This is a genomic window from Corynebacterium sp. NML180780, assembly GCF_007786415.1.
GTDB lineage: Bacteria > Actinomycetota > Actinomycetes > Mycobacteriales > Mycobacteriaceae > Corynebacterium > Corynebacterium gottingense.
This window is the reverse complement of the sequence record NZ_VNKN01000002.1, coordinates 56,950-114,620: the sequence shown is the minus strand read 5'-3', so window position 1 is coordinate 114,620 and position 57,671 is coordinate 56,950. Positions and strand designations below refer to the sequence as shown.

General features: G+C 65.9%; 53 protein-coding genes (2 of these 53 only partly in view). 17 read left to right on the top strand and 36 right to left on the bottom strand.

Translation table 11 applies throughout. The features are described 5' to 3' along the window. The 3 genes from acnA to FPP74_RS01720 form a co-directional block, all read left to right on the top strand. Positions 1-1,703: the 3' portion of an aconitate hydratase AcnA gene (gene acnA, locus FPP74_RS01730; protein WP_208636479.1), read on the top strand. 1,078 nt of this gene lie to the left of the window's left edge; only the last 1,703 of its 2,781 coding nucleotides appear in the window; the start codon falls outside the window, past its left edge; the stop codon is at positions 1,701-1,703. A gap of 115 nt (positions 1,704-1,818) precedes the next feature. After that, on the top strand, positions 1,819-2,385 hold the full coding sequence (locus tag FPP74_RS01725; protein ID WP_095536166.1) for a TetR/AcrR family transcriptional regulator: 567 nt from the start codon (positions 1,819-1,821) through the stop codon (positions 2,383-2,385). Between the two features lie 24 nt (positions 2,386-2,409). Further along, a complete protein-coding gene (locus tag FPP74_RS01720) occupies positions 2,410-3,165 on the top strand; it encodes a glutamine amidotransferase (protein ID WP_122085004.1) in 756 nt (251 codons plus the stop codon). Positions 3,166-3,195: 30 nt separating this feature from the next. On the opposite strand, the gene FPP74_RS01715 is transcribed toward FPP74_RS01720, so the two are convergent. Next, positions 3,196-3,939, bottom strand: a complete 744-nt coding sequence (locus tag FPP74_RS01715) for an NAD(P)H-binding protein (RefSeq protein ID WP_144716964.1) — start codon at positions 3,937-3,939, stop codon at positions 3,196-3,198. A gap of 84 nt (positions 3,940-4,023) precedes the next feature. Here FPP74_RS01715 and FPP74_RS01710 point away from each other — a divergent pair, with 84 nt between their 5' ends. Further along, complete coding sequence (locus FPP74_RS01710; RefSeq protein WP_095545754.1) at positions 4,024-4,293, top strand: ACT domain-containing protein; 270 nt, start codon at positions 4,024-4,026, stop codon at positions 4,291-4,293. Between the two features lie 10 nt (positions 4,294-4,303). Continuing rightward, entirely contained in the window at positions 4,304-5,674 is a 1,371-nt protein-coding gene (locus tag FPP74_RS01705; RefSeq protein ID WP_095276507.1) for a PFL family protein, read from the top strand. Here FPP74_RS01705 and FPP74_RS01700 read toward each other — a convergent pair. From FPP74_RS01700 to FPP74_RS01660, 9 genes are all read right to left on the bottom strand, one after another. After that, positions 5,671-5,919, bottom strand: a complete 249-nt coding sequence (locus FPP74_RS01700; protein ID WP_240510628.1) for a PLDc N-terminal domain-containing protein — start codon at positions 5,917-5,919, stop codon at positions 5,671-5,673. The genes FPP74_RS01705 and FPP74_RS01700 overlap by 4 nt on opposite strands. Positions 5,920-5,951: 32 nt before the next feature. Continuing rightward, complete coding sequence (locus tag FPP74_RS01695; protein WP_095276503.1) at positions 5,952-7,580, bottom strand: ABC-F family ATP-binding cassette domain-containing protein; 1,629 nt, start codon at positions 7,578-7,580, stop codon at positions 5,952-5,954. Positions 7,581-7,688: 108 nt separating this feature from the next. After that, entirely contained in the window at positions 7,689-8,129 is a 441-nt protein-coding gene (locus FPP74_RS01690; RefSeq protein WP_095276499.1) for a metal-sulfur cluster assembly factor, read from the bottom strand. A gap of 3 nt (positions 8,130-8,132) precedes the next feature. Further along, a complete protein-coding gene (sufU, locus tag FPP74_RS01685) occupies positions 8,133-8,585 on the bottom strand; it encodes a Fe-S cluster assembly sulfur transfer protein SufU (protein ID WP_095276496.1) in 453 nt (150 codons plus the stop codon). Further along, a complete protein-coding gene (locus tag FPP74_RS01680; RefSeq protein WP_144716962.1) occupies positions 8,582-9,841 on the bottom strand; it encodes a cysteine desulfurase in 1,260 nt (419 codons plus the stop codon). The genes sufU and FPP74_RS01680 overlap by 4 nt, the downstream gene beginning before the upstream one ends. Further along, a complete protein-coding gene (gene sufC / locus FPP74_RS01675; RefSeq protein ID WP_095276490.1) occupies positions 9,841-10,596 on the bottom strand; it encodes a Fe-S cluster assembly ATPase SufC in 756 nt (251 codons plus the stop codon). The genes FPP74_RS01680 and sufC overlap by 1 nt, the downstream gene beginning before the upstream one ends. A 69-nt stretch (positions 10,597-10,665) precedes the next feature. Then, positions 10,666-11,838, bottom strand: coding sequence for a Fe-S cluster assembly protein SufD (gene sufD, locus FPP74_RS01670; RefSeq protein WP_095276487.1), 1,173 nt, complete (start codon positions 11,836-11,838; stop codon positions 10,666-10,668). A 5-nt stretch (positions 11,839-11,843) separates the two neighbouring features. Then, positions 11,844-13,289, bottom strand: a complete 1,446-nt coding sequence (gene sufB / locus FPP74_RS01665; RefSeq protein ID WP_095276483.1) for a Fe-S cluster assembly protein SufB — start codon at positions 13,287-13,289, stop codon at positions 11,844-11,846. After that, the gene (locus FPP74_RS01660) at positions 13,276-14,016 is read right to left on the bottom strand and encodes a metalloregulator ArsR/SmtB family transcription factor (protein ID WP_095276480.1); all 741 of its coding nucleotides are present in this window, start codon (positions 14,014-14,016) and stop codon (positions 13,276-13,278) included. Before FPP74_RS01660 ends, sufB begins: the two co-directional genes overlap by 14 nt. Positions 14,017-14,182: 166 nt before the next feature. On the opposite strand from FPP74_RS01660, the gene mptB reads away from it, so the two are divergent. From mptB to FPP74_RS01635, 5 genes are all read left to right on the top strand, one after another. Next, the gene (gene mptB / locus FPP74_RS01655; protein ID WP_173783214.1) at positions 14,183-15,856 is read left to right on the top strand and encodes a polyprenol phosphomannose-dependent alpha 1,6 mannosyltransferase MptB; all 1,674 of its coding nucleotides are present in this window, start codon (positions 14,183-14,185) and stop codon (positions 15,854-15,856) included. A 6-nt stretch (positions 15,857-15,862) separates the two neighbouring features. Then, positions 15,863-16,807, top strand: coding sequence for an ABC transporter ATP-binding protein (locus FPP74_RS01650; RefSeq protein ID WP_095276477.1), 945 nt, complete (start codon positions 15,863-15,865; stop codon positions 16,805-16,807). Between the two features lie 151 nt (positions 16,808-16,958). Then, complete coding sequence (locus tag FPP74_RS01645; RefSeq protein WP_095276769.1) at positions 16,959-17,660, top strand: ABC transporter permease; 702 nt, start codon at positions 16,959-16,961, stop codon at positions 17,658-17,660. 269 nt (positions 17,661-17,929) lie between these two features. Continuing rightward, the gene (locus FPP74_RS01640) at positions 17,930-18,793 is read left to right on the top strand and encodes a heme A synthase (RefSeq protein WP_095276767.1); all 864 of its coding nucleotides are present in this window, start codon (positions 17,930-17,932) and stop codon (positions 18,791-18,793) included. A 40-nt stretch (positions 18,794-18,833) separates the two neighbouring features. Further along, the gene (locus FPP74_RS01635; protein WP_095276475.1) at positions 18,834-19,793 is read left to right on the top strand and encodes a zinc-binding dehydrogenase; all 960 of its coding nucleotides are present in this window, start codon (positions 18,834-18,836) and stop codon (positions 19,791-19,793) included. Here FPP74_RS01635 and FPP74_RS01630 read toward each other — a convergent pair. After that, positions 19,790-20,821, bottom strand: coding sequence for a heme o synthase (locus tag FPP74_RS01630; protein ID WP_370511785.1), 1,032 nt, complete (start codon positions 20,819-20,821; stop codon positions 19,790-19,792). The two genes, FPP74_RS01635 and FPP74_RS01630, sit on opposite strands and share 4 nt — an antisense overlap. 236 nt (positions 20,822-21,057) lie before the next feature. On the opposite strand from FPP74_RS01630, the gene tkt reads away from it, so the two are divergent. From tkt to pgl, 5 genes are all read left to right on the top strand, one after another. After that, on the top strand, positions 21,058-23,139 hold the full coding sequence (gene tkt, locus FPP74_RS01625) for a transketolase (RefSeq protein WP_144717016.1): 2,082 nt from the start codon (positions 21,058-21,060) through the stop codon (positions 23,137-23,139). Between the two features lie 108 nt (positions 23,140-23,247). Beyond that, complete coding sequence (gene tal, locus FPP74_RS01620) at positions 23,248-24,339, top strand: transaldolase (RefSeq protein ID WP_144717017.1); 1,092 nt, start codon at positions 23,248-23,250, stop codon at positions 24,337-24,339. Positions 24,340-24,392: 53 nt separating this feature from the next. Then, entirely contained in the window at positions 24,393-25,940 is a 1,548-nt protein-coding gene (gene zwf / locus FPP74_RS01615) for a glucose-6-phosphate dehydrogenase (protein WP_095545763.1), read from the top strand. Between the two features lie 16 nt (positions 25,941-25,956). Then, positions 25,957-26,913, top strand: coding sequence for a glucose-6-phosphate dehydrogenase assembly protein OpcA (locus FPP74_RS01610; protein WP_144716960.1), 957 nt, complete (start codon positions 25,957-25,959; stop codon positions 26,911-26,913). A gap of 22 nt (positions 26,914-26,935) precedes the next feature. After that, entirely contained in the window at positions 26,936-27,670 is a 735-nt protein-coding gene (gene pgl, locus FPP74_RS01605) for a 6-phosphogluconolactonase (RefSeq protein WP_255456028.1), read from the top strand. A 92-nt stretch (positions 27,671-27,762) separates the two neighbouring features. Here pgl and secG read toward each other — a convergent pair whose 3' ends face one another. The 25 genes from secG to pyrR all read right to left on the bottom strand — a co-directional run bounded on the left by secG (position 27,763) and on the right by pyrR (position 55,885). Beyond that, positions 27,763-27,999: a preprotein translocase subunit SecG gene (secG, locus tag FPP74_RS01600; protein ID WP_095276455.1), complete on the bottom strand. Its 237-nt coding sequence runs from the start codon at positions 27,997-27,999 to the stop codon at positions 27,763-27,765. Positions 28,000-28,104: 105 nt separating this feature from the next. Then, on the bottom strand, positions 28,105-28,887 hold the full coding sequence (tpiA, locus tag FPP74_RS01595) for a triose-phosphate isomerase (protein ID WP_095553725.1): 783 nt from the start codon (positions 28,885-28,887) through the stop codon (positions 28,105-28,107). 26 nt (positions 28,888-28,913) lie between these two features. Beyond that, a complete protein-coding gene (pgk, locus tag FPP74_RS01590; RefSeq protein ID WP_144716956.1) occupies positions 28,914-30,131 on the bottom strand; it encodes a phosphoglycerate kinase in 1,218 nt (405 codons plus the stop codon). A gap of 105 nt (positions 30,132-30,236) precedes the next feature. Beyond that, positions 30,237-31,247, bottom strand: coding sequence for a type I glyceraldehyde-3-phosphate dehydrogenase (gene gap / locus FPP74_RS01585; RefSeq protein WP_144716954.1), 1,011 nt, complete (start codon positions 31,245-31,247; stop codon positions 30,237-30,239). 446 nt (positions 31,248-31,693) lie between these two features. Next, entirely contained in the window at positions 31,694-32,704 is a 1,011-nt protein-coding gene (gene whiA, locus FPP74_RS01580) for a DNA-binding protein WhiA (RefSeq protein ID WP_144716951.1), read from the bottom strand. 78 nt (positions 32,705-32,782) lie between these two features. Continuing rightward, positions 32,783-33,757 (bottom strand): uridine diphosphate-N-acetylglucosamine-binding protein YvcK, encoded by a 975-nt coding sequence (yvcK, locus tag FPP74_RS01575; RefSeq protein ID WP_144716949.1) that lies wholly within the window; start codon positions 33,755-33,757, stop codon positions 32,783-32,785. A 95-nt stretch (positions 33,758-33,852) separates the two neighbouring features. Beyond that, positions 33,853-34,734 (bottom strand): RNase adapter RapZ, encoded by an 882-nt coding sequence (gene rapZ, locus FPP74_RS01570; RefSeq protein WP_144716948.1) that lies wholly within the window; start codon positions 34,732-34,734, stop codon positions 33,853-33,855. An 86-nt stretch (positions 34,735-34,820) separates the two neighbouring features. Next, complete coding sequence (gene uvrC / locus FPP74_RS01565) at positions 34,821-36,893, bottom strand: excinuclease ABC subunit UvrC (protein WP_144716946.1); 2,073 nt, start codon at positions 36,891-36,893, stop codon at positions 34,821-34,823. Between the two features lie 36 nt (positions 36,894-36,929). Continuing rightward, on the bottom strand, positions 36,930-37,463 hold the full coding sequence (locus FPP74_RS01560) for a PH domain-containing protein (protein WP_144716944.1): 534 nt from the start codon (positions 37,461-37,463) through the stop codon (positions 36,930-36,932). A 78-nt stretch (positions 37,464-37,541) separates the two neighbouring features. Continuing rightward, positions 37,542-38,027 carry a 6,7-dimethyl-8-ribityllumazine synthase gene (ribH, locus tag FPP74_RS01555; RefSeq protein ID WP_095276428.1) on the bottom strand — a complete coding sequence of 162 codons (486 nt, stop codon included), beginning with the start codon at positions 38,025-38,027 and terminating at the stop codon, positions 37,542-37,544. Between the two features lie 122 nt (positions 38,028-38,149). Further along, complete coding sequence (rpe, locus tag FPP74_RS01550) at positions 38,150-38,827, bottom strand: ribulose-phosphate 3-epimerase (RefSeq protein ID WP_095545770.1); 678 nt, start codon at positions 38,825-38,827, stop codon at positions 38,150-38,152. A 10-nt stretch (positions 38,828-38,837) separates the two neighbouring features. After that, entirely contained in the window at positions 38,838-40,343 is a 1,506-nt protein-coding gene (locus FPP74_RS01545) for an RsmB/NOP family class I SAM-dependent RNA methyltransferase (RefSeq protein ID WP_144716942.1), read from the bottom strand. Next, a complete protein-coding gene (gene fmt / locus FPP74_RS01540) occupies positions 40,340-41,272 on the bottom strand; it encodes a methionyl-tRNA formyltransferase (protein WP_144716940.1) in 933 nt (310 codons plus the stop codon). The genes FPP74_RS01545 and fmt overlap by 4 nt, the downstream gene beginning before the upstream one ends. Positions 41,273-41,380: 108 nt before the next feature. After that, a complete protein-coding gene (locus FPP74_RS01535; protein ID WP_144716938.1) occupies positions 41,381-43,390 on the bottom strand; it encodes a primosomal protein N' in 2,010 nt (669 codons plus the stop codon). A 19-nt stretch (positions 43,391-43,409) separates the two neighbouring features. Further along, the gene (metK, locus tag FPP74_RS01530) at positions 43,410-44,624 is read right to left on the bottom strand and encodes a methionine adenosyltransferase (RefSeq protein WP_370511780.1); all 1,215 of its coding nucleotides are present in this window, start codon (positions 44,622-44,624) and stop codon (positions 43,410-43,412) included. 141 nt (positions 44,625-44,765) lie between these two features. Beyond that, entirely contained in the window at positions 44,766-45,992 is a 1,227-nt protein-coding gene (coaBC, locus tag FPP74_RS01525; protein WP_095536195.1) for a bifunctional phosphopantothenoylcysteine decarboxylase/phosphopantothenate--cysteine ligase CoaBC, read from the bottom strand. A gap of 100 nt (positions 45,993-46,092) precedes the next feature. After that, complete coding sequence (gene rpoZ / locus FPP74_RS01520) at positions 46,093-46,392, bottom strand: DNA-directed RNA polymerase subunit omega (RefSeq protein WP_144717015.1); 300 nt, start codon at positions 46,390-46,392, stop codon at positions 46,093-46,095. A gap of 16 nt (positions 46,393-46,408) precedes the next feature. Continuing rightward, positions 46,409-47,002, bottom strand: coding sequence for a guanylate kinase (gene gmk, locus FPP74_RS01515; RefSeq protein ID WP_095553735.1), 594 nt, complete (start codon positions 47,000-47,002; stop codon positions 46,409-46,411). 2 nt (positions 47,003-47,004) lie between these two features. After that, positions 47,005-47,328: an integration host factor, actinobacterial type gene (gene mihF, locus FPP74_RS01510; protein WP_095276401.1), complete on the bottom strand. Its 324-nt coding sequence runs from the start codon at positions 47,326-47,328 to the stop codon at positions 47,005-47,007. Positions 47,329-47,630: 302 nt separating this feature from the next. Further along, positions 47,631-48,455 (bottom strand): orotidine-5'-phosphate decarboxylase, encoded by an 825-nt coding sequence (gene pyrF, locus FPP74_RS01505; protein WP_144716936.1) that lies wholly within the window; start codon positions 48,453-48,455, stop codon positions 47,631-47,633. Continuing rightward, on the bottom strand, positions 48,445-51,801 hold the full coding sequence (carB, locus tag FPP74_RS01500; RefSeq protein WP_095548161.1) for a carbamoyl-phosphate synthase large subunit: 3,357 nt from the start codon (positions 51,799-51,801) through the stop codon (positions 48,445-48,447). Before carB ends, pyrF begins: the two co-directional genes overlap by 11 nt. Before the next feature lie 33 nt (positions 51,802-51,834). After that, complete coding sequence (gene carA, locus FPP74_RS01495) at positions 51,835-53,028, bottom strand: glutamine-hydrolyzing carbamoyl-phosphate synthase small subunit (RefSeq protein ID WP_095536630.1); 1,194 nt, start codon at positions 53,026-53,028, stop codon at positions 51,835-51,837. Positions 53,029-53,037: 9 nt separating this feature from the next. Beyond that, a complete protein-coding gene (locus tag FPP74_RS01490) occupies positions 53,038-54,354 on the bottom strand; it encodes a dihydroorotase (protein ID WP_095553738.1) in 1,317 nt (438 codons plus the stop codon). Continuing rightward, complete coding sequence (locus FPP74_RS01485) at positions 54,355-55,275, bottom strand: aspartate carbamoyltransferase catalytic subunit (RefSeq protein WP_095276387.1); 921 nt, start codon at positions 55,273-55,275, stop codon at positions 54,355-54,357. A gap of 1 nt (position 55,276) precedes the next feature. After that, the gene (gene pyrR, locus FPP74_RS01480) at positions 55,277-55,885 is read right to left on the bottom strand and encodes a bifunctional pyr operon transcriptional regulator/uracil phosphoribosyltransferase PyrR (protein WP_095553740.1); all 609 of its coding nucleotides are present in this window, start codon (positions 55,883-55,885) and stop codon (positions 55,277-55,279) included. 171 nt (positions 55,886-56,056) lie between these two features. Here pyrR and FPP74_RS01475 point away from each other — a divergent pair, with 171 nt between their 5' ends. Continuing rightward, complete coding sequence (locus FPP74_RS01475) at positions 56,057-57,391, top strand: TIGR01777 family oxidoreductase (RefSeq protein ID WP_144716934.1); 1,335 nt, start codon at positions 56,057-56,059, stop codon at positions 57,389-57,391. Positions 57,392-57,415: 24 nt separating this feature from the next. Then, positions 57,416-57,671, top strand: the 5' portion of a protein-coding gene (locus tag FPP74_RS01470; protein WP_233125449.1) for a YbjN domain-containing protein. It continues 296 nt past the right edge of the window; 256 of the gene's 552 nt are visible here — the first part of the coding sequence; it begins with the start codon at positions 57,416-57,418; its stop codon lies beyond the right edge, outside the window.

Below are 57,671 nucleotides of genomic sequence, written 5' to 3'. Positions count from 1 at the left end.
ACCTCTCCACCGTCGTGCCGTCCATCGCCGGCCCGAAGCGCCCGCAGGACCGCATCCTGCTCTCCGAGGCCAAGAGCACCTTCCGCACCCAGCTGCCGGACTACAACACCGCTGGCAACGACGTCACCGAGCCGGTGCGCGCCGAGAAGTCCGAGACCGTGGACTACAACCAGTCCTGGCCGGGTCACGGCGAGTCCGCCGCTGACGGCGCCGAGGGCCGCGCTTCCAAGCCGGTCATCGTCGAGTCCCCGCAGGGCGGCGAGTACACCCTCGACCACGGCATGGTTGCCATCGCTGCAATCACCTCTTGCACCAACACTTCCAACCCGTCCGTCATGGTCGGCGCCGCACTGCTCGCGCGCAAGGCTGCTGAAAAGGGCCTGCACGCCAAGCCGTGGGTCAAGACCATCATGGCTCCCGGTTCCCAGGTTGTCGACGGCTACTACGAGCGCGGCGACCTGTGGAAGGACCTCGAGGCAGTCGGCTTCTACCTCACCGGCTTTGGCTGCGCATCCTGCATCGGTAACTCCGGCCCGCTGCCGACCGAGGTTTCCGACGCCATCAACGAGTACGACCTGACCGCCACCGCGGTCCTGTCCGGTAACCGTAACTTCGAGGGCCGCATCTCCCCCGACGTGAAGATGAACTACCTGGCCTCCCCGCTGCTGGTTATCGCGTACTCCATTGCCGGCACCATGGACTTCGACTTCGACGCCCAGCCGCTCGGCCAGGACGCCGACGGCAACGACGTCTTCCTCAAGGACGTTTGGCCGTCCACCGAAGAGATCGAGAGCACCATCTCCGGCATCATCTCCCGCGAGATGTACGAGGCTGACTACGCCGACGTGTTCAAGGGCGACGAGCAGTGGCAGAACCTGGACATCCCGCAGGGCAAGACCTTCGACTGGAACGAGGACTCCACCTACATCCGCAAGGCTCCGTACTTCGACGGTATGCCGGAGCAGCCGGAGGCAGTCGAGGACATCGCCGGCGCACGCGTGCTGGCCAAGCTCGGCGACTCAGTGACCACCGACCACATCTCCCCTGCTTCCTCCATCAAGCCGGGCACCCCGGCGGCGAACTACCTGGACGAGCACGGTGTGGCACGCCACGACTACAACTCCTTCGGTTCCCGTCGTGGTAACCACGAGGTCATGGTCCGCGGTACCTTCGCCAACATCCGCCTGCGCAACGAGCTGGTGGACGAGCAGGGCGGCTACACCCGCGACTTCACCCAGGAGGGCGCACCGCAGGCGTACATCTACGACGCCGCGATGAACTACGCAGAGAAGAACATCCCGCTCGTGGTCATCGCCGGCAAGGAGTACGGCACCGGTTCCTCCCGCGACTGGGCCGCAAAGGGCACCAACCTGCTCGGTGTGAAGGCCGTCATCGCGGAGTCCTTCGAGCGCATCCACCGCTCGAACCTCATCGGCATGGGCGTGCTGCCGCTGCAGTTCCCCGAGGGCCAGTCGCACGGCTCCCTGGGCCTCGACGGCACCGAGACCTTCGAGGTCACGGGCATCACCGCCTTTAACGACGGCGACACGATCCCAGAGACCGTCCACGTTGCAGCAACGAAGGACGGCGGCGAGAAGGTCGAGTTCGACGCAGTTGTCCGCGTCGACACGCCTGGTGAGGCAGAGTACTTCCGCCACGGCGGCATCCTGCAGTACGTGCTGCGCCAGATGGTCAAGAACTAACTCCTTGACCCTGTAGAGGGGTAACCCGGGCTTCCCGCCCGGGTGCCCCTCTTCGCTTTCTCACCACCGAATTATTCAATACACACTCCCTATTACAGGAAGGATTGCACCGCGCATGCCCATCGTCAGCGAAGGCGAACTCGCACGTCGGCGCCAAGAAATCATTGATGCCGCTCGGCTCTGCTTCGCCCACTACGGCTTCGAAGGCGCTACCGTGGCCAAGCTCGAACAGGCTACGGGCAAGACGCGCGGGGCAATCTTCCACCACTTTGCGGATAAGGAAGCGCTGTTTCTCGCCATCGCGAGCGAGGACGCAGAGCGGCAGGCGGCGGTGGTGAGCAACCAGGGCCTGGTCGAGGTGATGCGCGACATGCTCCACCACCGCGAAAAGAACGACTGGTTTGTCACCCGCGCGGAGATCGTCCGCAAGCTCCGCACCGACCCGGAGTTTGAGCAACGGTGGCGCGCTCACCAAGAGGTTCTGGACCAAGCTGTCCATGATCGCATCGTGTCCAACCGAGCCATGCGCGAGGACGTCGCCATCGACGTTGTCCAGACTTACCTGGAGACGGTGTTCGAAGGATTCGTGGTCAAGCTCGCTGCGGGCGAGCCCGTCGAGCGCCTAGAGGCCATGCTCTCGCTCGTCGAGCAGTCGGTCCGTAAGCCGGTTAGTGAAAAATAGACCAAGCGGTATAGAATTACCGCTATGTCCAAGCTGCTTTTCCTCTCCCTGCGACAAGGCGAGCTCGCACCCGAGATCGCGCGCGCCGAATACCACGACGTCCTCAACGCCGCCGGCCTGAGCGAGGTTGACGTCGAGCTCAAGATCCTGGACCGGGTCGACGAGGAAGTTGGCTCGCTGGAGGCCATTAGCGGGATCATCATCGGCGGCAGCTCGCTCAACGTCAGCAACGCCGAGTACTCACCGTGGCAGCGCCACATTAGCGAGGTGCTCGCGGGCGTCGTCGAATCGGGCCTGCCAGTATTTTTCGTCTGCTTTGGCATCTCGTGGCTGGTTGATCACCTCGGTGGCACCGTCGGCCACACGCATCCGGAGAACTCAGGCCCGACGAGCGTTGCGCTGACGGCTGCCGGCCGCCACGACAGGCTGCTGCGCGGCGCCACGGAGCGGTTCACAGCACTCACCGGGCACACCGAGAACCCGGACGTAGACAGCCTCCCGGAGGCGCTTACCGTCCTCGCCACCGGACCTACTTGCCCCGTTCAGATGGTCCGCTACGGCGACCACGTGTGGGCCACCCAGTTCCACGCTGAAATGGACGCCGCCGCGATGCACACCCGGATGGACTTCTTCTACAACTACGGGTACTTCCCCGCCGAGGACTACGCCCGGATCGTCGCCGATTTGCCCAACCACGACGTTGCCTGGGCCAACGCGATCCTGCGGAACTTCGCGCAATACTGCTTCGACCGCAGCCCGGCCCACGCGCCGAAGGTGTAGCAGGAGCCCTGGAGGGAGTCCCGCGGCGGATTAGCGCCCGATCTCGCGCACCGGGGTCTGCCCGTTCTGGAACTCAAATGGGTTCGCAATCCCCGCGACGCTGTCGCGACCAGCCAGCTCGGCGATCACTTCAGCGACGAGCTCGCGCGAGGTCTGCGGGTGGCCCTGGGCGTCGTCCCCCTCGAGGTCGATGGTGGCGTAGCCGGGCACGGGGCCGTCGACAAGCATGCCCGGGCCAAGAATGACCTGCTCGAGGTCGCTGTCCATGATGCGCACATCGACCGTCTTTTTGGACTCGACGTAGGCGTACCACGCGCCGTCATCATCCGTGGTGGCGAAGCGCGCGCCCGCGTAGGACACCATGAGAAGTCGGGGCGTGTGCTCGGTGAGCTGCTCAAGCGCTTCCACGACGCGCAGCGCCGCGTCTCGGTCCACAGCGTAGGTCGCCTCGGCGGAGCTTCCGCCCGCGCCAGCGGACCACACCACCACATCAAACTTGGACAGCAGCGCCGCCCACTGCTCTACCGTGAGGTCCGTGATGTCGCGCACCATTGCCTGCGCGCCCGCCTGCTCGATGCGGGCGACGTGATCGGGATTGCGCACAAGGCCGGTGACCTCGTGGCCCTGCTGGACTAGCAGCGGCACCGAGTGGCGGCTCACGTGACCGCCCGCGCCGATGACGAGCACACGCGCGGTGCGCTCAGGCGTTTCCGACGCCGTGGTGGCAAATGGTTGGGGTGCAGAAGCATTGGGGGTGTTCGCAGATTCAGTCATGCGACCCACCGTAACCAAGTCGGCGCGGCCTCGCTGTGGCGCAACTCTCACCCGCGTCCGTACGTGCCACTATGATGGTCCCTCATGCACGCAATTATTACGACTACCGGCCCGGACCGCGTTGGCATCATCGCCGCAGTCGCAGGCGCCGCGGCAGAACGCAACCTGAACATTCTCGACGTCTCGCAGACGCTCATGGACAACTACTTCACCATGGTCATGCGCGTCGCACTGCCGGACGACACCCCGGATATGGGCGAGCTCCAGGACCACCTGGCCCAAGTGGGCGACGCACTCGGGGTGGTCGTGCGCATTCAGTCCGAGGACCTGTTCACCGCGATGAACGAAGTCTAGGGGCGGCGCGATGGCTACAGACTTCGACTTCAAATCCAACCGCATCCTCGACGTCATTAGGATGATCGAGGACTACCGTCTGGACATCCGCACCGTAACCATGGGCATTTCGCTCATCGGCTGCACCCGCTCCACCATGGACGCCACCTGCCAGGCGGTCTACGACCGCGTCACCGCACGCGCCGCCCGCCTCGTCGAGGTGTGCGAGGGCATCGAGCGCGAGCTGGGCATCCCGATCGTGAACAAGCGCATCTCCGTCTCCCCCGTCTCGCTCGTCGCCGCCGGCGTGGATGGAAACCCGGTCGACATCGCACGTGCCCTGGACAAGGCGGCGTCGGAGCTCGGCGTGAACTTCGTCGGAGGTTACTCCGCGCTCGTGGAAAAGGGTGCGACGTCCTCGGACCGCCGGCTCATCGACTCGATCCCCGAGGCGCTGAGCGTGACCCAGGCCGTCTGTGGCTCCGTGAACGTGGGTACCTCGCGCGCCGGCATCAACATGGACGCCGTGGCGCGCATGGGCGAGGTAGTCAAGGAGGCCGCCGAGCTGACCAAGGACGAGTCCTCCATCGCCTGCGCGAAGCTCGTCGTGTTTGCCAACGCCGTGGGTGACAACCCGTTCATGGCTGGCGCGTTCCACGGCATCGAGGAGCCGGACACCGTCGTCTCTGTCGGCGTATCCGGCCCCGGCGTGGTGGACAACGCGATCACCCCGCTGAAGGGTGCGTCGCTTAACGAGATCGCCGAGGAGATCAAGAAGGCCGCGTTTAAGATCACGCGCGCCGGCCAGCTCGTGGGCAACATGGCCGCCGAACGACTCGGCGTGCCGTTTGGCATCGTCGACCTCTCGCTCGCCCCGACAGCGGAGGTCGGCGACTCCGTGGCGCACATCCTCGAACACATTGGGCTCGAGCAGGTGGGTACCCACGGCACTACGGCGGCACTCGCCCTGCTCAACGACGCGGTGAAAAAGGGCGGCATGATGGCCTGCTCCCGCGTCGGTGGCCTGTCCGGCTCCTTCATCCCGGTCTCCGAGGACCAGGGCATGATCGACGCGGTCCGCTCCGGCTCGATTTCCATGGACAAGCTCGAGGCCATGACTTCGATCTGCTCCGTCGGGTTCGACATGATCGCCATCCCGGGCGACACTTCCGCAGCATCCATCGCGGGCATGATTGCCGACGAGGCCGCGATCGGCATCATGAACCATAAAACCACCGCCGCACGCCTCATCCCAGTCCCGGGCACTAAGCCGGGCGACGAGGTGAACTTCGGCGGACTGCTCGGCTACGCGCCGGTCATTCCGGTGAACACGAAGGGCAGCGCCGAGATGATCCGGCGCGGCGGCTTCATCCCGGCGCCGGTGCACGGTTTTAGGAACTAGTGGCGCTTCCTCCCGATGAGGAAGTAGGCCGCCCAGCCAAGCGTGTTCACCGCGCCAATGATGGGCGCCCACAGCCACTTCGGGCCGCGCACCCTGCCGTCTTTCGCACGCGCAAGGTCGCGCAGCGCAAGCGCCTTGCCGAGCGCGTCAATGGCGGCCAGCATGCCGACGATGGTCTTCTGGTCGCTCGACATGGCGTTCCACGCGTCGCGGAACATGGTGATGAGGTCGTTGTTCTTCGTCATACCAGCGAGTCTAGCCGGGCGAACTCAACCCGCTACGCCAGCTCCACGATCTCCATGTACTCGTCGCTCCACAGGTCCTCGTCGCCCTCGGGCATGATGATCACGCGCTCCGGCTCGAGCGCGCGCACCGCCCCCGGGTCGTGGGTTACCAGGACGACGGCCCCGGTGTAGGTCTTGAGCGCGTCAAGCACCTGCTCGCGAGATTGCGGATCCAGGTTGTTCGTGGGCTCGTCGAGAAGCAGCACATTGGCGCGGGAGGAAACGAGCGTGGCGAGCGCGAGGCGCGTCTTCTCACCGCCGGAGAGAGTGCCAGCGGGCTGTTCGAGCTTGTCGCCCGAGAACATAAAGGCGCCGAGCAGGCCGCGCAGATCCTGCTGGCCGGCGTCGGGGCAGGCCTCGATGGTGTTCTCCCAGACGCTCTTGTCGCCGTCGATCGTGTCGTGCTCCTGCGCGAAGTACCCGATCTTCAGCCCGTGACCCGACACGAGGCCGCCCTCGCCGTCAGTGCGCTCCACACCGGCCAGCAGCTTCAGCAGCGTCGTCTTACCCGCGCCGTTGGTGCCCAGCACGACCACGCGCGAACCCTTGTCAATCGCCAGGTCAACCCCGGCAAAGACCTCGAGCGAGCCGTACATCTTGGTCAGCCCCTTGCCGTACAGCGGAGTCTTGCCGCACGGCGCTGGCTCGGGGAAGCTAATCGACGCAAACTTGTCCGCCACCCGGACCTCATCGAGTTGCTCCATCATGCGGTCGGCGCGCGCGAGCATCTGCTTCGCCGCAGCTGCCTTCGTGGCCTTCGCACCGAGCTTTGCCGCCTGCTTCTGCAGCGCAGACGCCTTCTTCTCCGCGTTGGCGCGCTCGCGGCGGCGGCGCGCCTCGTCGAGTGCGCGTGCGTCCTTGTACTTGGCAAAGCCCATGTTGTACACGTCCGCCTCGGCGCGGACGGCGTCGAGGAACCAGACCTTGTTGCACACGGCGTCGAGCAGTTCGACGTCGTGCGAGATCATGATGAGCCCGCCCTCGTGCTTGGACAGGAAGTTGCGCAGCCAGCTAATCGAGTCGGCGTCGAGGTGGTTCGTGGGCTCGTCGAGAAGCAGCGTGGTCTGCGACTTGCCCGACCCCTGGCGCGAGGAGAAGAGAATCTGCGCAAGCTCCACGCGGCGGCGCTGTCCGCCGGACAGGGTCTTCAGCTGCTGGTCCAGGACTCGGCTGGGCAGACCGAGGTTGTCGCAAATCTGCGCCGCCTCCGCGTTCGCCTCGTAGCCGCCGAGCGCCTGGTACCGCTCCTCCAGGCGGGAGAACTTGGCAATCGCCTTGTCGCGCTCCGCCCCGTCGGTGGTCTCCATGATCTCCTGCTGCTTGGCCATCGAGCGCTGGATCTGGTCGAGGCCGCGAGCGGAAAGCACTCGCGCGCGTGCGGTCTGCTCGATGTCACCCTCTTTGGAGTCCTGCGGCAGGTAGCCGATCTCGCCCGAACGCGTCACCGAACCGCCATACGGTTCCGTTTCCCCCGAGAGGATGCGCATGGTCGTCGTCTTGCCCGCGCCGTTTCGCCCCACCAGCCCGATACGGTCGCCCGGCTGCACGCGCAGGTGCTGACCGGGCGCAGACAGGAGCGTGCGTGCGCCGACGCGGACTTCGAGATCATTGGTGACAATCACGGGATCACTGTAGCAAGCACCCCCAAATCGACACCGCAGGGTCAGCCGGGTCAGCAATGCAAAAGGTCCCCCTCACGGCGCGAACCGTGAGGGGGACACCGAGGGGTGCTACACCGCGAACCCGAGAGCGCGGAGCTGCTCGCGGCCCTCTTCAGTAATCATCTGCGGGCCCCACGGCGGCATCCATACCCAGTTGAGCACGATGTCGTCCGCCTCGGTGTTGCCCACCACGGCCTGCTGCGCCTGCTCTTCGAGCACATCTGTCAGCGGGCATGCCGGCGAGGTGAGCGTCATGTTGATGCACGCGATCGTCTTGCCGTCGCGCTCCTCAATCCACAGGTCGTAGACCAGGCCGAGGTCGACGACGTTGATCCCCAGCTCCGGGTCGATCACGTCGCGGAGGAACGCCTCCACCTCTCCGGCCAGCTTGAGCTGTGCATCGGTCTGGGGCGGACGCTCGCCCGCGCCGCCGAAGTTCGACGCGGAGCCGCCTTTGGCAGCGTCAGCGTCGGCCGCAGTGGTCTGTTCGTTGACGTTGTCTTCAGCCATGTCCTAGCTCTCCTTTTTCTCCAGGGCCTCGTGCGTTGCCGCCTCGAAGGCTTTCCACCCGAGCAGCGCGCACTTCACACGCGCCGGGAATTTCGCCACGCCACCGAACGCAACGCCGTCGCCAATCAACGCCGGATCGCCCTCGATGGTGCCGCGCGAGGTGATCATTTCCTCGAACGACCCCAGCTTCTCCATCGCCTGCTCGACGGGGAGTCCCTTCAGCTCCTCCGCCATCACGCTTGTCGACGCCTGCGAGATCGAGCAACCGGCCGCATCGTAGGAAACATCCTCCACCGTCTTCCCATCCTCGGACAGGTGAACGCGCAGCGTCAGCTCGTCGCCGCAGGACGGGTTCACGTGGTGCACTTCCGCCTCGTACGGCTCGCGCAGCCCGGCGTACTGGGGGTTCTTGTAGTGGTCCAGGATCACTTCCTGGTACATCGATTCAAGGTTCATCGTGCGAAAAACTCCTTCGCCTTGCCAATCGCTGCCACCAGCGTATCCACTTCTTCCTTCGTGTTGTACAGGTAGAAGCTTGCGCGCGAGGTGGATTGCAGGTTCAGGCCGCGGTGGGCAGGCCACGCGCAGTGGTGCCCGGTGCGGATTGCCACGCCTTCGGAGTCCAGCACCTGACCGAGGTCATGCGGGTGCACGCCGTCGACGGTGAAGGAGATCGCCCCGCCGCGCCGCTCTGCGGTGAGCGGCCCCGCGATCTGCAGCCCCTCGATGCCCTGCATCTGCTCGAGCGCGTACGCGGTGAGCTCCTGCTCGTGGGCATGGATGGCGTCCATGCCGACCTCGTTGAGGAACTCGACTGCGGCACCTAGCCCCACGACCTGGCTGGTCATCTGGGTGCCCGCCTCAAAACGCTGCGGTGCCGGCGCGAAGGTGGTCTTTTCCATCTTCACAATCTCAATCATCGAGCCGCCCGTGAGGAACGGCGGCAGCTGATTGAGAATGTCGCCCTTGCCGTACACGGCGCCGACGCCCGACGGACCGCACATCTTGTGGCCGGAGAATGCAGCGAAGTCAACGTCGAGCGCGTGCAGGTCGACCGGCATGTGCGGCACCGATTGGCACGCGTCGAGCACCGTCAACGCGCCGACGGCCTTCGCGCGGCGCACCAGCTCGTCCACGTCAGCGACAGCACCTGTGACGTTCGACTGGTGCGTAAACGCCACGACTTTGACGGTCTCGTCTAGTTCGAGCGAGTCCAGATCGATCCGCCCGTCCGGCGTCATGCCGTACCACTTCAGGGTCGCACCAGTGCGCTCGGCGAGTTCCTGCCACGGCACGAGGTTGGCGTGGTGCTCAAACTCGGTGATGACGATGGTGTCGCCTTCACGTACCGCGAGATCGCCCGCGCGCTCGTCGCCAAGCACATAGGCGACGAGGTTGAGTCCCTCAGTCGCGTTCTTTGTAAACGCGATTTCGTGGCCGTCCGCGCCGACGAACGCCGCGATGGCATCGCGCGCCGTCTCGTAGGCATCCGTGGCTTCTTCAGCAAGCTGGTAGGAGCCGCGGTGCACCGGCGCGAAGGTGTTGAGGACGAAGTCTCGCTCGACGTTCCACACGCGTTCCGGTCGCTGCGACGTCGCACCGGAGTCGAGGTAGACGAGCTTCTTGCCGTCCCTCACGGTGCGCGACAGGATCGGAAACTCCGCGCGGATCGCCTCCACGTTGAGTGTTCCGTTGTCGTTGACGTATCCCATTAGATGAACTTCTCGTAGCCTTCTGCCTCGAGCTGGTCTGCCAGCGATGCGTCGCCGGTCTGCACGATCTTGCCGTCAGCAAACACGTGCACGAACTGCGGCTGGACGTAGTTGAGGATGCGCTTGTAGTGGGTGATCATGAGGACGCCGCCGTTGGTTTCCTCCTGGTACTTGTTGATGCCCTCGGAGACGATGCGCAGCGCGTCAACGTCAAGACCGGAGTCGGTCTCGTCCATGACAGCGAACTTCGGCTTCATCAGCGCGAGCTGCATGACCTCGTGGCGCTTCTTCTCGCCGCCGGAGAAGCCCTCGTTGACCGAGCGCTCGGAGAAGGAGGCGTCCATCTGCAGGGACTCGCGGGCGGCGTTGAGCTCAGCAACCCACTCGCGCAGCTTCGGGGACTCGCCACGCACCGCGGTGACGGCGGAGCGCATGAAGTTGGACGAAGACACGCCCGGGACCTCAACCGGGTACTGCATTGCCAGGAAGAGGCCGGCGCGAGCGCGCTCGTCGATCTCCATCTCCAGGATGTTCTCGCCGTCGAGCAGCACCTCGCCCTCGGTGACCTCGTACTTCGGGTGGCCCGCAAGGGTGTAGGCCAGGGTGGACTTGCCGGAGCCGTTCGGGCCCATGATTGCGTGAGTCTCGCCCGCCTTGATGGTCAGGTTCACGCCCTTGAGGATCGGCTTCGGCTCCTGACCTTCCTCCGTGGGCAAGACGTTGGCGTGCAGGTTTTTAATTTCAAGCGTAGACATTCGGTGTTTTCAGCTTTCTTTATTCGGTGACGCGGGTGTTACAGGTGTACAGCGACGTAGCTGGGGCGCTTAGGAGTTGCTCCGCTCAAGCTCGCCGGCAACGCGGGCGATGAGTTCGTCCCGGACGGACTCGACAGGGATCTGGTTGAGGACCTCGTTGAAGAATCCGCGGATGATCAGGCGGGTCGCCTCGTCCTCCGGGATGCCGCGGGAGCGCAGGTAGAACAGCTGCTCGTCGTCGAAGCGTCCCACGGTCGCTGCGTGGCCGGCGCCGGCGATCTCGCCGGTCTCGATCTCCAGGTTGGGAATCGCGTCGGCTCGTGCGCCATCGGTGAGCACCAGGTTGCGGTTCGTCTCGTAGGTGTCGGTGCCCTTCGCGTCGGAGCGAATCAGCACGTCGCCAACCCAGCAGGTGCGGGCCTCCGGTAGCGACGACTGCTTGTCGCCCTGCAGTGCGCCTTTGTACAGGACGTTGGAGCGGCAGTTCGGGACGGAGTGGTCAACGAGCATGCGGTTCTCGATGTACTGGCCCGCGTCCGCGAAGTAGACGCCGGTCAGCTCCGCGTCGCCGCCTGGCGCTGCGAACTTCACACGCGGGGTTATGCGGACGACCTCGCCGCCGAACGTTGCAACGTGGTGGCGCAGCGTGGCGTCGCGCTCGACCAGCACGGACTGCTGTCCGATGTGGACAGCATCGGAGTTCCACTCCGCATCCACAATCGCGTGGACGCGGGAGCCCTCGCCGATGTGCCAGTTCACGTTGTCGGCGTGGGTACCGGTGCCCTCGTAGCGCAGGATGACGTTCGCCTTGGAGTGCGTGCCCGATTCAACCAGGATGTTGCCGAACGTGGTGACATCCTCCCCAGCACCGGTCACGGTGATGGTCACGTCTTCGTCCAGCTCGGTATCGGCCGGGATGGACACGATGTAGCCGGACTTCGCAGAGGACCAGGCCTGCGCTGCGACGCGATCGACGGCGCCGCCAACCACCTTGAGGCGATCGTCGTCAATTGCGACCTCTTCGACGCTGACCGCTTCGGGGGCGTCGATCTTTACCTGCGCCTTTGCGGCGTCAGCGAACTTGCCGTTGTGCAGACCACGAAGGCGACGCAGGGAAATGAAGCGCCAGACCTCGTCGCGACCGCCCGGGACCGGGAAGTCGTCGACGGTGAAGGACTGGAAGAGGTCACCCTTGTTGTTGTGCGGGGTGGCGTTTTGTACGGGATCAACAGAGACGGTCATTGGGGTTAGCCCACCGATCCTTCCATTTGCAGCTCGATGAGACGGTTCAGTTCAAGGGCGTACTCCATCGGGAGCTCCTTGGCGATCGGCTCGACAAAGCCGCGCACGATCATAGCCATTGCTTCTTCCTCCGGAATGCCGCGGCTCATGAGGTAGAACAGCTGCTCCTCGGAGACCTTGGAAACCTTCGCCTCGTGGCCGAGGGTGACTCGGTCATTACGAATGTCGTTGTAGGGGTACGTGTCGGAACGGGAGATGTCGTCCACCAGCAGGGCGTCGCACTCCACGTTGGAGGTGGAGTGGTGCGCGTTCGCGTTCACCTGAATCAGGCCGCGGTACGCGGAACGTCCGCCGCCGCGAGCCACGGACTTGGACACCACGGACGAGGAGGTGTGCGGTGCCATGTGGGTCATCTTCGCGCCGGTGTCCTGGAACTGGCCCTCACCCGCAAACGCGACGGAAAGGACCTCGCCACGCGCGTGCTCACCAGTCATCCACACGGCCGGGTACTTCATGGTCACCTTCGAGCCGATGTTGCCGTCGACCCATTCCATGGTGGCGCCCTCTTCGGCCTTCGCGCGCTTGGTCACCAGGTTGTACACGTTGCCGGACCAGTTCTGGATCGTGGTGTAGCGGCAGCGGCCGCCCTTCTTCACGATGATCTCCACGACCGCGGAGTGCAGGGAGTCCGACTTGTAGATCGGGGCGGTGCAGCCCTCGACGTAGTGGACGTACGCGTCCTCATCCACGATGATCAGAGTGCGCTCGAACTGGCCCATGTTTTCAGTGTTGATGCGGAAGTAGGCCTGCAGCGGGATGTCCACGTGGACCCCCGGCGGAACGTAGATAAAGGAACCACCAGACCAGACAGCGGAGTTCAGTGCCGAGAACTTGTTGTCGCCGGCCGGAATCACCGTGCCGAAGTGCTCCTTGAACAGCTCCTCGTGCTCGCGCAGCGCGGTATCGGTGTCGACGAAGATAACGCCCTTCTCCTCCAGGTCCTCGCGGATCTGGTGGTAGACCACCTCGGACTCGTACTGAGCCGCAACGCCGGCGACGAGACGCTGCTTCTCCGCCTCAGGAATACCGAGCTTGTCGTAGGTGTGCTTAATGTCCTCCGGAAGATCGTCCCACGAGGCCGCCTGCTCCTCCGTGGAGCGCACGTAGTACTTAATGTTGTCGAAGTCGATGTCGGAGAGGTCTGCGCCCCAGGTCGGCATCGGCTTCTTGTCAAAGATGTCGAGCGCCTTGAGGCGCTGGTTGAGCATCCATTCCGGCTCGTTCTTGATCCCGGAGATGTCCTTGACAACGTCCTTGTTCAGACCGCGCCGTGCGGAGGCGCCGGCCACATCGGAGTCGTGCCAGCCGTAGCTGTAGGCGCCGATGGAGTCGATGATCTCATCATCATTCATCGGCTTGTCCAGGCCGGGTGCGGGGTTAGCTTTCGTCATAGTCTCCGCTCCTTTCGTTTATGGTTCCCGCCGCCGTAGCGGTAGCGGCGAGTGGAATGTTGGTTGTGCAGATGCCGTTGCCGTCTGCGATCAGCGCGAGCGGCTGCACGTGTTTGCCCACCAGAGCCGAGATCGCCTCGTGCTCTGCCTCGCAGATCTCCGGGTGCGCGGACGCAACCTCGGAGACTGGGCAGTGGTGCTGGCACAACTGGATTCCGTTGCCAACGGCGCTCACCGTTGCCGCGTACCCATGTTGATCAAGCACCTCGGCGACAGCTTCAACGGTAGCCTGCGTGCGCGCCGCCTCGCTGTCTCCTTTCGGCGATGTGTGGGCCCCGGAGGCCCCGTCGACACCCCGGAGGATCTTGTCAATCCGGGCGCGGGCAAAATCGCGCACGGCCGCCTCACCCCCGAGTGTCTTAATCATTTCGACGGCCTCGACCGCGAGGTCGTCATATTGCGTGCCAAATGAGCGCCGCCCGCTGTCAGTGAGCCGGAAGTGCTTGGCAGGTCTCCCCCGCGTCGCTTCTTCTCCGGCGATGGCGCGCGGACCGCACGTCTCCGCCAGTTCCGACTCAATGAGTTTGTCAAGGTGGCGGCGCACACCGGCGGCGGAAAGGCCTAATTGCGCGGCTATGTCGGTGGCGGTCACCGGGCCAAGCGTGAGAAGAGCGCGCATGACTTCGCCGCGGGTATCGCTCCCCGCAGCGTGGTGCTGCTCGGCCATTGCTTCACCTCAGCTTCCGTGTCGCTCGACGTCTCCGCGAATTCCGGTGACAAAAGGACGATCCTTTCGCCTTTACACAACACTAGTGTTTCCAAAATATTTCCGCTGCGGCGGGTCCCCAGCGTGTCGCAAAGCATTGCCGCTCTTCGAGCACCCGGGCCTTAGAATGCGTGATGTGACCCCTGCACGCCACGCCCCCGAGACCACGCGGCCGTCCACGCTTGTCGACGCCCTGCCCCGATTCGGTGCGCCCGGCTCCCGCTCAGCCGCGCTGCACCGCGCTGGGATTTCGGACGAGGGGGTTCGCGCGTCCGTCGTTGAGCTCAACCGCTTCGCACTCCTTCGCTGGTTGGGTGCGGTCGGCACGCTCCTGATCGGCCTCGGTGGGCTGGGCGGCGGCGCGCTGCCCGTGGTGGACAACCCCTGGTTCGACCTCCCCGGCGGCGCGTTTATGGGGAGGATGCTGCAAGCCTCGTCCTCCCTCGTGCTCATCGGAGTCGGTTGCCTCGTGGTCGCGTGGCTGCTCATGGGGCCGTTTGTCGGTGCCGGGTCCAATCACGCGCGAATCAGCGCCCGGGTGGTGTTTCGGACCTTTCTTGTGTGGGCGGCGCCCCTGCTGCTCACCGCGCCCTTGTTCACCCAGGACATCTACTCCTACCTCGCCCAGGGATCCATCGTTCGGCAAGGGCTGGACCCCTACGCCGCGGGCCCCGTCGAGCTGCTGGGCACCGAGGACCGGCTCGCCCGATCCGTCCCGTTCATTTGGGCACACTCCCCCAGCCCGTACGGCCCCGTTGCGCTCGGGATTGCTTCCGCGGTGTCATGGATCACCCAGGATTCGATCTACTTCGGGGTTCTGTGCCACCGCGTCTTGTCGCTCGCGGGCGTGGTAGCCGCGGCGTGGGGTATCCGCGCGCTGGCCCGGCGGTGCGGCGTACATGGCGCGACCGCACTCTGGCTGGGGGTCTTGAACCCGCTGGCAATCCTGCACCTCATTGCCGGCATCCACAACGAGTCGATCATGCTCGGGTTCCTTCTCGTCGGTATGGAGGTAGGGCTACGGGCTATCGACGCGCTTGCGGCCGGCGGGCAGCGGCGTCGGGGGTGGGCGCTGTTCCTCCTCTCGGGGGCGCTCCTGTCCTGCGGCGGGCTGGTCAAGGTCACCGGGTTCATCGCCCTCGGGTTTACGGGCATGGCGCTGGCGCGGGTGTGGGCGCGAGGTGGGGGCAAGCGGGCGTCGATAAGCGCAATCTGCACCGCGGCCCTCGTCCAGGCGGGGTGCCTTGCGGTGACGGCTGGGCTGATCTCCTGGTTCACCGGAATCGGGCTTGGGTGGGTCACCGGGCAAGGCGGCGCGGCGACGATCCGCAGCTGGCTGTCGCTGACCACGGACATCGGCGTGATCAGCGGTGTTACGGGGATGCTGCTGCAGCTGGGCGATCACACGGAGGCGATCTTGGGCATCACGCGCGGCGTGGGGCTCCTCGTGGCCGGCGCGTTCCTCGTGCGCATGCTCTGGGCGACATTCCGCGGCTCCATCCACCCTGTCGGCGGGCTGGGTGTGGCAACGCTCGTCCTCGTCCTGCTCTTCCCAGTGGTTCACCCCTGGTATCCGCTCTGGGGGATCCTGCCGCTCGCGGCGTGGGCGAATCGCTTCTTCTTCCGGGCTGCCGTCGCGATCTACTCTGCGCTTTTTAGCTTCTTGGTGCTGCCGCGCGGGCTCGCGCTGCCGCCGGGGACCGTCGCGACGATTTATCTCGCTGCCGCGGTGTGGTTTGCGGTCATGTGCGCCGCAGCGTGGTTCTGGTACCGCCGTACGGCCGGGAGAGGTCTACACTAACCAACCATGCCAAGCATGGAACCTGAAGCCCTCGTGCTCAACGAGGTAGTCAAGCAATTCGGGCCCAAGCGCGCAGTCGACGAGGTCTCATTCACCGCTCAACGCGGCGAGCTTCTCGCGCTGCTGGGGCCAAACGGGGCGGGCAAGACCACCACCATCGAGATGTGTGAGGGGTTCACGCAGCCGACCTCCGGGTCCATCCGAGTCTTAGGGTACGACCCCGCGACCGAGCCACAGCGGGTTCGAGACCGCATCGGCATCATGCTCCAGGGCGGCGGATCATACTCCGGGGTCAAGGTGCGGGAGATGCTGCACCTCGCGGCGTCCTACAACGAGGACCCGCACGACCCCGACTGGCTCATCGAGCTGCTCGGGCTCGAGGGGGTAGCGTCAACGACGTACCGCAGACTTTCCGGCGGGCAGCAGCAGCGACTCTCCCTCGCCCTGGCCATTATCGGCAGGCCCGAGCTCCTCTTCCTCGACGAACCCACCGCAGGCATGGACGCGCAGTCCCGGCTCGCGGTGTGGGAGCTGGTCAATGCGATGAAGCGCGATGGCACCACGATCGTGCTGACCACCCACCTGATGGACGAGGCCGAATCGCTGGCAGACCGCGTGGTCATTGTGGATCGGGGGCGCGTCGTTGCCACCGGCGAGCCGGCGGAGCTCACCTCCCACGAGGACTACCCGCTCGTATCGTTCGGAACCGCGCAAGCGCTGGACTTGGAAACGTTCAACGACTCGCTGCGCGCGTTCGGCGCTGCGGACCGAGAAGCGGAAAACGTCAGGCCGCTCTCCTACCGCGTGCGCGGCGACGGCAGCCCCCAGCTGGTTGAGGCCATCGCGCACGCCGCGGCCCAGCAGGATGTCCTGCTGCGCGAACTCAGCGTGTCGCATCGAAACCTTGAGGACGTCTTCCTCGACATCACCGGCCGAGAGCTGCGCAGCTAGCGCAGACCGTTACTTGAAAACTTAGAGGAGGTACACCATGACGACAGCCCATGATGCACAGCTGCACCGATCCCAGGACGGTCCAGCCCCCAATCCCAAGCTCGCGCCGGGCACGTTTACTCCCCGCCCGCAGCGCGCCTCCGTGGCCGCAATGGCGGTCGCCCAGGGGCGGATCGAGGCGAAGCTCATGCTGCGCCACGGCGAGCAGCTGCTGCTCAACCTGGTCATCCCCGCGGCGCTGCTCGTGGCGGCAGCGATCGTTCCAGTCTTCGGCGATACCGACTTCCATCAGCTGGTGCCGATGGTCTTCGCCGTCGCCACCACAAGCGCGGGCTTTACTGGCCAGGCCATCGCTCTAGCGTTTGACCGCCGCTACGGTGCGCTGAAGCGAACCGGCGCTTCCGGGGTGCCGCCGTGGACCATCATCGCTGGAAAAATCATCGGCGTCCTGGCCACCGTTGCGGTGCAGATCATCGTCCTGGGCGCGCTCGCCGTTGCGCTGGGATGGCGCGTCAGTGTGCTCGGCGCCCTATGCGGCCTGATCACCCTGCTGGTCGGCGTCGCCGCGTTCACAGCAATGGGACTGTTCATGGGAGGCACACTCAGCTCCGAGCTGGTCCTAGCTCTGGCAAACCTCATCTGGCTTGTCCTCATGGGCGTGCTCGGGTGGGTGCAGTACAGCGGTGACGTCGGAGACGCCGGCTGGTGGAACGCGGTCCCCACGGTGGCGCTCGCTGGCGCCCTGACCAAGGCGCTCGAGCTTTCTTTCCACTGGCAGGCGTGGCTGTCGCTCGTGTGCTGGGCTGGGGCGGCCATGGCGGCCGCGGCCCGCTGGTTCCGCTTCGAGGGGTAGCTCCTGTGGCGCACCGCTGCGGAGCTCAACTCGCTCCACGCCCAATCGGATCTCGGAGTTTGGGGCGTCATGCGTTAAGCTGAAGCAGTCATTTCTCAAACTAAAGTTGCACTGCAAAACTGCACACGTGAAAGGGAGCGCGCCTCGTGTCTTCTCCGCAGTTGGGGTCTCCCCAGACTGAGCACAACTCCAGCCACACCACCAGCGATTCGGCACAGGCCGTGGATGCACCAAAGGGGGCATCGCTCAAGGTGCAGCGCATTCTGGCCATGATCCTGTTGCTGTGCCAGGGCGGCATCACCGTCACAGGTTCGCTCGTCCGCGTCACCGGCTCCGGCCTGGGTTGTGATACCTGGCCGATGTGCCACCAGGGCTCGCTCGTCCCTGTCGCGGGGTCGGCTCCGTGGATCCACCAGCTCATCGAGTTTGGCAACCGCACGCTCACCTTCGTTGTTGCCGCAGCATCCATCGCTGTCCTCGTCGCGGTCGTCCGCACGGGTCGTCGCTCCGGTATCAAGTCGCTCGCAGCCGTCTCACTCGGCGGCGTCGTCCTGCAGGCCATCATCGGCGGCATCTCCGTCCTCCTGGACCTGAAGTGGTGGGCCGTCGCCGTGCACTTCCTGCCCTCGATGGTGCTGGTCGCCGTCGCCGCCGTGCTCTACATGCGCATTGCGGAGCCGGATGATGTCGCCCCGACGAGGCGCGTCCCCAAGGCCGCCGTGACCTGGGCGATCATCGCCGCCATCGCGCTAGTATTCGTCCTGGTGACGGGCACCATGGTCACCGGCTCCGGTCCGCACGCCGGCGACGCCACCGCCGGTTTGGAGGGCCGCCTCGAGATGGACACCAGGGTCCTTGCGTACGTCCACGCAATCTGCCTGTACCTCTACCTCATTGCCACGCTGGTCACCGTGTACAAGCTGCGCCGCCACAAGGCGCCGAGCGACGCGATGCGCACCGCCCTCGTCCTCATCGTGCTCATCCTGATCCAGTGGGCGATCGGCGTCATCCAGTTCAGGCTCGGCGTCCCGCGCTGGACCATCCCGGCGCACATCGCAATGTCGTCCACCGTCGTCGCGTTTACCGCCTTCCTGTGGGCGCACAGTTCGCGTCGTCTCCCCACACTCGTCTAACCTCCCACGCACACCGCGCCCGCCGGGGTACGCTTTGGCTATGCACGCCATCATCAGCGATTCCCCCGGCGGGCCGTTCCGTTTCACTCGCGTCGATCCCCCAGTTCCCACACCCGAGCAAGTGCTTATCGACGTCACCTACGCCCACGTCCAACGCGACCCCACTCCCGCCCCCGGCACCGGCATCCCCGGTGCTGCAGGATGCGGGCGCGTGGCTCACGACCCTGTCGGTGAGATCGCCGCTGGCACGCTCGTCGCCTTCTTCGACGCGCAGGGCGCGTACGCAGAGCAGGTTGTCGTCCACCGGGACCGGATCGCCGCCGTCCCGGAATCCATCGACGGTGAGGTCGCCGCGTGCATGCTCGCTCCCGGCATACTGGCGCACGCACTCCTCCACGGCGTCCGCGACACCACGGACGGCGACACCATGGTGGTCACAGGCGGAGGCGGCGAGCTCGGCCTCGCCGTGACCCAGCTGGCAGCGGGATTGGGCGGCACGGTGTTTTCAGTGGTCTCAACGGCACACGAGGAGGAATTGGCGTACGACGCCGGCGCGACCGGCGTCTTCCGCTACTTCCCTGACGCGGCGCAACGTATTTGCGAGGCCAACAGCGGCAGCGGCGTCGACGTCGTTATCGAGGCGTCACAACCGCCTCTGCCCGAGGCGCTCCACCCCTTCGACCTGGCGCTGCAGGCCTGCCGACCGCTTGGCCTGATCTGCGCCGTCGGCGGCTCGGTGCTCGCGGCTGGGAGGAGCGCAGACGCGCTCCTGAACGAACTCGACGAGCATGGGGGGCTGTTCCTTACCGCCCCTTCGTTAGACTGGTACACGCGCACTGCGGACGAGTTTCGCTTGCGGTCCCAAGCGGTCACGCGTGCCGTCGAGGATGCGACGCTGCGCTTCCCTATCGGCGGGGTGTTCTCGCTCGCCGAGGCGGACGCCGCGCACGAGGCGCTCGCGGATGCCCAGCGCGTTGGGAGTGTGCTGCTGCGCGCTTAGAAGAGGCCGCCGATCGTCGGCAGGCCGAGCACGGCGTCCACAGAGAGGCCGAGGAAGAGCGCGGCGAGGTAGTTGTTGGACAGGATGAATAGCTTGAGCGGCTTGACGTTCTCGCCGCGGCGCACGCCCTTGTGCAGGCGCGTGGCCATGACGAGGAACGCGGCGCCGGACGCCACCGCCACGACGAGGTAGATCCAGGACGTCGCCGGGACGAGCGCGAGGGAGACGATGACCGTCCACCAGGAGTAGATGACGATCTGGCGCGTCGTCTCCTGCGGGGACGCGATCACCGGCAGCATCGGGACTTCTGCGCGGGCGTAGTCGTCCTTGTACTTCATGGCCAGCGCCCAGGTGTGCGGCGGGGTCCAGAAGAAGATGATGAGGAACATGACGATCGCCTGCCACCAGCGGTCCGGTGAACCGTCGTGCACGTTGTCCCGGATCGCAGCCCAGCCGACGAGGACCGGCATGCAGCCCGCAGCGCCACCCCAGATGACGTTCTGCCAGGTCTTACGCTTCAGCCACTTCGTGTAGATGAAGATATAGAAGAAGTTGGTGAAGATGATGAACAGCGCTGCCAACCATGACCCGCACACGAGCCCGAGCCAGAGCACGCTGACGATGAGCAAGACCCAGGCGAATACCGCAGCGCGGTGTTTGGTCACCTTGGCGCGCACTAGCGGGCGCGCGCGTGTACGACCCATCTTCTGGTCAATGTCGTAGTCAGCGACCATATTGAAGGCGTTGGCAGCGCCCGCGCCCATCCATCCACCGAGCAGGGTCGCCAGGATCAGCCACACGTGGACGGTGCCGCGATCTGCCTGCAGCATCGCGGGGATGGCGGCTACCAAGAGAAGTTCAATGACCCTCGGCTTCGTCAATGCGAAATACGCCTTCACGGTCTCCAAAAACTTCTCCTTACAGCGTGTTGTCCGCGCCGCCGTCGGCGCAACTGCTTCGTGGGCGGCCGTGTTGGGATACGCTCGCAAGCGTCCTGCGGTTTTTCCACCCGTATCATTCCTTTGGATGATGTTAGCCCTAACCTTGCACTGCGCCCAATCGGACACGCACTCCTTACGGCCGGTGTGGGCGGATTGGTGGACGCTCACCGCAGTGACTCAAAATACGCTGCCCGCACACGGCGCACCGCCGGGTGACTACACTAAGACGGGTGCCCGGCCCTTTGCCGGAGCCGAGAAGTAATGCCAACCCAATGAATGAGGAAACTGTGACACAGTCGACGCTGCCCCCGGAACTTCAAGCCATGACCGTCCGGAACTACCCGGACGACTGGACGCAGACCGATACGCGCGCGGTGGACACCGCCAGAATCCTCGCTGCGGATGCTGTTGAGCGCTGCGGATCGGGCCACCCCGGCACCGCTATGTCGCTTGCTCCGTTGGCCTACACGCTCTTCCAGCGCGTCATGCGCCTGGATCCCACCGACCCGCACTGGGTCGGCCGCGACCGCTTTGTCCTGTCAAACGGCCACTCCTCGCTGACCCAGTACGTGCAACTCTACCTCGGCGGCTTCGGCCTGGAGTTGGATGATCTGAAGCAGCTGCGCACCTGGGGCTCCAAGACTCCCGGCCACCCGGAGTACAACCACACCAAGCACGTCGAGATCACCACTGGCCCGCTGGGCCAGGGCCTCGCTTCCGCTGTGGGTATGGCGATGGCCGCGCGCCGCGAGCGCGGGCTGTTCGATCCCGAGGCCCCGGCCGGCCAGAGCCCGTTCGACCACTTCATCTACGTCGTGGCCGGCGACGGCTGCCTGCAGGAGGGCGTGACCTCCGAGGCGTCCTCGCTCGCGGGCACGCAGCAGCTGGGCAACCTCATCCTTTTCTGGGATGACAACCGCATCTCCATCGAGGACGACACCCAGATCGCGTTCACCGAGGATGTGCTCGCCCGCTACGAAGCCTACGGCTGGCAAACCATCACCGTTGAGTCCGGAGAGGACGTCGCAGCAATTGAGCGCGCCGTCGAAGAGGCTAAGGCGGAAACCGCGAAGCCGACCATCATCCGCCTCAAAACGGTGATCGGCTTCCCGGCCCCGAATCTGCAGAACACCGGTGCCGCTCACGGTGCCGCGCTCGGCTCCGAGGAGATCAAGCTGGTCAAGGAAGAGCTCGGCTTTGACACCGACGTCGACTTCCCCGAGGAAGAGGACGTGATCGCCCACACCCGCGCGCTCGCCGAGCGCTCCGCCGCAGTGCGCGAGGAGTGGCAGCAGGGCTTCGATGACTGGGCTGCTCGCAACCCGGAGCGCAAGGCACTGTTCGACCGTCTCTCCGCGCGCGAGCTGCCGGAGAACTGGAAGGCCGAGTTCCCCACCTGGGAGCCCGACGCCAAGGGCCTGGCTACCCGCAAGGCGTCCGAGGCGGCGATCCAAGCCGCTGCGGCCGCGCTCCCGGAGCTGTGGGGCGGCTCCGCTGACCTGGCCGGTTCCAACAACACGCTGATCAAGGGCGCGCCGTCCTTCGGCCCTGAGGCGATCACCACGAACAAGTTCACTGCCGAGCCGTACGGCCGCAACCTCCACTTTGGCATCCGCGAGCACGCGATGGGCGCCATCATGAACGGAATCGCCCTGCACGGCGGCACCCGTGTCTACGGCGGTACCTTCCTGATCTTCTCCGAGTACCTCTACCCCGCCATCCGCGTGGCCGCCCTGTCCGGCATCGACGGCTACTACGTGTTCACCCACGACTCCATCGGCCTCGGCGAGGACGGCCCGACCCACCAGCCGGTAGAGACGCTCACCGCACTGCGCGCTATCCCGGACCTCGCCGTCATCCGCCCGGCGGACGCCAACGAGACCTCGGCTGCGTGGATCGCCGCGCTGGAAGGCCGCGAGCAACCGAAGGCACTCGCCTTGTCGCGCCAGAACCTCCCGGTGCTCGAGGGCACGAAGGAGAAGGCGTTCGAGGGCGTGGCCAAGGGCGGCTATGTGCTTGTCGACGCCACCGCGCCGACCCCCGACGTCATCCTCATCGCCTCCGGCTCGGAGGTGCAGTACGCCGTCGAGGCAGCCAAGCTGCTGGCCGAGGATGGCGTCGCCGCCCGCGTGGTGTCCATGCCGTCCATCGACTGGTTCCTCGAGCAGACCGAGGAGTACCAGCAGCAGGTCCTGCCCAAGGAGGTCAAGGCACGCGTGTCCGTCGAGGCCGGTACCGCGATGCCGTGGCACCGCTTCACGGGCGACCACGGCCGCAACGTCTCCCTCGAGCACTTTGGCGCCTCCGCACCGGGCGCGGAACTCTTCGAGCGCTTCGGCTTCACCACCGAACACGTGCTGCGCGCGGCCCGCGAGTCGATCGAGTCCGCGAAGTCTGCACAGTAGCTCTACCTCTTTACCCACCCACATCGCACACATCCGTTACGCCAGGTCGCAGTCATATCTTTCGACCTGGCGCCCTGGAGAAAGGACCGCACCGTGGCACACGACAACATGGTTGCAACCAACCGCATTTATGACATCGGCACTTCCGTCTGGCTGGATGATCTCTCCCGCGACCTTCTCAACGGTCAGGGGAACTTCGAGACGTTCCTCCTTGAGCGAAACATCCTCGGGATCACTACGAACCCGGCGATCTTCTCCGCGGCAATCTCCGCCGGCGGCGACTATGACCGCCAGCTCGAGGAGCTGCGCAAGGAGGGTGTCTCCGCCGAGGAGGCCGTGTACCGTATGAGCATCGCGGACGTCCAGCAGGCCTGCGACGTTATTGACCCCATCTACCAGGACACCAACGGCCGAGACGGCCGCGTGTCCATCGAGGTCGACCCTCGCTACGCCCACGACGAGGCGAAGACCATTGCGCAAGCGCGCGAGCTGTGGAAGCAGGTCGGCCGCCGCAACGCCATGATCAAGATCCCGGCCACCGACGAGTCGCTGCCGGCAATCACGACGGCCCTGTCCGAGGGCATCAGCGTCAACGTCACGCTGATTTTCTCCGTCGACCGTTACAAGCAGGTCATCGACGCCTACAAGGAGGGCATCAAGCTGGCCGCTAAGAACGGGCACGACGTGGAGCACATCCACTCCGTCGCGTCCTTCTTCGTCTCCCGCATGGACGTCGAGGTGGATAAGCGCCTGGAGACCATCGGTACCGACGAGGCCCTCGCGCTGCGCGGTAAGGCGGGCATCGCCAACGCCCGCCTGGCCTACCGCCTCTTCCTCGACTCCTTCAACGACCTGGACGAGCTCCCGCCGCGGGCAAACAAGCAGCGCCCGCTGTGGGCGTCGACCGGTGTGAAGAACCCCGAGTACCCCAAGAACATGTACGTAGTCGAGCTCGCCGGCCCGGACACGGTCAACACCATGCCGATGGGCACGATTGAAGCCGTCAACGATATGGACGAGCTCAAGGGCGACACCCTGACGCACGGCGACGAAGCGGCGAAGCAGGTCTTCGGCGGCCTGGAGAAGGTCGGCATCGACATGGACGATGTCATCGCGGTGCTGGAGCGCGAGGGCGTGGAGAAGTTCGTCACCGCGTGGCAGGACCTGCTCGACTCCACTGAAACGAAGCTCAACAGCTAACCTCTAAGGGTTCATTTTTCCGGAAGCGGTACGCAAAAGGAGACGCAACAAAGGTGATCGAAGAGAGAGACGCGCAGGTACAGCGGGGGAATCCGCTGCGGTCGGCCGTCGATAAGCGGCTGCCCCGTATTGCCGGACCATCTGGCCTGGTGATTTTCGGGGTCACCGGTGACCTGGCCAGGAAGAAGCTCCTTCCCGCCGTCTACGATCTTGCAAGCCGCGGCCTCCTGCCGGCCGGATTCGCCCTCGTCGGGTTCGGTCGGCGCGACTGGAGCAAGCAGGACTTCGAGGACTACGTCCGCGAGGCGGTCGAGGCGCGCTCGCGAACCAAGTTCAACACCAACGTCTGGAACCGCCTGGCGGAAGGTATTCACTTCGTCTCCGGGGCATTTGACGACGACACCGCGTTCGATCGGCTCGCCACCGTCCTCGCGGAGATGGACCGGAGCCAGGGCACTGCCGGAAACTGGGCGTACTACCTGTCCGTGCCGCCGGAGTTCTTTGCCAACGTGGTCCACCAGCTGGACCGCTGCGGCATGGCCCACCCCGGAGACGGGCAGTGGCGCCGCGTGATCATTGAGAAGCCGTTCGGTCACGACCTCGCCTCGGCGAAGGAACTGAACAAGGTGGTCAACACCGTCTTCCCCGAGCACGCCGTGTTCCGCATCGACCACTACCTGGGCAAGGAAACGGTGCAGAACATCATGGCGCTGCGCTTTTCCAACCAGATGTTTGAGCCGATCTGGAACTCGCACTACATCGACCACGTCCAGATCACCATGGCCGAGGACATCGGGCTGGGCGGCCGCGCCGGGTACTACGACGGCATCGGCGCGGCGCGCGACGTGATCCAAAACCACCTCATCCAGCTCCTCGCGCTCGTGGCGATGGAGGAGCCGACGTCTTTCTCCCCGCACCAGCTGCGCTCGGAGAAGCTCAAGGTGCTGCGCGCGACCTCGCCCACCGGACCGTTCGAGGAGACGACCGCCCGCGGCCAGTACACCGCCGGGCTGCAGGGCTCCGTACCGGTCGTGGGACTGCGCGACGAGGAGGGCTTCGACCCGGACTCCGAGACCGAGACCTTCGCGGCCTGCACTCTGGAGATCAATTCGCGCCGCTGGGCGGGCGTGCCGTTCTACCTGCGCACCGGCAAGCGTCTCGGCCGACGCGTGACCGAGATTGCGTTGGTGTTCAAGCGTCCGCCGTACCAGCCCTTCTACCCTGACCAGACGAACTTGCTCACCAACAACGCCGTGGTGATCCGCATCCAGCCGGACGAGGGCGTGCTCATGCGCTTCGGCTCGAAGGTGCCGGGCGTGGGCCTGGAAGTCCGCGACGTCAACATGGACTTCGCGTACTCGGAGGCGTTCACCGAGCAGTCGCCCGAAGCCTACGAGCGACTCATCCTGGACGCGCTGCTGGATGAATCGAGCCTCTTCCCCACCAACGCCGAGGTGGAGCGGAGCTGGGAGATCCTCGACCCGATCCTCAACTTTTGGGCCCAGCAAGGCCGCCCCGACGAATACGAGGCCGGCACCTGGGGTCCGGCGTCGGCGAACCACATGTTGGAAAAGGACGGCCGCGTCTGGCGGCGCCCCTAAGAAAGGATTTGCGGCTGTGATCATCTCACTCCCGGACACCACCACCAGCCAGATCGCGAACGCGCTGATCCAAGCGCAAGAAAACTTCTCGCTGTCCTCGGGCCGCGTGCTCACCCTCCTCGTCGCCGCGCGCGACACCGAGGATTCCGACACGATCCTCGAGACGGTGCGCGCCGCGACCCGCGAGCACCCCGCCCGCGTGCTCGTGCTATTGCTTGGCGACGAAACCGCGCCCACCAGCATGAACGCCGACCTCATCGTGGCCGCGCATTCGGGCGCGTCCGAAATGGTCGTCATGCGCCTCTTCGGTGACCTCACGCACCACCTCGGCGCCGTGGTCACCCCGCTGCTGCTGCCGGACACGCCGATTGTGGCCTGGTGGCCAAACGAGGCACCGTCCCGCCCGAAGGAGGCGGAGCTGGGCAGTATCGCGCAGCGCCGCATCACCAACGCCCACTCCGACGCCTCCGGGGACCAACTCCGCGCCCGCACGGACGGCTACCAGCCCGGCGACTCCGACCTCGCGTGGTCCCGCATCACCCCGTGGCGCGGGGCCGTCGCTTCCGCGCTGGACCGCTACCACGACGACCCGGTGAAATCCGTCCACATTGACGGTCCTGCTGACGATCCTTCCGTGGACATCGCCGCCGGCTGGCTCGCCGCGTGCCTCAACGTCGACGTGACGCGCGGTACCGGCGACTCCACCAGCGTCTCCACGAACGACTCCGCAGCGCACGGCGCACCCATCACGCGGCTCGCGCTGCATTGTGGCGGGGGCGACGTGGCAATCGAGGTCGTCGACGACAACACGGCCCGCATCACCGTTCCGGGAAGCCCCGACTCCTACGTGGCACTGAGTGCGCGGACCGACGCGGAGTGCCTTGCCGAGGAGCTGCGCCACCTGGACAACGATGTCACCTACGCGCGCGCCCTCCGGGGTCTGGCCAGCGTCACCCGCGCGCGAGAGCAGTAAACACACCAGAAGGAGGCCGATTGTGCCAGCACACGTGACTGTTTCCCAGTTCCCCGACCGTCCCGCCCTCGTTGCAGCAGTCGCGGAACAGTTCGCCGACCTGTTGCGGGGTATTCAGGCTGACCCCACCGGGGGAATTCACAACGACGGCGTGGCGCGCGTCGTCCTGACCGGCGGTACCGCAGGCATCGAGCTGCTCAGCGCCATGGCAACGCTGAAGGACATCGACTTCAACCGCGTCGAGTTCTTCTTCGGCGACGAACGCAACGTCCCCGCCACTCACCCCGACTCCAACGAGGGACAGGCCCGCGCTGCGCTGCTGAGCAAGGTGAACGTCTCCGACGAGCGTATCCACGGCTGGGGCCTGGACGGCGGTGACATGTCGGACCAGGTGCGCGAGTACGCGTCAACGGTGGCCCAGCACGCCCCGCGAGGGTTCGATCTCCACCTCCTCGGCATGGGCGGCGAGGGTCACATCAATTCGCTCTTTCCCCACACCGACGCCGTGCGCGAGGACACGCGCACCACGCTCGCCGTCACCGATTCGCCCAAGCCACCGGCCGAGCGCGCGACACTGACATTGCCGGCAGTGCGCAGCGCCGAGCGAGTGTGGTTGCTCGTTGCTGGAGCGGAGAAGGCGGAGGCCGCGTCCCACGTCGCGCACGGTGCGCCGGCCGAGGAGTGGCCGGCCGGCGGCGCGCAGGGCCGCGCGGAGACGGTGCTCTTTGTCTCCGACGACGCCGCCTCGATGCTTTAAGCAAAGCGCTTACCGACGCCACGGGCCCCTCCCAGCATTGTTTGCCGGAAGGGGCCCGAGGTCTGTGCCGTATTGCTACGTGCTTGTGCGCGCTACGCCGAGTAGGTCTGGATCAGGTTGAGCGCGATGATGCACGCCACCCAGATCAGCGAGATGATGATGGTGTAGCGGTCCAGGTTCTTCTCCACGATGGTGGAACCGGACAGGTTGGACTGCACGCCACCACCGAAGAGGCTGGACAGGCCGCCGCCCTTGCCCTTGTGGAGCAGGACGAACACGGTCGCAAGCACCGACGCGATTACGAGCACGATCTCCAAAGCCAACGTCATGCGGGACGATCCTCCACTTTCAAATGGGATGTTGGTGAACTTGCTAAATCGTACACCATGGGGAACGCGCCCCGTGCAGCGACCATGCGGTCTGCTGCACGGCGCCTACTGGACCGAGTTTGCTGCCGCAGCGGCCAGCTTGGCAAAGTCCTCGCCGTTGAGCGAAGCACCGCCGACCAGACCGCCGTCGACGTCAGCCTGCCCGACGATCTCGGCGACGGTGTTGGCCTTAACGGAACCGCCGTAGAGGATGCGGATGCCGTCGGCGGTGGCATCGTCGGCAAGCTCGCGCACGAGCTCGCGGATGGCGTGGCACACTTCCTGCGCGTCCTCGGCGGACGCGACCTTGCCGGTGCCGATGGCCCACACGGGCTCGTAGGCGATGACGGTGCGCGATAGTTCCTCGGTGGTCAGGCCGGCCAGGGAGGCACGGGTCTGGTCCTCAACGAAGCTAACGTGCTTGCCTTCCTCACGGACCTCGAGGGGCTCGCCGACGCAGACGATCGGCGACATGCCGTGGTCGAGGGCCTTCTTCGCCTTCGCGGCAACGAGCTCGTCCGACTCGTTGTGGTACTGGCGGCGCTCGGAGTGTCCGACGACAACCCAGGTGCAGCCGAGCTTCTCCAGCATGGTGGCGGAGATCTCGCCGGTGTAGGCGCCGTTGTCGTTGGCGGAGACGTCCTGCGCACCGTAGGTGATCTGCAGCTTATCGCCCTCAACGAGGGTCTGGATGGAACGCAGGTCAGTAAACGGAACGGTCAGTGCGACGTCGACAAGCTCGTAGCCGTCCTTGGGGAACGCGAAGGCAAGCTTCTGAGCGCTGGAGATCGCCTCGAGGTGATCGAGGTTCATCTTCCAGTTGCCTGCGATGAGTGGTTTACGTGCCATGGATTTCTCCTATCGTTTCGGCTTGGTTACTTGGACAGGACTGCGACGCCCGGCAGTTCCTTACCCTCGATGAGTTCGAGGGAAGCGCCGCCGCCGGTGGAGATGTGGGAGAAGCCCGCCTCATCCAGGCCGAGGGTGCGCACGGACGCTGCGGAGTCGCCGCCGCCGACCACGGTGAAAGAGTCGTTGTTCTTGGTCGCAGCGATCATTGCCTCTGCGACAGCCTTGGTGCCGGCGGAGAACTTCGGGAACTCGAAGACGCCCATCGGGCCGTTCCAGAACACAGTCTTGGAGTCCTCAATAGCGGCGGCGTACTTCTTCGCGGTCTCCGGGCCGATGTCCAGGGACATCCAGCCCTCCGGGATGCCGTCCAGGTCCACGATCTTCGTCTCCGCGTCCTTGTCAAACTTCTCAGCGGCGGAGAGGTCGACCGGCAGGAGGAGCTTGTCGCCGTAGCGCTCGATGAGCTCCTTGCAGGTGTCGATCATGTCTTCCTGCAGCAGCGACTCCTGGACGTTGTGGCCCTGCGCTGCGAGGAAGGTGTAGCACATGCCGCCACCGATAACGACCTTGTCTGCCTTCGCTGCGAGCGCCTCGATGACGCCGAGCTTGTCGGAGACCTTGGAACCACCGAGGACAACCACGTACGGGTGGGCCGGGTCATCCTTGACGGAGGACAGCGTGGACACTTCCTTCTCCACCAGGTAGCCGGCGTATGCAGGGAGCTTCTGTGCGACGTCATAGACCGACGCCTGGGCGCGGTGGACGACACCGAAGCCGTCGGACACGAAGGCGCCGTTGTCGGCGGCCAGCGCTGCGAGCTCGGCCGCGAACTCGCCGCGCTCGCTCTCGTCCTTGGAGGTTTCGCGCGGGTCGAAGCGTACGTTCTCCAGCAGGAGGATCTCGCCGTCGGTCAGGCCGTTGGCGCGCTCGTGCGCATCTTCGCCGGAGACGTCGCCGGCGAGAGCAACGAACTGACCGAGGCGTTCGGACAGCGCTTCAGCGACGGGCTTCAGCGAGAACTTCGGGTTGACCTCGCCCTTCGGGCGGCCGAGGTGGGCCATGGCGATCACCTTGGCGCCGCCGTCAAGCAGTGCCTTCAGGGTGGGAAGGGACGCGTCGATGCGGCCCGGGTCAGTAATGTTGCCGTCCTCGTCGAGCGGGACGTTGAAGTCGGAGCGGACCAGAACGTGGCGGCCTTCCACGCCTTCGTCGAGAAGCTGCTTGAGCGTCTGCGTTGCCATTGTTGTCTCCTTGAGTATGTCGTGTTTATTAAGGGGTCTCTCGGGTGCTGAAAAGCCCGGTGCATGCGCATGCGCACACACCGGGCTCATCCGCTGTACCTAGTTTTACAGGTTGTCAGCGACGTGCTTGGTCATGCGCACGAACTGAGAGGTGTAGGACCACTCGTTGTCGTACCAGGAGATGACCTTCACCAGGTTGCCGTCGATGACGCGGGTCATGCCAGCGTCGAAGATAGCGCCGTGGGTGTTGCCGATGATGTCGGAGGAAACCAGCGGCTCCTCGGAGTACTGCATTGCGGTGCCGAGAACCTCGTCCTCGGTAGCCTTCTTCACTGCAGCGTTGACCTCTTCAGCGGTGACGTCCTTGTTCAGCTGGACGGTCAGGTCGGTTGCGGAGCCGGTGATGGTGGGCACGCGCATTGCGAAGCCGTCGAGCTTGCCCTCGAGGTTCGGGAGCACCAGGGCGACTGCCTTTGCAGCGCCGGTGGTGGTCGGAACGATGTTCTGAGCTGCAGCGCGGGCGCGACGCAGGTCCTTGTGCGGTGCGTCCTGCAGGCGCTGGTCGCCGGTGTAGGAGTGAACGGTGGTCATCAGGCCAGACTTGATGCCGAACTCCTCGTCCAGCACCTTGGCCAGCGGAGCCAGGGAGTTGGTGGTGCAGGAAGCGGCGGAGATGACGGTCTGGTCGTTGGTGTAGGAGTCGCTGTTCACGCCCCACACGTAGGTGCCGTCGACGTTCTTGCCCGGAGCGGAGATGATGACCTTTTTCGCGCCAGCGTCGATGTGACCCTTTGCGGTGTCGCCGGAGCGGAAGACGCCGGTGCACTCGAGCACGATGTCGACGCCAGCCTCGCCCCAAGCCAGGTTGGCCGGGTCCTTCTCAGCAGAGACCTCGATGCGACGACCGTCGACGGTGATGGAGTTCTCATCGAACTCAACATCGTGGCCGAACTGGCCGTAAGCGGTGTCGTACTTCATCAGGTGAGCGAGGGTCTCATTGTCAGTCAGATCGTTGATCTTGACAACCTCGAGCTCGCCCTGGAACTTGTCCTGGATGATGCGGAATGCAGAGCGGCCGATGCGACCGAAGCCATTGATGCCAATACGAGTAGTCACTGTAAAATTACTCCTCTTGTTGAGTCGTGTCGGTTGAGATGCAGCGCACCTCATACGGTCAGGTCTGAGAAGCGGAACCTCGTTCGGCGGGGCGCTTCACCTGCGCCGATGCCGTCCACTGGCTCACTTCCTGGCCTGTCGAAATCCAGTGTAGCGACGGACCAGCAACCGTGCATCGGCCTTTCCGCTTCTCGTCAACCCCACAACAACCGGACACAATCGGACGAAAATCCGGGGGTAACTTCCCCAATACCGGTGTGGGTTTTGCGCCCGGTTGACATTCTGACCGCCCCCTCCTCCTGCCAGCTACACGCCTTCAGCACGGCAAACGCGACCGCTCCCCCTCCACCTCTCGAACTCTAGAAAGGTGATACTGAAACAACTTTCGGGTATGGCATATCTCACACCACCCGGAAATAGACGAGTGTGCGATTTGTGATGTCGTTTTACTTCGCGTTCGAAGCGTCGTCGTCCGGCTCGCCGCGCTCGGCCTGCTCAACCGCGGCCTGCGTGTTCGGGATCCCCAGTTCTTTCGCTTCCTTGTCAGCCAGGGAGAGCAGGCGGCGGATGCGACCTGCGACGGCGTCCTTGGTCATCTGCGGGTCCGCGAGCTTGCCCAGCTCCTCGAGCGAGGCGTGGCGGTGCTCCACACGCAGATACCCCGCCTCCGCGAGGTGCTCGGGCACGTTGTCGCCCAGGATCTCCATCGCGCGCTCCACGCGGCGCGCTGCCGCGGCTGCCGCCTGTGCGGACCTGCGCGTGTTCGCGTCGTCGAATGTTGCCAGCCGCTGCCCCGAACGCGCGCGCAGCTGCTTCCGCTTGCGCTTTTCGTCCCACTCCAGGCGAGCGAGCGGTGCGCCCATCCTGCTCAGCAGGATGGCGATCGTCTCCCCGTCGCGGACGAAGACTCGCTCGATGCCACGCGTTTCCTTCGTCCGCGTCGCCACGTCAAGCCGGTGCCCCAACCCGACGAGTGCCAAGGCGGCAGTTTCCTCAGGGCACGCCACCTCGAGCGCCGCGGTGCGCCCTGGCTCAGTGAGCGAGCCGCGGGCGAGGAACGCCCCGCGCCAAGCAGCCTCCACATCCGCGATCGGGCCGGAGATGATAGTGTGCGGCATCCCTTCCACGGGATGCCCGGAGGCCGTGACCAAGCGGAGCTTCCGCACAACCTCGCGCAACCCGTCAGAAACGGTCACCACGCACTTGCGTTCCTTGCTCGCGGAACCGGGGGCGATGACCTCGAGCGTGGTCGCGACACCGGTGGTCGCGTCAAGCAACTGCTGCAATCGCTCGGCGACGGGGTGCTCGACAAGTTCAACGCGCAGGACCGTACCGTGTGGCGTCTGCTCGTACGCTCCGGCGTACCGGATCATCGCCGTTGCTTCCGCAATCTGCGCGCTTGCCTGGGTGGCGCGTACGCTCAGCAGCTCATCTTTGACTTTCGCGGTCAGCGCCACCGTGGTCCTTTCCCTTCGCAGTTGATGTCTCGCAGGCCTCTCGCTTCGCACCGGGGCCAGGTGTACCGACGCCTGATTCTAGCGTGCCCGGTACAACTCCAAAATTGCCGTTGCCAACTTGTCCGGGTCGTGCTTCTCGGCCTGCTTGCCCTCCGGCACGGGCTGGTGGACGTCACGGAACGCGATTTTTGCGCCGAGCCGTTCCGCGGCGCGCTGGAGATGCGTGCGCTCCCCCTCGGATGGGCTGATGTGGTTGTCCGCGACGAGGTAGTCGACCTGCAGCTCTGGCGCGTGTTGGCTAAGGACGTGGATGTGGCGCTCCGTGCTAAAGCCCGGGGTCTCCCCGGCCTGCGGCAGAAGGTTGAGCATTACCACGACCATGGCGTCCGTCTTGTTCAGCGCAGCGACGATCTCCGGAACCAGGAGGTGCGGGAGCACGGACGAAAACCAGGAGCCTGGCCCGATGGTGACGATGTCCGCATCCCGAATCGCCGCCACGGCTTCCGCGGAAGCTGCGGGCTGCTCGGGCAGCAAGCGAACCCGCCGGACAGCACCAGAGGTGGACGCCACCGCCGCCTGACCACGCACGGAACGGAGAACGCGGGGGTCATCATCAAGCCCGGAGACATCCGCCTCGATGTCCAACGGCTGTGAGCACATCGGGATCACTCGGCCCGCGGACCGCGTCCACTTCGCCACAATGTCCAGCGCGGTCTGCATGTCGCCGAAGCGCTCCACCAGGCTCACCAGCATGAGGTTTCCTAGCGGGTGTCCCGCCATCACACCGTTTCCCCCGAAGCGGTGCTGCAGCGCCTCGCGCCACAGCTCCCCGTCCTCGTCGTCCGCAGTAAGCGCGGCCGTGGCCATGCGCAGGTCCCCGGGCGGGATGATGGGGAATTCACGGCGCAAGCGGCCGGAGGAGCCACCGTCATCGGCGACGGTCACGACGGCGTTAATGTCCGTCGCTTGCGCACGCCGCGCAGCCAGCAGTGTTTGATACAGACCATGACCGCCACCCAGGCAGGTGAACGCAAGGCGTTCGCTCGAGCTCATCGCGGTCTCCTTTCAACGGGGAAGCTATGAAGAATTGGATACGGCAAGGTGGCGGGCCCTCTGACCCGCCCACCCAGTGTGGTTGCGCTGCAGCGCTAGTTTCTGCAGAGGTCGCGGTGCAAGACGTTGACTTCCAGGCGTGGCTTCTGCTGCAGCCGCCGGCCGATTTCCTCTGCGACCGCGACGGACCGGTGGTGCCCGCCCGTGCACCCCACCCCGACGGTGATGAAGTCCTTGCCCTCGTGCTGGTAGCCCTCGAGCGTGCTACTGAGCAGTCGCACAAAGTTGTCGATGAACGGTTCCGCGTCATCCCGGCTCAGCACGTAGTCCGACACCGGCTTGTCCACGCCACGGAACTCGCGCAGCTCCGGCACCCAGTAAGGATTCGGGAGGAAGCGCACGTCGAGCACGATGTCCGCGTCGCGCGGCGAGCCGTGTTTGAACCCAAAGGATTCCAGTGTGACGTGCTGCTTCCCGGTCGCAAGCTCGCCTATCGACGCCTCAATCGAACGCCGCAGGTCGTGCACTGATTGATTGGTCGTGTCAATGATCACGTCGGCGATGTCGCGCACCGGCTCGAGCGCCTCGCGCTCACGCTCGATGCCGTGCTGCAGCGTGTCCCCATCCTGGAGCGGGTGGGTGCGCCGCACCGAGTCGAACCTGCGGATCAGCACGTCATCACGCGCCTCGAGGTACAGGATGAACGGGGCGAACCCGAGCTTCTTGATCTCCGAGATCGTATTCATCAACGACCCGTTGAACTTCCTCGCGCGCACGTCCGTCACCACGGCGAGACGCGACACCGGGGAATCCTTCGCGGTCGACATGCCCACCAGCTCCAGAATCAGCTGCGGGGGCAGGTTCTGGGACACGAAATAGCCCTTGTCCTCAAAAATCTTCGCAGCGGTGGAAAGCCCGCCGCCTGACAAGCCGGTAATGATGACCGGGTGGAGCGGTTGGTCCTGGTGCTGAGTCATACGGCCATCCTAACGGAACTCGGACCGCGCCTGTCCCAGTCCGCGTCAGAATACGCCGCAATATTCAGGAATATTCAGTGAGGTGCTCATTCTCCCTTGTGCAGGTGCTCGTAGATCGTCGCGGCCAGCTTTGGCCCAACGCCGTTGACCTCTTCGATTTGCTCCACGGACGCCGCTTTCATCTTCTTCACGCTGCCAAAGTGCTTGACCAGCTCCGACCGTCGGGAGGGCCCCAGGCCAGGGATCGCATCCAGGGCGGAGGAACGCATGCGCTTGGAGCGCTGCTGGCGGTGGTACGTGATGGCAAAGCGGTGAGCCTCGTCGCGGATCTGCTGGAGGAGATACATACCCTCCGAGTTGCGCGGCAGGATCACCGGCTCGTCATCGTCCGGGACCCAGATTTCCTCGAGGCGCTTGGCCAGGCCGATGAGTTGGACATCAACCACGCCCAACTCGTCGAAAATTGCCTGCGCGGCATCGACCTGGGGCTTGCCGCCATCGACGATGAACAACTGCGGCGGATACGCGAACCGCTTGTTGTTGGTCGTTTCCACCTCGGAGGCTTCCTCCGCAAACATCACTGCGGCAGACTCCTCGTCCGGGTTGGCCAGCTTGTCCTCGTCGTAGCGCTTGAAGCGGCGGCTGGTCACTTCGGCGATCGAGCCGACGTCGTTGGAGTGACCGTCGCCGGCGGCTTCCTTGATGCGGTAGCGTCGATAATCTTGCTTCTTGGGCAGGCCATCCTCAAACACGACGAGCGAAGCCACCACGTCGGTGCCCTGGATGTGCGAAATATCCGTGCACTCCATCCGAAGCGGCGCCTCCTCCATGCCAAGCGCGTCCTGGATGTCCTGGAGCGCCTGGGAACGGGCGGTGAGGTCGCCGACCCGCTTCAGCTTGTGCTGGTGCAGCGCATCGGCGGCGTTCTTGCGCACGGTCTCCATCAGGGCCGCCTTGTCACCGCGCTGCGGGACGCGGATGTTCACCTGTGCGCCGCGCAGGCCCTCGAGCAGCTTCGTGACTTCCTCTTCCTCGTCCGGCATAGCGCACACGAGGATCTCCTTGGGCACCGGAACTGGCGAGCGCACCTCCGCGTGCGATTCCTGGTCCACGCCGCGGCGTTTGATGGTCTCCGCGGCCCGACGGGCGTCCTCCGCCTGTTCCTGCTTTTGGCGCTCCACCGCGTCGGAGTAGTACTGCACGAGGAAGTTCTGCACGAGCACGGGCAGCGCAGGATCTGGTCCATCGCCGTCGAGGCGCTCCGCGGAGCCGGGCTCGTCGCCAGACTTCTCCACCACCCAGCCGCGCTGCGAGCGGATGCGGCCGCCGCGGACATTGAAGATCTGCACCGCGGCTTCCAATTCGTCCGTATCGAAGGCGATGATGTCCGCATCCGTATCGGGGCTGAGCACGACCGTTTGGCGCTCCATGACCTTTTTGACGGCGCCGAGGTCATCGCGAAGCCGCGCGGCCTTCTCAAACTCGAGGTGCTCCGCGGCGGACTCCATCTGCGCAGTCATATCGCGCACGACTTTGTCCGTATTGCCGGACATAAACCCCATAAATCCAGCAACGATGTCTTCGTATTCCGACTCGTCGACCCTACCCACGCACGGCGCGGCGCACTTGTCGATGTACCCAAGCAGGCAGGGGCGCCCCAACGTCTCGTGGCGGTTATACACGCCGTTGGAACAGGTGCGGATGGGAAACACCCGGGTGAGCAGGTCAAGCGTTTCGCGCACTGCCCACGCGTGGGAATACGGGCCGAAATAACGCACCCCCTTCCGCTTGGGCCCGCGATAGAAGAAGGCTCGCGGGTACCGCTCGCGCACGCTCACGGCGAGCATCGGGTACGTCTTATCATCCCGATACATCACGTTGAACCAAGGATCGAACCTCTTAATCCACGTGTACTCGAGCTGGAGCGCCTCCACCTCGCTGGCCACCACGGTCCACTCCACCGAGGCCGCGGTGAACACCATCTGCCTGGTGCGCGGGTGCAGGTGCTCGGGCGGCTGGAAGTAGTTGTTCAGCCTTGCGCGAAGGCTTTTAGCCTTGCCCACGTACACGACACGACCATTCGCGTCGCGGAACTTATACACTCCCGGCTCCGTCGGAATGGTCCCTGGGGCCGGGCGGTAGTCCTTCGGGTTCGCCACGTGGGCGCTCCTCCTTCACACATCGGCGACAGGAGGTTAATCCTGCGGCATGTACTTCGCTTCAAGCTCTCGGAATTGGCCAACGGTGCGCAACGCGCTCTCCTTGTCTCCGGATTGGATGGCCCACAGCGGGACGTACTCAAAGTCCGGGAGTTCAAGGCGCGCCATGCGGGCACCCTTGGGGAACGAGAGTCCGTAGACCACGAGCCAGGGATAGAACCTCGTCCCGATGATGTTGGAGACCTCCACGCCGTCTTCATTAGCGCGAACGCGAGGGCGGGTCAGGAAGTACCAGGACAAGGCGGAGATGATGAGTCCGACGCCGATGAACGCGAACTTGTCCACGCCGGTGATGGCCACCCCGGTGAACTTCACGTCCACGACGGCCGACATAAAGATATGTACAGCCATCACTACGATGATCCAGACGATGGCCACACGCCTGAGAAACGGCGATTTCGCCGTGAATTCCCACGACTTGGACGACGTCACCGCGTGGGGGTCGAGAGCGTTGAGGTACGCGAGTTCTTCGTCGCTGAGCTTCCTCGATTGGGTTGTATCCTCCGACACTCGCTTCTCCCTTTCCTGCCTCGTCTATAGGTGTGCTGCGTTGGGGTACCAGGAACCTGCTACGGGTCCCTTCGGATACTAGTCCCGCTCGTGCAGCGCCCGTACTTTGCCCAGCTCGACTGCGGCGCTGAGCGCGGCTCGTACGGCCAACGCTCCCCTGTCTTCCTTCGCGTCCTCGCCGCCAGAGCGCTCGTAGGCCTGGTCCTCGTCCTCGACGGTGAGCACACCGTTGCCCACCGGAGTGCCCTCGTCCAGCGACACCCTGGTCAGGCCACTGGTTACGGAGTCGCACACGACCTCGAAGTGGGCCGTCTTGCCGCGGATCACGCACCCGAGGGCGACCACCGCGTCGTAGCGGCGCGCGCACGCCTGGGTCACCACGGGGAGCTCCATCGCCCCATCCACGAGGTACTCATCTGCCTTCGCCCCGAGCTCGCGCGCGGTATCCCGAGCGCGCTCGCGCATCATGTCCACAATGCGTGCGTTCCAGCGAGTCGCCACAATGGCGAGGGTGTATCCCTCAGCGTTCGGGGAATAATCCTCCGGCGCACCGGAAGCGGTCATGCGTATAACACTCCTTCAACGCGCGTACTGCGCGAGGCGTAAGTCCCGTGGCGCCCGTCGCAACGCGCGCGCCCTGGGATGAGATCGGTTTTGCGACAGACTGACAGGGTTCAGGATACGTGTCAACTCGCGGAACTGGGACCGCTGGTTGCCTCCTGTGCCAATTCGCGCAGTCGCTCCACCGCCTGCGCAGGATCGTCGGCGCCGAACACGGCGGAGCCCGCGACGAACGCGTCGACGCCAGCCTCCGCGGCTTGGGCGATGGTCGCGTTGCCGATCCCGCCGTCGATGCCGATGATGGTGTCCAAGCCCTCCGCGGCAATGTGGTCGCGCAACGTCATCACCTTGCGCAACACCTCGGGCATAAACTTCTGCCCGCCGAAGCCGGGCTCCACGCTCATCACCATGACCTGATCAAACTCCGACACCGAGTCGAGGTACGGCTCGATCGGGGTGCCAGGCTTGACGGCAAAGCCAGCCTGGACGCCGAGCTCACGGCACTGGCGCGCCGCGGCAACGTGGTCCCTGGTCGCCTCCACGTGAAAAACCAGCCGGTCGCCGCCCGCTTCGACGTAGGTGGCGAACCACCGCTCCGGCTCCTCGATCATCAGGTGCATGTCCAGGAACTGGTCGGTGACACCGTTGACGGCTTTGGTCACGTCCGGACCGAACGAGAGGTTGGGCACGAAATGACCGTCCATGATGTCCACGTGGAGCAGGTCTGCCGAGGGGACTTTCCGCACGTCCGCGCCAAGATTGGCGTAGTCGGCGGCCAGGATGGAGGGGGCGATGTAGATCATGCCACCAAGCCTACTTCTTGCGCAGGACCGCGAAGAACATCGCGTCGGTGCCGTGCCGGTGTGGCCACATCTGCACGCTCGGAAATTCGCCTGTGTGCTCCATGCCGCAGGCGAACTCGGCGGCGCCGAGTTCCTCAACCCCGCCTTCACCCAGCGCCGCGTCGACGACACCGCGCGTCTCCCGTAGGTCCGGCGAGCAAGTGGAGTACACGATGACGCCGCCGGGGCGCGCCAGGCGAATCGCGGAGGCAAGAAGCTCGGACTGCAGGGTGGTCAGCTCGGCGATGTCTCGCTCGGACTTGGTCCAGCGCGCCTCCGGGCGACGGCGCAGCGCGCCAAGGCCGGAGCAGGGGGCGTCGACAAGCACTCGATCGTAGCCCGGTGCGAGACCAGGATCGCGGCCGTCCGCGGTGTGAACGCGGACCGGGAGACCGTCGGTTGCCTTGCGGACGAGCTCCGCGCGGTGCGCGCTGCTCTCCACGGCGTCGACCGACGCGCCGTCAATGCGCGCGAGCGCGCCCATCAGCGCCGCCTTGCCGCCGGGCCCCGCGCACAAGTCAAGCCATTTGCCTTGATCTCCCTCAACGGGCACTTCAGCGACGGCGCGGGCGATGAGCTGCGAGCCCTCGTCCTGCACGGCGGCGAGCCGCTCACGAACTGGCTCGAGCTGACCGGGATCGCCCTCATCGAGGTACACCGCGTACGGGGAGTAAGTCCCTTCCTCCCCACCGATGCTCAGTGCCAGCTCCTCGGCAGAGAGCTCGCCGGGCCGGGCGACCAGGTGCACAGTGGGGCGAGCCGAATCCGACTCGAGGGCGCGCTCCAGCTCGGCCAGCTGGTCGGGCGAGGACTCGCTGTCGAGCCCGAGCGCGGCGAAGAAGGAGCGTGCGATCCAGGCCGGGTGCGCGTGGCGGAACGCCGCCGCCTCCAGCGCGCCAGAGGGCGTGAGCCGGTCAAACCACTGCTGGGGCGTGGAGCGGTCGACCGTGCGCAGGATGCCATTGGCAAAGCCCTTCGCCTTACCTTGACCGGCGGCCTCGACCAGCCGCACCGACGTGTCCACCGCCGCGTGCGAGGACACACGGGTGTAGAGCAGCTGGTAGGTGCCCAGGCGAAGCGCCGCCAGCACCCGCGGGTCGATCCGGTCCAGCTCACGCGAGGAGTTCTCCGCGATCACCGCGTCCAGCACACCCTGTGTGCGCAGCGCACCGTACGTCAGCTCAGTGGCAAACGCCGCGTCGCGCCCGGAGATCTTGCGCTCCCGCAGCAGCGCCGGCAGCGCCAGGTTCGCGTACGCGCCCTCCTCGCTCACGCGGAGCAGCACGTCAAAGGCCGCCTCTCGCGCCGCGTCTCCGGTACGCGTAACGGGCCCCCGCTTGCTGGCGCCACCACGCCGGCTCGCCTGGCCGCGGCGGTCACCCCGGCCGTTTCTCTGCCCCTTGCGCTCGGGCTCCTGGTTGCGCGCTGTCTCCTGGCTGCGCCGCCCTGCCGAGCGGGATCGGAATCCTCCGCTCATGCGAACACCACTCCCTGCTCAATCTGCGCCGGCTGTAGGCCGCGGCCCCAGTCGGCGGCGTTCATCCGCTTCTTTCCCGGCGGCTGGATCGTGCCCAGCACCACGTCCTGCGTCGCGGTGCCCACGACAACCCGGTTCTTTTCTACCCGCACCGCGCCGGGCGTGAGCGTGTCTTCGTCGGTAAGCGCGACGGGGCCCAGCTTGTAACGGTCGTCGCCCACCGTCGTCCACGCGCCGGGGCCCGGGGTATGGGCGCGCACGGCGCGGTCGATGTCGGCGGCGGCTGCGGACCAGTCCACGCGGGCGTCGGCAGGCACGATCTTGGGCGCGTAGGTGGCCTCCCCCGATTGCGGTGTGGGTGTGACCGTGCCATTTTCGAGCCCCGTCATGGTGTCCGCGAGGAGGTCCGCGCCGGCGTAGGCCAGGCGCGTGAGCAGATCGTCGGCGGTGTCCTCCGCGCCGATGGTCTCGGTGATGGTGCCGAGGACCTCGCCGGTGTCCAAACCTTTGTCGATGCGGAAGGTGCTCGCGCCCGTCTCCGCATCACCCGCGAGGATCGCGGACTGGACCGGCGCCGCGCCGCGCCACCGCGGCAGGAGCGAAAAGTGCAGGTTGACCCACCCGTGCCTCGGTATGCCCAGCATGTCCTCCGGGATGAGATTGCCGTACGCCACCACCGGGATTGCGTCAGGCGCCAGCGCCGTGAGTCGGTCCCGAATCTCCTCGTTTTCGCGCAAGCTCTCCGGTGCCAGGACCTCGATGCCGTGCTCGACCGCAAGCGCCTTGACCGGCGAGGGGTGCAGCGTACGGCCGCGCCCGCGCCGCGCGTCGGGCCGAGTGAGCACCGCCACGACCTCGTGCTGTGAATCAATGAGTCGCTGCAACGCCACCACCGCTGGTTCCGGGGTGCCGGCGAACACTAGCCGCATATCCTTCTCCTCCCCCGGTCGCCCGGGCTTATCGACGTCACCGCCCCCGCACCACTCGTGCGCCGCAGGCAGCGTTTGCCCGCCCAGTCTACTGCTCCTCCGCGGCGCCTAACCCACGTCTATCGGGTTGACCTGAACGCGCAGGGGAAGGGTCTGCCGCCGCACCGCCCGGTTGATCAGTCCGGTGCGGAGCGCCGTACCAAGCGCGGCGCGGCCATGGAGCGGTGAGCGCACGAGCATCCGCTGGGCCGGGCCGTACTCGCCCCGGTCCCATTCACCCGGGACGTCGATCCCCGGCGGGAGGTCGACCGGCCCGAGCACCTCCGCGTGGTCCGGCAACTCCACGTTGCCAAAGAAGTCGTCCAACGCCTTGCGCGGCGCGTCCACCACAGCGATGTGCACCGCGGGCGGGAAGCGGGCGTCCCGCCGCTGCGCCAGCTCGAGTGCCGCGTGCCCGCGGGCGTCCCACCGGATCAGATGCTGCACGACCGGGAGCGACGGCTCCGCGACCACGACAACCTCGCCGCCGTCGGCGTGCGGCTGCACAAGCGCGGCAGCGGCCGCCCACTTGGCGTACGTGTCCTCCACCGCCCGCAGGTCCGGCCGCTGCAGCAGCGCCCACACGTCCAGCAGCACGGCCGCGCCGTAGCTTCCTTCCGCGACCGGCTCAGCCCCCGGGGTGGCCACAATGATCGCCGGCTCCGCGGGCACGGCATCCAGGACCTTGTCGCCCCACGATGTGCGCACCCGGAACTGCACGAACGCCCTGCCAAGTTCCTCTGCCGTGCGCTCGGTGCCCAGCACCATCGCGCGCACCCGTTTCGACCCGCACTCCGGACACACGTGCGCCGGGTCCATGCGGCCGCACCACCGACACGTCGGCGCCGACGCCTCGCCGCCGGCGGGCAGGCCGAGCGGGCCGTTGCACCACCTGCAGCGCGCCGGCGCGCGGCACTGCCCGCAGGCCAGGGACTGGATGTAGCCGGTGCGCGGGACCTGGAAGAGCACCGGCGTCCCGCGGCGCAGCGCAGCGCGCACGGCCATGAAGGCCGCCGACGGCATCCTTGCCTGCCGCGCCCGGGGGTCCCGCTCCATAGCGGCGTCCGAGTCCCCCGCCGCGTGGATGCGTGGGCTGACCTGCCGGAGCACCGCCCGCGGGGCGAGCAGCTCGTGCATCCAACCGCGCTCCACAAACAGCTGCGTTTCCGCGGTCCGCGCATGCCCGCCGATGATCAGCGGCACCTGCTCCTGCGCCGAGCGGGTGGTGAGTACTTCGCGTGCGTGAGCGTAGGGCGCGCGGGGGTCAACCAGGCTCTCGTCCCCATCATGCATGAGCACTATCAACCGCAAGTTGCGCACGGGGGCAAACGCCGCCGAGCGGGTCCCCACCACGATCCGGCCCTGGCCGTGCAAGATCGAGAGGTAGCGCGAGTACCGTGCCTGCGGCCCCTGCTTCGCGGTGAGCGTGGTCACCTGGCGCGCCGAAACGTACTCGCGCAGCGCTGCTTCGCACCGGTCCACGTCGCGTTGGTCGGGCACGACGACGAGCGCGCCGCCCCCGCTGAGCGCGACCTTCGCGGCGAGCGCCCCCACTGTCGCGGCCCAGTCCTCGCCAGGCACGACCTGCCAGGCGGCGCGTGCGAGTTTCCCGTCCAGGACTGCGTCGACAAAGCTCTCCCCGTATTGATAGGAGCTCCACGCAGAGAGGTCTGGCTCGGTCGCCTCCCCCAGCTCGTCCCAGGGCGTCGACGTATCGGTCTCCTCGGCTTTGGCGTGGCGCGCCGGGATGGCGGAGCGGTAGATGTCGGAGCGGACGCCGGCGTAGCGCTGCGCGAGGGCGTCGATAAGCAAGCGCAACTGCTCTGGCGCGACGACCTCCGGCGAGATGACGCGCTCGATGAAGCGAAGGTTCCCCTCGTGCGAGGAGACCGCAGTGCGCTCGAGCACAATCGCGTCCACCAGTCGGCCCGCAAAGCGGATCCGCACCCGCACCCCGGGCTGCGCGGCGTCGGAGTCGCCCTCCGTGACCAGGTAGTCGAAGGGGCGGTCCAGCTGCGCCAGGCCCAACATCGGCAGCACCCGCGCGACGGGGTACTGGGTTGCGGGCGACGACGACATGGTGCCCGAGTTTAGCGCACTAACTGGCGGCGGCCTTGAGCTCCTCCGCCTTGTTCAATTGCTCCCACGGCAGCTCCACATCGGTGCGGCCGAAGTGTCCGTACGCTGCGGTTTGGGCGTAGATCGGGCGCAGCAGGTCAAGCTCGCGGATGATCGCGGCAGGTCGGAGATCAAAGACCTTCTCCACGGCCTGCTGGATCGTGGCATCCGTCTGGCCCTCGGCGGCGGTGCCGAAGGTCTCCACGTACAGGCCCACCGGAGTGGCGCGACCAATGGCGTACGCCACCTGGACCTCGACGCGCTCTGCCAGGCCCGCGGCGACGATGTTCTTGGCCACCCAGCGCATTGCGTACGCGGCCGAGCGGTCCACCTTTGAGGGGTCCTTGCCCGAGAACGCGCCGCCGCCGTGGCGGGCCATGCCGCCGTAGGTGTCCACGATGATCTTGCGGCCGGTCAGCCCGGCGTCCCCCATCGGGCCGCCGAGCACAAACGAGCCGGACGGGTTCACCAGCAGCTTCGTGTCCGGCGTGTAGTACTGCTCCAGACTGGCGTCCTTGACTACCCACTCGAGGACCTCGGTACGCAGGGCGTTGCGCAGCGCTTCGCCGGTGAAGTCCGGGTCGTGCTGCGTGGAAATCACCACGGTGTCCAGCGCGACGGGGGTGTTGCCGTCGTAGGCGAAGGTGACCTGGGTCTTGCCGTCGGGACGCAGGCCCACCACTTTGCCCAGCTTGCGCACCTCCGTGAGCCTGCGCGACAGGCGGTGCGCGGTGGAAATGGGAAGCGGCATGTACTCCGGCGTTTCATTCGTGGCGTACCCAAACATGAGGCCCTGGTCGCCGGCACCGGCTTGATCGTCCGCCTCCGCGGAGGACTGCTCGCGGACCTCCTGCGAGGTCGACACGCCCTCCGAAATCTCCAGCGACTGGTCACCGATCGCGATATTGACGCCGCACGTACGCCCGTCGAACCCCACCTCGGACGACGTAAAGCCGATGCCGACCAGCTTGTCGCGCACGATCTTCGCAATGTTGGAGTACGCCGTCGTGTTGACCTCGCCGACCACGTGCACCTGTCCGGTGGTGACCAGGGTCTCTACAGCCACGCGCGCTGCCGGATCCTGCGCGAGCATGTCATCCAGGATGGCATCCGAGATGGCATCGCAGATCTTATCGGGGTGGCCCTCGGTCACCGACTCGCTGGTAAACAAACGGTAGTAAGGATCAGTAGACAAAATGGTCTCGCTTTCGGTGCAGCACTGTTTCGTATCTCATCGCCGTGCGGGCGAAGCGCGAGCGGGGCGAACGCTTATCGACGCCACCTCGCCCCACGCGAACGAACACCACGATAGACCAAGCTGTCTAAATTGGCAACGTTATGCTTCCGTGTCGTGCCCCGCGGCCTCAATCGCGCTCCAGATCTGCGCCGCGACCTCGTGCTTGGTGCCGTCCTCAATCGTGGCGACCCCGCCGTCGCGCGACAGCAACCACCCCGAGTTCCGGGCTTGTCCAAACACCTTGCCGCCCGAGACGTCGTTGACCATCAGGAGGTCCGCACCCTTGCGTGCCAGCTTTGCCTTGCCATACTCCAGCGCGTTATCTGTCTCAGCCGCGAACCCCATAATCGCCGCCGTCGTCTCCCCGTTGTCACGCATGTCAACGAGCCCACGCAGAATGTCCGGGTTTTCTACCAGCTCGATGCGCTCTAGCGACGCATCCGCCTGTCCCTTCTTCAGCTTCGAGGTCGCCTCGTGCGCCGGGCGATAGTCCGCCACGGCGGCGGCCATGATCACCACATCCGCCTCGGGAGCACGCGAGCGCATCTCGCGCTCCATGTCGCGGGTCGAGGTCACCCGTACCACGTCTGCACCAGCCGGGGTCTCCAGCGCCTCCGTGTTTCCCGCAACCACAGTGACCTGCGCCCCCTTGTGCGCGGCAATATCGGCCAGCGCAAAGCCCTGGCGCCCGGAGGACCGATTGCCCACGTACCGGACCGGGTCGATGTTTTCTTGCGTGCCCCCGGCGCTGACCAGCACGCGCTTGCCCTCCAGCGGGCGGCCCAGCGGCCCGGTCGTGGCGACCGTGCGCGCGAGCTCCGCAATCGCCTGAGGCTCGAGCAACCGGCCGGGGCCAGAGTCCTTCCCGGTCAGCCGCCCGTGCGCGGGCTCCAGGACCGTCACCCCGCGGCTGCGTAGCGATGCCACGTTCGCTTGCGTGGCAGCGTTGTGCCACATCTCCGTGTGCATCGCCGGTGCCACGACGACGGGGCACGTGGCCACGAGCACCGTCGCGGTCAGGAGGTCGTCTGCGCGCCCCCCTGCAATGCGCGCGATCACGTCCGCCGTCGCCGGGGCCACCACAATCAGGTCAGCCTCCTGACCAATGCGAACGTGCTGCACCTCATCGACACGCTCGAAAACACCGGTGTCCACCGGGTGTCCGGACAGCGCCTCGAACGTGGCGGCGCCGACGAATTTGAGCGCGTTGGCGGTCGGGACCACGCGGACGTCATCCCCCGCCTCTTTGAAGTCTCTGATCAGGTGGCAGGCTTTGTATGCGGCGATACCGCCGGCGACGCCGACGACTACGTTGCGTTGACTCATGGTGGCCTAGTCTACGCAAACGGCACCACCCGCAAGCCCAATGCAGGCTTACTCGGTGGTGCCGATTCGATGTCTCAGGCGACGCGGTGCCGCCGAGGCGTTACTGGCCCTCTTCGTGCTCGAGGAGACCAGCCTGGATCTCACGCAGCGCGATGGACAGCGGCTTCTCCCCCGCTTCCGGGGTGACCAGCGGGCCGACGAACTCAAATACGCCGTCCTCGGAATCCTGGTAGAAGCTGTTGATCTGGCGTGCGCGCTTCGCGGCGAAGATAACCAGTGCGTACTTGGACGACACCTTGGTCAGCAGCTCATCAATCGGAGGCGCAGTAATGCCTTCGGGTGCGTCGTAGGACTTGTCCTCGGTAGCTTCCGGGGCTGCCTGCGACGGTTCCTCAGTAATCTTGCTCACTAAAAACCTACTCGCTTGTGTTGTTGTTCGATGTGTTCATCAGGATGCTGGCAATTGCCGCGACGGCCGAATCCACGTCATCGTTGACCACAACGCTATCAAACTCATCCTGAGCGTTGAGCTCTTCACGAGCCGTGGTGAGACGACGCTGAATCACGTCCTCGGTCTCGGTGCCACGCCCGGACAGGCGCTGCACCAGAATCTCCCACGACGGCGGGGCAAGGAACACTGTTCTTGCCTCCGGCATCAACTGCTTGATGTTGCGAGCCCCGGCGAGGTCAACCTCCACGAGCACGGGGCGACCGGCCGAGAGGGCCTCACGGACCGGACCGGACGGGGTGCCGGAACGCTGCAGGCCGCCGTGAATGTCGGCCCACTCCAGCATCTCCCCCGCGTCAATCCGGCGCTGGAAGTCATCAGCGCTGACGAAGAAGTAGTCCTCCCCGTCGACCTCGCCCGGGCGGGGTGCCCGGGTGGTCATAGAGACGGAGAAATAAAGATCCGGGACGTCGCTGACAAGCCGCCGCACCACTGTCGATTTCCCTACAGCGGAGGGCCCGGCCAGGACGACCAGGCTCCCACGCGGCGCTGTCTCAGCCATCTCTAGTCCTCGGAGAAGCCGAAGCGTTCCAGCAGGGCGCGACGCTGACGCTCGCCCAGGCCGCGCAGACGGCGGGTCTGTGCGATTTCCAGCTCTTCCATGATCTCGCGGGCCTTGACCTTGCCCACCTTCGGCATCGCCTCGAGCAGTGCGGAGACCTTGGTCTTGCCGATGATCTCGTCGGACTCAGCCTTGTCCAGCACGTCCTTGAGGTCGGTGTCGCCGCGCTTCAGCGAAGCCTTCAGCTCTGCGCGCTGCTTACGTGCCTCTGCCGCCTTGGCAAGTGCTGCCTTACGCTGCTCATCAGTCAACTGTGGAAGTGCCACTGGTTCCTCCATGTGTGTAGTAGTACGTATCGGTCCAGTTCTACCGAAACCGTCAAGCCGAGTCCACCACACGAATCCACAGGGCCGTTCAACAGCCCGAATGCCATCCGTGCAACTCTCAGTTCTGGCTAAGTGTAGCACTGGGTCAGATCCTCCGCGCCGACGCGCGCCGGGGAGCGTGCCCCGGCCACCGCACCGCAACCGCGGCCCGATGCGTCAAACGATTTAACCACGTCAACGCGTTGACGGAACTAAACTACCAGGGTTTTTGCCCAAAAGCGCAAACGACCCCGGCAAAGCTCCTATTTTGCCAGCTCACCGGCCCGGCCGCGAAGTTTCCCCACGTCAGGGCCAGCACTGAGCACGGACCGCGAGACGTTCGGAAACACCAGCCGCGCCTGCGCGCCGGCGATGCGCGCCACGTCATTCATCGTGGCACCCTGCGCGCCCACCCCGGGCATAAGCACCGGCGCGTTGAGGCGCTCGAGCAGGGGCGGCTTGCCGACGGTCGCGCCCACCACGACCCCGACGTGACCGACGCCGGATTCGGCATCGCCGTTGTACGCCGCGCACCCGTCGACCATGTACTGGGCGATCGTGCGGTCGTCGATAAGCGAGCTCTGGAACGCCTCCGCCTCCGGGTTTGAGTTCGCGGCCATGATGAACACGCCCTTGCCGTGCTCGCCGGCCAACTCGATGGCGGGCTCCAGCGAGCCGACGCCGAGGTATGGCGTCAGCGTGACCGCGTCGGCCTCCAGCGGAGCGCCCGGCTCCAGCCAGGCGGCCGCGTAGCCGGCCATGGTCGAGCCGATGTCGCCGCGCTTCGCATCCGCCACCGAGAGGGTGCCGCGCTCGCGCAGTGACGCCAGCGTCTCCTCCAGGACCGCAAAGCCGCGCGCGCCGAAGCGCTCAAAGAACGCGACCTGCGGCTTCACCAAGGCGACGTGCCCGGCGAACGCCTCGACGCAGATCTCCGCGAAGCGGCGCAAGCCGTCGACGGAATCTGGGAGGCCCCACTGCTTAAGCAGCGCGGCGTGCGGGTCGATGCCGACGCACAGCCGACCGTGGCGCTCGCCCGCGGCGACGAGACGTCCGCCGAACCCGGGCTGCGGGGCGCTACTCGGCATCGGCGCTCGCCTCTTCCTTGGCTGCGTGCTCGAGCTCCTGCAGGCTCATCACGGTGATCTCGTTGTCCCGGATCGCCTCGATGCCCTGCACGGCCGCGGTCACGCCCTGCACCGTGGTCATGATCGGCACGCCAGCGACGACGGCCGCCGCGCGGATGTCGTACCCGTCGTGGCGGGCGCCGGAGGAACCGGCCGGGGTGTTGAGGATCAGGTCGATCTCGCCGTCGTTAATGCGGTCCACAATCGAGGTCCCCTCGCCGCCCTCGCGCACCTCGGAGGCCTTCTGGGCGACCTCGCACTCGATGCCGTTGCGGCGCAGCATCTGGGCGGTGCCGGCCGTAGCCACCACCTTGAAGCCCATGGTGTACAGGCGCTGGATCGGGAAGATGAGGGTGCGCTTGTCGCGGTTGGCCACCGAGACGAAGACAGTCCCCTCGGTGGGCAAGGCGCCAAACGCTGCGGTCTCCGCCTTCGCGTACGCCACGCCGAAGGACGGGGCAAGGCCCATCACCTCGCCCGTGGACTTCATCTCCGGGCCAAGGATGGTATCCAGCAGCGAGCCGTCTGGGCGACGGAAGCGCGTGAACGGGAGGACCGCCTCCTTCACCGCGATCGGGTGCTCCAGCGGGAGGGAGCCGCCGTCGTAGTCCGACGGGATCAGGCCCTCCTCGCGCAGCTGCGCGATGGAGGCGCCCATCATGATGCGCGACGCGGCCTTGGCCAGGTGCACGCCCGTCGCCTTCGACACGAACGGGACGGTGCGCGAGGCGCGCGGGTTTGCCTCGATGACGTAGAGGATGTCGTCCTTCAGCGCGAACTGCACGTTCATCAGGCCCTTGACGCCGATCCCGTGCGCCAGCGCCTCCGCGGAGCGGCGCACCTTGGCAATGTCGTCCGGGCCGAGTGTCATCGGCGGCAGCGCGCAACCGGAGTCGCCGGAGTGGATGCCCGCCTCCTCGATGTGCTCCATGACGCCGCCGAGGTAGACCTCGTCGCCGTCGCACAGCACGTCCACGTCGATCTCGATCGCGGAGTCCAGGAAGCGGTCCACCAGCACCGGGTGGTCCGGCGACAGCTCGGTGGCGCGCTCAATGTAGTCGTGCAGGCTCGCCTCGTCGTAGACGATCTCCATGCCGCGGCCGCCCAGCACGTAGGAGGGGCGTACGAGCACCGGGTAGCCGATACCGTTGGCCACCTCGCGGGCCTCATCGAAGGACGTTGCGGTGCCGTAGGCCGGTGCCGGCAGGTTCGCTGCGGTAAGCACGTCGCCGAACTCGCCGCGGTCCTCCGCCAGGTCGATGGCTTCCGGGCTGGTGCCCACGACGGGCACACCGGCGTCGGCAAGCCTCTGCGCCAGGCCCAGCGGGGTCTGGCCGCCGAGCTGGACAATCACGCCAGCCACCGTGCCGGACGCCTGCTCGGCGCGGTAGATCTCCATGACGTCCTCGAACGTCAGCGGCTCGAAGTAGAGGCGGTCTGCGGTGTCGTAGTCGGTGGAGACGGTCTCCGGGTTGCAGTTGACCATCACCGTCTCGTAGCCAATGCGCGACAGCTCAAGGGCCGCGTGCACGCACGAGTAGTCGAACTCAATGCCCTGGCCGATGCGGTTGGGGCCGGAACCGAGGATGATGACCTTCTCGCGGCCGGTCTCGGCGACTTCGGACTCCGCGTTCGGGTCCATCTCGTAGGCCGAGTAGTGATACGGCGTCTGCGCCTCGAACTCACCCGCGCAGGTGTCCACCGTCTTGAACACGGGGTGGATGCCCAGCGACCAGCGCAGGGAGCGCACGCCGTCCTCGCCGGCCAGCTCCGGGCGCAGCGCGGCGATCTGGGCGTCGGACAGCCCGTACGTTTTGGCCTCGCGGAGGAGGTCGGCGTCGAGCACGGGGGCGTCGGCAAGCGTGCTCCTGAAGTCCACAAGCGCCTGCAGCTCGGCGAGGAACCAGGGGTCGATACCGCTGGCCTCGTGCACGAGCTCGATCGACGCGCCGAGGCGCAGGGCCAGCTCGACGTCGTACATGCGCTTGTCCGTCGGCGTCTTCAGATCATCCAGCACGGCGTTGAGGTCCTGCTCGCGGCCTTCCGCGAAGTACTCGTCGGGCCTGGTCCAGAAACCGTTCGGCTTGTCCTCCATCGAGCGCATGACCTTGTTCAGGCTCTGGATGTAGTTGCGGCCAATGCCCATGGCCTCGCCGACCGCCTTCATGGAGGTACCGAGGGTGTCGTCGCTGCCCGGGAACTTCTCAAAGGCAAAGCGCGGCATCTTGGCAATAACGTAGTCCAGGGTCGGCTCGAACGCCGCCGGGGTCTCGCCGGTGATGTCGTTGGTGATCTCGTCGAGGGTGTAGCCGATGGCCAGCAGCGAGGCGATCTTTGCAATCGGGAAGCCAGTGGCTTTCGACGCCAGTGCGGACGAGCGCGAGACGCGCGGGTTCATCTCGATGGTGATGATGCGGCCATCGTCCGGGTTGACCGCGAACTGAATGTTGCAGCCGCCGGTGTCCACGCCGACCTCGCGGATGATCGCGATACCCTGGTCGCGCATGGTCTGGTACTCGCGATCGGTGAGCGTCAGCGCGGGCGCCACGGTGACGGAGTCGCCGGTGTGCACGCCGAGCGCGTCAACGTTTTCGATGGACGCGATGACCACGACGTTGTCGTCGCCGTCGCGCATGAGCTCCAGCTCGTACTCCTTCCAGCCGAGGATGGATTCCTCGATGAGCACGTTGGCCTCCGGGCTGGCCTCTAGGCCGCCACCGGCGATGCGGTCCAGGTCCTCCATGGAAAACGCCAGGCCGGAGCCGAGTCCACCCATGGTGAAGGACGGGCGCACGACGACGGGCAGTCCCAGCTCGGCGACGGTCTCGTGGACCTCGTCCATGTTGAAGCAGACTCGGGAGCGCGCAGACTCGCCGCCGATTTTGGCAACGATGTCCTTGAACTTCTGGCGGTCTTCGCCGCGCTCGATGGCGTCAATATTTGCGCCGATGAGCTCCACGCCGTGCTTGGCCAGGATGCCCTGGCGGTCCAGCTGGATCGCAGCGTTGAGGGCGGTCTGGCCGCCGAGGGTTGCCAGGATGGCGTCCACCGGGTTGCCCTGCTCGGCCTCGCGGGCGAGGATCTTGTCAATGTATTCGGGCTCGATCGGCTCGACGTAGGTGTGGTCGGCGAACTCCGGGTCGGTCATGATGGTGGCCGGGTTGGAGTTGATGAGGGTCACGCGCAGACCCTCCTCCTTGAGCACGCGGCACGCCTGGGTACCCGAGTAGTCAAACTCGCAGGCTTGACCGATGACGATTGGCCCGGAACCGATAACCAGGACGTGGTTGATGTCGTTGCGTTTCATCGTGAATTCTCCCTTGTGTTTCCCGGTTCCTGGTTACTGTGCGTTCGGGCTGTGCTGCTGCATGAGCTCGATGAACTGATCAAACAGCGGGTTCGCGTCGTGCGGTCCGGCGGCAGACTCCGGGTGGAACTGCACCGAGTACGCCATGCCGTTTTCCAGCGCGACGCCCTCCACGGTGTCGTCGTTCAGGCAGGTGTGCGACACCACGGCCGGGCCGAAGTCGGTGTCGAACTTCTCGCCCACGCCAACGCCGTCCGGCGCCTTCAGCGCGAAGCCGTGGTTCTGCGAGGTGATGTCGATCTTGCCGGTCAGGTGGTTCTTCACCGGCACGTTGATGCCGCGGTGGCCGAACTTCATCTTGAAGGTCTCCAGCCCCAGCGCGCGGCCGAGGATCTGGTTGCCAAAGCAGATGCCAAACAGCGGCAGCTTCTGTTCGAGGACCTTGCGGGTGATGTCCACCATCTCATCGGCGGTCGCCGGGTCGCCCGGACCGTTGGAGATGAATACGCCATCCGGGTTGTACTGAGTGATCTCCTCAAAGGGAGTGTTCGCAGGCACGACGATGGTCTCCACCCCGCGCTTGGCCAGGTGGTTCGGGGTCGCCGTCTTCACGCCCATGTCGTACGCCACGACGGTGAAGCGCTTCTCCCCTTGCGCCTTGACCGTATACGGCTCGTCCGCGCTGACCTCGGCGGACAGGTCGGCTCCAGCCATGCTCGGCTGCTCGTTCACCAGCGCCACAAGCTTATCGACGCTCTGTGCGGCGTCCTCCCCCACAAAAATGCCAGCCGGAATGGAACCAAAATTCCGCAGGTGGCGCACCACGGAGCGGGTGTCAATGCCGCTGATGCCCACGATGCCCTGGTTGCGCATCTCCTCTTCCAGCGAACGCTCCGCGCGCCAGCTAGAGACCCGCTTGGACAGGTCGCGGATGATCAGGCCGGCGACCCAGATGCGGTTGCCGCGGGACTCATTGTCCTCGTCGTTCCAGCCGGTATTGCCAATCTGCGGTGCCGTCATCACGACGATCTGGCGGTGGTAGGACGGGTCCGTCATGGTCTCCTGGTAGCCGCTCATGCCAGTGGTGAAGACGGCTTCGCCGTACACCGGCTCGCTCGTCGCGGAGTCCTGCGAGTCGCAATCAGCCGAGACGGCGCCAAAGGCGGTTCCGCGGTAGACGTTGCCGTCTCCGAGCACGAGTGCCGCAGGGATTCGAGATTCAGTCATGGTGGTTCCTTACTTCGTGCTGGTTGTGGTGTCGCTTGGGGTGGCGCGGTAGGTCACCTCGCCGCGCAGCAGCGTCAGTGCCACGCTAGTGGAAAACTCGGTGCCTTCGTAGGGCGTGTTCGAGGCCTTCGAGCGGAGCTCGTCGCCGTGTACGGTCCACGCGGCACCCGGGTCCACGAGCACCAGGTTGGCTGGCTCGCCCTCCGCAATCGGCCGGCCCTGGTCGGCCAGGCGCAGGATCTCCGCGGGGCGCTCGCTCATTACCTTGGCCACGAAGCGCCAATCTGCCAGGCCGGATTCGACGAAGACCTTGGCAATGATGGCCAGCGAGGTCTCCAGCCCGAGCATGCCCGGCTTCGCGTGTTCGAACTCCACGCACTTGTCCTCGGAGCCGTGCGGCGCGTGGTCAGTGGCCACGACGTCCACGGTGCCGTCGAGCAGCGCGTCGCGCAGCGCGACCGTGTCGCGGGACTCGCGAAGCGGCGGGTTGACGCGGAAGACGCCGTCGTAGGTTTCCAGCTTCTCGTCCGTGAGGAGCAGGTGGTGCGGGGTAACCTCGGCGCTTACCGCGATGCCCTGGGACTTCGCCCACCGCAGCAGTTCCACGGTGCCCTCGGTCGAGGCGTGGCAGATGTGCAGGCGCCCGCCGTAGTCGCGCGTCATGATCACGTCGCGTGCCACCACCGATTCCTCGGCGACGCGCGGCCAGCCGCCCAAACCGAGTCGTGCGGCCACCTCGCCCTCGTGCGCGACCGAGTCCGCGGTCATGCGGTGGTCCTCGGCGTGCTGAGCAAGCAGGACGTCATACGCTTTCGCGTACTCCACCGCGCGGCGCATCACCTGCGGGTTGTTGACGCACTTTCCGTCGTCGGAAAACATCCGCACGTGGCCGCGGCTCATCAGGCCGATCTCGCTGAGCTGCTCACCTTGAAGCCCCTGCGTGATCGCGCCAACAGGGTACACGTCGCACTTCCCGTAGGCCTGGCCCTTTTCCCACACGGCGTCAGCCAAAAACGGCTGATCAATCACCGGGCTAGTGTTCGCCATGGTGAACACGGCGGTGAACCCACCCTTCGCTGCGGCGTCAGAGCCGGTGGCGATGGTCTCGGTGTCCTCGCGGCCCGGCTCGCGCAAGTGGACGTGCATGTCCACCAGGCCCGGCAGAAGCACCTTCCCTTTCGCGTCGATGACCTCGGCGTCCTTGACGCTCTCGGCGTCGTTGACGTCGAGTTCGGTGCCGATGGCGGTGATCACGCCACCGTCGATAAGCACCTGCACCTCGTCCTCGCCGTACGGGCGCACGTTCTTCAACAGAATCTTTGCCATTTACTTTTCCTCTCCCGCAAGCAGCGTAAACAGCACGGCCATGCGCGTGTAGACACCGTTGGTTACCTGCTGCAACACCGCCGTGTTCTGGCGCTCCGCAACAGCAAAATTGATTTCCATTCCGCGCAACATCGGGCCCGGGTGCATGATGATCGCGCCGTCCTTCATGCGGTCCGCACGAGCCGCGCTCAGCCCGTACAGCGAGGCGTACTCGCGGTGCGAGGGGAAGAAGCCGCCGTGCATGCGCTCGGCCTGCACGCGGAGCATCATTACCACGTCCGCGTCCGCAATCTCCGCGTCCAAGTCGTAAGCCACGCGCGCTGGCCAGTGCTCGACCCCGGTGGGCAGCAGGGTTGGCGGCGCGACCAGCACGACCTCCGCGCCGAGCAGCGTGAGCAGGTCAACGTTGGAGCGGACCACGCGCGAGTGCACGATGTCGCCCACGATGACCACCTTGCGCCCGGCGATCTCGCCGATGCGCTGGCGCATGGTCACCGCGTCCAGCAGGGCCTGGGTCGGGTGCTGGTGTTTGCCGTCGCCGGCGTTAATGATGCTGGTCTCCGGCAGCCACTGCGTAAGCAGCTTCGCGGCACCGGATGCGGAGTGTCGCATGATGATGGCATCGGCGCCGACCGACTGCACCGTGAGCGCCGTGTCTTTGAGGGACTCGCCCTTCTTCACCGAGGAGCTGGAAGCGGAAATGTTGATCACGTCCGCGCTCATCCACTTACCCGCGGTCTCGAACGAGGAACGCGTGCGAGTGGAGTTCTCATAAAACAGGGTGAAGATGGTGCGCCCACGAAGTGTGGGCAACTTCTTGATGTCGCGGCCGTCCAGGGCTTCCTTGAAACGGTCGGCCTCATCCATGATCGCGATGGCGTCGTCGCGGGTGAGATCCGCGATGTCAACGAGGTGTTTCATGTTACTTCGCCTCTCCTTCGGCGGCCGGTGCGGTCCGGCTCAGCGTGACCGCGTCGCGGGCATCAATCGGCGTGAGCGTGACGGTCACGTCCTCCGTGAGCGCGGTCGGAATGTTCTTGCCCACGTAGTCGGCGCGGATGGGCAGCTGCCTGTGCCCCCGGTCCACCAGCACCGCGAGCTGGATCGCGGCCGGGCGGCCAATGTCGCGCAGCGAGTCGAGCGCTGCCCGGATGGTGCGGCCGGAATAGAGGACGTCGTCCACGAGGATCACCGTCGCGCCGTCAAGCGGCGCGGGGATGCTTGTGGGGCGCAGCGCGCGGTGCGGCTTGTCGCGCAGGTCGTCCCTGTATAGGGTCACGTCGAGACTTCCAACGGGGACCTCTACGCCAGAGAATTCCTCGACGGACGCGGCGATCCGCTGCGCCAACGGCACGCCCCCGGAGGGGATGCCAAGGAGCAATACTGGCGACGCCGTTGCGTCGCTCGCCTCTGACTTCAGCGCCGAATCCAGCGCCGTCTTTTCAATGATCTGGTGCGCGATGCGTGCGATTGTGCGCGCGACGTCGTCTGCAGTCAGCAGCTCTACGGTCGCGCGGTTGTCTTCACTCATCATGCCTCCTTCCCCGCCTCACAGTGCGGAATTTAAAGGATGCTTGTCTGGTGCATGCAATATTCACAATGTGCCGTCTTCTCAGATACCCCTGGGCGCGTCAGCGCCTAGGGTGGAGACTGACACTCAGTCTAGCACCAGATCCGCACACACAGGCACGGAGCAGCGACCATGGGAATCACCGCAGAGCACACCGTCCCCGCACCCCGCCTCGAGGTGTGGAATTGGCACGCGCGCCCGGGGGCGGTCACCCGGCTCACCCCGCCGTTTCTGCCCATGACAGTGGCGTCCGAGGCCGCATCGCTTCGCTCCGGAACCACCGTCTTTGCCCTCCCCGCAGGCCAGCGGTGGGTGGCGCAGCACCAACACTCCGGGTACGAGTTCGCCCACTCGTTTGAGGATGTCGCCGCCAACCAGCCGGTGCGCGCACTGACCAAATGGCGCCACCGTCACACGTTCCGGGACTCAGTCGAGGACGCTGGAAGCACAGTGCTTCTCGACGCCGTGTCTACCCCCACCCCCGCCCCGCTGCTCACCCCGGCGTTTGCCTACCGCCAGCGGCAGCTGGTCGGCGACATCGCCTTCGCGCAGTCGCTGCCTGCTTCGGCGCCCCTCGTCATCGCCCTCACCGGCTCGAGCGGGCTGGTGGGTACCCACCTCCACACGCAACTGACCACCCTGGGCCACACCGTCATCCCGCTGGTCCGCCACACCGCCGGCCCCGGCGAGCGCCAGTGGGACCCGGACAACCCGCACCCCGACCTGCTCGAGGGGGTCGACGCGGTGATCCACCCGGCGGGCGAATCGATCATGGGCCGCTTCACCGATGCGAAGAAGCGCCGGATCTGGGACTCGCGCGTCGCGCCGACGCGGAAGCTCGCCGCACTCGCCGCGGAGTCGGGCGTGCGCACGTTCATCTCCGCCTCCGCCGTCGGGTACTACGGCACCGAGGCGGGCGGCTCCCCTCACACCGAGGACGCCCCCGTTGGCACCGGCTTCCTCGCCGAGGTCTGCCAGGCGTGGGAAGAGGCGGCCCGCGTAGAGGGGCTGCGCACTGTGCAGATCCGCACCGGTCTCGCACTGTCTGGAGCGGGCGGACTCCTTCCCGTGCTCAAGGCGAGCGTTTCGGCGGGGCTCGGCGCCCGATTTGGCAGCGGCGAGTTCTGGCTGTCCTGGGTGAGCCTCGACGACCTCACGGACACCTACGTTCGCGCGCTCCTGGATCACACGGTGTCTGGACCGGTGAACGCGACGGCCGCGCAGCCCGTCACAAACGCGGAGATGTCCGCCACCCTCGCGGAGGTCCTCCGGCGCCCCGACGTCCTGCCCATCCCGACCTTCGGACCAAAGCTACTGCTCGGCTCGGAGGGAGCCGACGAGCTTGCGCTCGCGGACCAGCGGGTGGACGCGGCGGTCGCTCGCCAATGCGGCTGGGTGCAGCGCTACCCCACGCTGCGCTCCGCGCTGGACCACGAGCTGGGACGCGAGGACCTCCTCGAGGCGTAGGCGCTACCAGGTACAGTCGTGCGTGTGACTAACAACGAACACGCACCCGACCAGACCGGCGGAGAGGCGACGATCCCGCCCACGCCGGACGAAGACACCGTTGCCAAGGTCAACGCCGACGCGCAGGCGGACCCCGCCAACCAGCTGCACCCCGTGACCATTGAAGCGGTGGAGGAGATCTTCAAGGCGGAAAACCTGGAGTACCGCGTAGAAAACGGCACCCTGCTGTCCGGATTCGTCAACGCCGCGATCGTCGTGGCGATCGACCAGGATCACCTGG

Excerpts from the sequence above, each read along its gene's own strand:
- tkt (WP_144717016.1), top strand. The coding sequence starts at position 21,058 with ATGACCGTCCGGAACTACCCGGACGACTGGACGCAGACCGATACGCGC.
- mptB (WP_173783214.1), top strand. The coding sequence starts at position 14,183 with ATGCGTGATGTGACCCCTGCACGCCACGCCCCCGAGACCACGCGGCCG.
- FPP74_RS01725 (WP_095536166.1), top strand. The coding sequence starts at position 1,819 with ATGCCCATCGTCAGCGAAGGCGAACTCGCACGTCGGCGCCAAGAAATC.
- FPP74_RS01485 (WP_095276387.1), bottom strand. The coding sequence starts at position 55,275 with ATGAAACACCTCGTTGACATCGCGGATCTCACCCGCGACGACGCCATC.
- yvcK (WP_144716949.1), bottom strand. The coding sequence starts at position 33,757 with ATGAGCTCGAGCGAACGCCTTGCGTTCACCTGCCTGGGTGGCGGTCAT.
- FPP74_RS01680 (WP_144716962.1), bottom strand. The coding sequence starts at position 9,841 with ATGGGATACGTCAACGACAACGGAACACTCAACGTGGAGGCGATCCGC.
- tpiA (WP_095553725.1), bottom strand. The coding sequence starts at position 28,887 with ATGGCACGTAAACCACTCATCGCAGGCAACTGGAAGATGAACCTCGAT.
- FPP74_RS01635 (WP_095276475.1), top strand. The coding sequence starts at position 18,834 with ATGCACGCCATCATCAGCGATTCCCCCGGCGGGCCGTTCCGTTTCACT.
- secG (WP_095276455.1), bottom strand. The coding sequence starts at position 27,999 with ATGACGTTGGCTTTGGAGATCGTGCTCGTAATCGCGTCGGTGCTTGCG.
- pyrF (WP_144716936.1), bottom strand. The coding sequence starts at position 48,455 with ATGCCGAGTAGCGCCCCGCAGCCCGGGTTCGGCGGACGTCTCGTCGCC.
- sufU (WP_095276496.1), bottom strand. The coding sequence starts at position 8,585 with ATGAACCTTGAATCGATGTACCAGGAAGTGATCCTGGACCACTACAAG.
- sufB (WP_095276483.1), bottom strand. The coding sequence starts at position 13,289 with ATGACGAAAGCTAACCCCGCACCCGGCCTGGACAAGCCGATGAATGAT.
- FPP74_RS01535 (WP_144716938.1), bottom strand. The coding sequence starts at position 43,390 with ATGTCGTCGTCGCCCGCAACCCAGTACCCCGTCGCGCGGGTGCTGCCG.
- gmk (WP_095553735.1), bottom strand. The coding sequence starts at position 47,002 with ATGGCTGAGACAGCGCCGCGTGGGAGCCTGGTCGTCCTGGCCGGGCCC.
- FPP74_RS01545 (WP_144716942.1), bottom strand. The coding sequence starts at position 40,343 with ATGAGCGGAGGATTCCGATCCCGCTCGGCAGGGCGGCGCAGCCAGGAG.
- FPP74_RS01640 (WP_095276767.1), top strand. The coding sequence starts at position 17,930 with ATGATCCTGTTGCTGTGCCAGGGCGGCATCACCGTCACAGGTTCGCTC.
- rpe (WP_095545770.1), bottom strand. The coding sequence starts at position 38,827 with ATGATCTACATCGCCCCCTCCATCCTGGCCGCCGACTACGCCAATCTT.
- FPP74_RS01660 (WP_095276480.1), bottom strand. The coding sequence starts at position 14,016 with ATGGCCGAGCAGCACCACGCTGCGGGGAGCGATACCCGCGGCGAAGTC.
- FPP74_RS01720 (WP_122085004.1), top strand. The coding sequence starts at position 2,410 with ATGTCCAAGCTGCTTTTCCTCTCCCTGCGACAAGGCGAGCTCGCACCC.
- FPP74_RS01645 (WP_095276769.1), top strand. The coding sequence starts at position 16,959 with ATGGCGGTCGCCCAGGGGCGGATCGAGGCGAAGCTCATGCTGCGCCAC.
- FPP74_RS01705 (WP_095276507.1), top strand. The coding sequence starts at position 4,304 with ATGGCTACAGACTTCGACTTCAAATCCAACCGCATCCTCGACGTCATT.
- FPP74_RS01490 (WP_095553738.1), bottom strand. The coding sequence starts at position 54,354 with ATGGCAAAGATTCTGTTGAAGAACGTGCGCCCGTACGGCGAGGACGAG.
- sufC (WP_095276490.1), bottom strand. The coding sequence starts at position 10,596 with ATGTCTACGCTTGAAATTAAAAACCTGCACGCCAACGTCTTGCCCACG.
- FPP74_RS01700 (WP_240510628.1), bottom strand. The coding sequence starts at position 5,919 with ATGACGAAGAACAACGACCTCATCACCATGTTCCGCGACGCGTGGAAC.
- FPP74_RS01715 (WP_144716964.1), bottom strand. The coding sequence starts at position 3,939 with ATGACTGAATCTGCGAACACCCCCAATGCTTCTGCACCCCAACCATTT.
- carA (WP_095536630.1), bottom strand. The coding sequence starts at position 53,028 with ATGACTGAATCTCGAATCCCTGCGGCACTCGTGCTCGGAGACGGCAAC.
- pyrR (WP_095553740.1), bottom strand. The coding sequence starts at position 55,885 with ATGAGTGAAGACAACCGCGCGACCGTAGAGCTGCTGACTGCAGACGAC.
- FPP74_RS01690 (WP_095276499.1), bottom strand. The coding sequence starts at position 8,129 with ATGGCTGAAGACAACGTCAACGAACAGACCACTGCGGCCGACGCTGAC.
- FPP74_RS01650 (WP_095276477.1), top strand. The coding sequence starts at position 15,863 with ATGCCAAGCATGGAACCTGAAGCCCTCGTGCTCAACGAGGTAGTCAAG.
- carB (WP_095548161.1), bottom strand. The coding sequence starts at position 51,801 with ATGAAACGCAACGACATCAACCACGTCCTGGTTATCGGTTCCGGGCCA.
- FPP74_RS01710 (WP_095545754.1), top strand. The coding sequence starts at position 4,024 with ATGCACGCAATTATTACGACTACCGGCCCGGACCGCGTTGGCATCATC.
- tal (WP_144717017.1), top strand. The coding sequence starts at position 23,248 with ATGGTTGCAACCAACCGCATTTATGACATCGGCACTTCCGTCTGGCTG.
- rapZ (WP_144716948.1), bottom strand. The coding sequence starts at position 34,734 with ATGACTCAGCACCAGGACCAACCGCTCCACCCGGTCATCATTACCGGC.
- FPP74_RS01475 (WP_144716934.1), top strand. The coding sequence starts at position 56,057 with ATGGGAATCACCGCAGAGCACACCGTCCCCGCACCCCGCCTCGAGGTG.
- coaBC (WP_095536195.1), bottom strand. The coding sequence starts at position 45,992 with ATGAGTCAACGCAACGTAGTCGTCGGCGTCGCCGGCGGTATCGCCGCA.
- ribH (WP_095276428.1), bottom strand. The coding sequence starts at position 38,027 with ATGACCGCTTCCGGTGCGCCGGAGGATTATTCCCCGAACGCTGAGGGA.
- fmt (WP_144716940.1), bottom strand. The coding sequence starts at position 41,272 with ATGCGGCTAGTGTTCGCCGGCACCCCGGAACCAGCGGTGGTGGCGTTG.
- sufD (WP_095276487.1), bottom strand. The coding sequence starts at position 11,838 with ATGACCGTCTCTGTTGATCCCGTACAAAACGCCACCCCGCACAACAAC.
- pgk (WP_144716956.1), bottom strand. The coding sequence starts at position 30,131 with ATGGCAACGCAGACGCTCAAGCAGCTTCTCGACGAAGGCGTGGAAGGC.